The organism is Halomonas sp. Ps84H-12, assembly GCF_024124725.1.
GTDB classification, from domain to species: Bacteria; Pseudomonadota; Gammaproteobacteria; order Pseudomonadales; family Halomonadaceae; genus Vreelandella; species Vreelandella aquamarina.
In genome coordinates this window covers 1-57671 of record NZ_JAMXSJ010000017.1, presented here as the reverse complement: position 1 = coordinate 57671, position 57671 = coordinate 1, and the positions used below count along the sequence as shown (strand labels likewise).

The window sequence follows — 57671 nt, the reverse complement described above, 5'->3', positions numbered from 1 at the left end:
ACGACACTGGCGTGGATTGGATCATCATACCCACGACCACCGCCGCCAGAGCCGGGAAGCCCAGCGCTACCATTAGTGGCGCTGCCACGGCAGCGGGCGTACCGAAACCGGACGCGCCTTCGATGAAGCAGCCAAACAGCCAAGCAACAATCAGCGCCTGTACGCGACGGTCTGGGCTAATGCCCGAAAAGCCGTTACGAATGGCAGTAATACCGCCCGAGTGCTTTAGCGTGTTGAGCAGCAAGATAGCGCCGAAGATAATCCACAGCAGGCCAGCAGTTTGGATGAGGCCCTGTACAGTGGATGCCGCTACGCGGCTAAACGACATATCCCATGCGGTTAGACCAATAATGGCTGCCGTAAGGAAGACAATCGGCATCGCTATTTTGGCAGGAAGTTTAAAGCCTATGAGCAAAATCCCAGCCAGCAATAGCGGCAGAAATGCCAGTAGAGCGAGTATAGTTTCATTCATGGGAGGAACGGCCCCTTGTTATTGATTTGGTATGCTCCGCGAAAGCCAACGTGTCATTTCAATGATAGTTGGGTCAGCGTGAAAGATACGGTTAGGCGGGCAGAATGACTACATTGGAAAATTGGTCTTACCAGTTGACGTGGGCCGTTTTGAGCATAATTTAAGCGGTCGTTTTAATTTAACGTGTTGTTTTTAAGATGTTTTAAACATTGTATCAGAGTGTTAATACAGCAACAGTCATTAGACTAATAGACAGTGCAGCAGGCCTTCGCGCGGTGGGTTACTAACGTCGCTTGTGTCGCTAACCACTTAGACTCACTGTAGGTGGCGGATTGACCCCTGTAAAAAGGAGAACTAACAATATGGCAATAACACTTTATGACCTGTGCGGCCGTGATGAGCGCCTACGCTTTTCGCCTTATTGCTGGCGGGTACGTATGGCGCTTGCCCATAAAGGGTTGGACTACACAACAGTAGCCTGGCGTTTCCAAGAAAAAGAGGCGCTGGCGTTTGCCAACTACGACAAAGTACCCGTGTTGACCGATGGCGACACGGTAGTGACCGATAGCTTCGAGATCATGCGCTATCTGGACCGCGCCTACCCCGAAGCCCCGGTGCTGGGCGAGGGTGTAAGCCTTCAGCGCGTGATGTTTTTTAAACAGCTGGTAGAGCGAAGCATTACGCCTGCGCTGTTCAAGATTGTGGTGTTGGATCTCCTAGAGGCGATTCACCCTGATGACCGCGCTTACTTCCGTAAAACCCGGGAGGCGCGTTTTGGCGCTACCTTAGAAGCCGTCAGCAATCCGGAGCAGGGGCGTCAGCAGCTTAAACAGGCACTGGTACCGGTAAGCGCTCAACTGAAAGAGAGCCTATTTTTGGATGGTGAAACGCCCAGTGGTGCGGATTACTTGCTGTTTGGCAGCATGATGTGGGCCTATACCGTTTCTACCGAGCCGCTCGTGGAAGAAAGTGACCCTGTAGCAGCGTGGTTTGCGCGTATGCTAGAGGTGCATGATGCAGCTGCTGGCCAAGCCATGACGATTCGTGATCTATAACAGGTAAGGCGGCCATGGCCGCCTTACACCCACAGGCAACACTAACGGCGTAGTCCGTTAGTGTGAAAGGAGATGGCAATGATTGACCTGTATTACTGGACAACCCCGAATGGCCATAAAATCTCCATCATGCTTGAAGAGGCAAAGCTGGCTTACCGTGTTAAGCCCGTTAACATTGGCCGCGGCGAGCAGTTTGACCCTGAGTTTCTAACCATTGCTCCTAATAACCGCATTCCCGCCATTGTTGACCACTCCCCCCAAGACGGCGGCCAGCCGATGGCGCTGTTTGAATCAGGTGCGATTCTTGAATATCTCGCCGATAAGACAGGGCAATTTCTGCCAGCAGAAGGGCGAGAACGCTATGTAGTACTGCAGTGGCTGCACTGGCAGGTGGGTGGGCTTGGCCCTATGGCGGGCCAGAACCATCACTTTTGCCACTACGCACCGCAAAAAATTGAGTACGCCATCGAGCGCTACGTGCGCGAGACCAACCGACTGTACAGCGTGCTGGATCAGCGGCTCTCTCAGCAGCATTATGTTGGCGGCGACCGCTACTCCATTGCGGATATGGCGATCTACCCCTGGATTGTGCCCTGGGAGAAGCAGCGTCAAACCTTGGAAGAGTTCCCCGATCTTGAACGCTGGTTCGAAGAGGTATCGCAACGCCCGGCGGTGCGTAAAGCCTACGCGCTAGTGGAAGATATCAATCCCCAAGCGGGCATCACGATGGATGATGAAGCTCGTAAACATCTGTTTGGCAACCGTTAATCCAACGGCTTTTTCTGGTCTTTGAGTGGGCGAAAGTGTGGCAAGCGCAGCATGTTGAAAATCATGTTGCGCTGCACAAAAATCGCTGCTAGCTTTGTGGGTAGCAACGGCAAACGCCCACTACCGGCCTGCCTCGGCGCGGGTCGAATCGCTAGCTCACTCAAGGAGATTGCGTGATGAACAAGGCCGCAGAGAAAACCAGTCAGCAGTTCGAGTCGGTATTCGTGTCCCCCATGCGTTCCTACACGTTGGCGGCACTGAACTACTACGAGCAGCTGGTCGGCGCGCAGATGGATGCAGCCCGTGCCTACTCCGACATGACCATTGCCCAAGCGCGCACGTGGTTAGACGTAGACGTAAAAGACGCGGACAGCTTCAAAAAAGCGATGGAGAGCCAGCAAAAAACTGCTGCCGATCTGATGGAGCGCATGAAAGGCGACTCTGAAAAAGTCACTTCTATCAGCCAGAGCTTCATGCAAGACAGCCAGAAAATGGCCGAAGAAACGACCAAGAAAGCGGTAGAGACTGCCAAGCAGTAATTATCCCGCTTGAGTGAAAAGATGCCGCGCCTGGAATTATTCCAGGACGCGGCATTTTTTTGCGTACTTGTTACTTAGCATGTTTTTTTGGTTAGTAGGAGGCGTGGCGATTATAGCGAGGCCTCGTTAGCGCGTGCTCGGAGCCGGAAGCGTGCAATACGAATAATTTGTTGAATCGCGGTTTCACGCTCTTGGGCCAAGCCGTTCTCCAAACGCTCTTCGAATGCCGCGAGGATGTCGTAGCGGTTCAGTCCTTTCACCGCAATGACGAACGGAAAGCCAAATTTCTCTTTATAGGCCGCGTTGAGCTGCTCAAAGCGGGAAAATTCCTCGGGCGAGCACTGGTCGAGCCCTGCGCCTGCCTGCTCGCTGGTGGAGTCGTGCGTCAATTCTCCCGCCAGTGCGGCCTTACCCGCTAGATCGGGGTGGGCCCGAATAACGGCAATCTGCTGCTCGGGCGTTGCCTGACGCAGCATTAAACCCATCAGTTCGGCTAGCGCGTCAGGGTTGTCATGTTTAGGACGCAGGCCCTGGTGCCAAGCGGCTTCTGCCACCCAGGGCGAGTGCTCATACACATCGCCATAGTGGGCGACGAAGTCTTCCAGGCTGCATTGGCTGGGGGCAGGGGATAATGTGAGTGGGGTAGCGGTCGGCACAAAAACTCTCCAGGCGTGCGAAAAGGGAAATGCTGTATACAATAAATAGCATCAACGGTACTCTTTGACCAATAGGTCAAGCCCTACACATACCCTCCATCCATAACACCAACAACCCCGCCAATGTAAGGAGTGACGATGGGACGCTTAACTACCCACGTGCTGGATACCGCCAAAGGACAGCCCGGCCAAGGCATTACCATTGAGGTTTTTCGGCTAGCGGACGGCAGCCGCGAGCATTTAGGCACCACCGTCACTAATAGCGATGGCCGCTGCGATGCCCCCATTTTAAAAGGCGATGCGCTAACGCCAGGCGAGTATGAGCTTGTGTTCCACGCTGGAGACTATCTGCGCGCTCAAGGGGTAGAAGCCGCTGAACCGCGCTTTTTAGACGTTATTCCGCTGCGCTTCGGCGTGGCCGATGCAAGCCAGCACTATCATGTACCGTTGCTGCTCTCGCCGTATGGCTACTCGACCTATCGCGGTAGTTAAGAGGGCTGATCATGCAAGCGTACATCATTGAATTCGTAAACCTGCTGCTGCGCTGGCTGCACGTGATTGCGGCCATTGCCTGGATCGGCGAGTCGATCTACTTCGTGATGCTGGATAACGGCCTGCGCACTCCCAAAGCCGCTGAAGATCGTGAAAAGGGTGTTTTTGGCGAGATGTGGGCTGTACATGGTGGCGGTTTCTATCATAACCAGAAATATGCCACGGCCCCGGCCAAGCTGCCCAACGACCTGCACTGGTCGTTCTGGAAAGCCTATACGACGTGGCTATCGGGTTTTGCGCTGTTCGTCATTCTCTACATGGTGAACCCCGGTTTCTACTTAGTGAACCCGGACAGCAACTGGGCCTGGGCGGCTAACCTTACCGGTTGGCAGGCCAATCTGCTGGCGCTTGGGTTCCTGCTAGGCGGCTGGGTGGTTTATAACGAGCTATGTAAGCGCATCAGCCCCAACATGGAGCGCGATGGACTGCTGAGTATTGCCGTAGCGGTGATGATGGTGGTGGTGGCCTACTTAAGCACCCAGATGTTTACCGGGCGGGCGGCATTTCTGCTCACCGGCGCGGTAATGGCCACGGCTATGTCGGCCAACGTCTTTTTCTGGATCATTCCCGGCCAGCGCCGCATGGTGAAAGCCATGAAGGCGGGCGAGGCTCCCAACCCACTAGACGGCAAGCGCGGCAAGCAGCGTTCGGTGCACAACACCTACTTCACGCTCCCCGTGGTGCTGCTGATGGTGAGTAATCACTACTCATTTATCTACGCCCACGAGCTCTCTTGGGTGGTAATGGTGCTGTTTATCTTTGCCGGAGCGCTGATTCGTCAGTTCTTTGTACTGATGCATGCCGGTAACATTCAGCCTGCCTACCCTGCGGTAGGCGTTGGGCTGATTTTGCTCGCGTTCTGGGTGGCCGCGCCCAGTCCACGTGCCGCCGTAGAAGGCGCTGGCGGAGCGCCCACGCAAGCGCAGATATCAGGGCTCATTGAACAGCACTGCACCCAGTGCCATGCCCGCAACCCTGAACATGCCGGTTTCTCCGCGCCGCCTGCAGGCTATGCCTTTGATACCTGGGAAGATATTCTCGGCCACAAAGCGCAAATCCAGCAGGTCGTTGGCAGCCGCTATATGCCGCTTGGTAATATCACCAACATGAGTGATGAAGAGCGCGATATCATTGCGGCTTGGGAGGAGTGATCAAAGTCGCAGACAGGAGAATCTATGAGTGATGCGCAGGCGGCGTTAAAACGGCGGCCTTCTGACAAAGAGGGCGACGAGCGTCATGAGGCGATTTATCGTGCGGTGAGTGACGCCATTGTCGAGCAGCGGCTCAAGCCTGGTGCTCGGCTGCGTGAAGACGCGCTGGCTGAGGTATTCGGCATTAGCCGCACGGGGATTCGTAAAATCCTCCAGCGGCTGGCGCTGGAACAGCTGGTTACGCTCACCCCGCGTCGTGGGGCTAGCGTGACGCGCCCCACCGCCGATGAAGCGAAAGACGTGTTCGATGCCCGCCAGCTGATCGAGTGTGGCCTCATGCCCGATGTGGCCAGGCGAATGAACGCCGCGGCGGCAGCGGAGCTTCGCGAGATGGCCCGCCAAGAACGTCAAGCCCTACGCAGCGGTCAGCAGAGCGTGGCGATTCGTCTTTCGGCGGATTTTCACGTGCGTCTCGCGCAGCTTTCCGGCAACGCCACCCTGGCGGAATTCGTTGAACGCCTCTGCTCGCGCTCATCGCTGATCCTCGCCGTTTACGGCCAGCGCGGCCATCTAGGCTGTGAATCCCACGACCACGACGACCTGATTGGCTACCTGGAAACCGGCAACGGCGAACGCGCCAAAGCCTTTATGAGCCGCCACCTCAAAGCCATCGAAGCCTCGCTCTCCATGGTTGAAGAGGAAGAGAATGTACCGGATCTGCAGCAGATTTTTGGTGTTTAGCGACGACGCATCTGCTCAACTGTAATATTTTCTGTATTGTATACAAAATAGAGCGCTTTTCTGCGATGCGCAAGCCCTTTCATGCGATGGGTTGGCGTTCGTGGAGTTGACCAAGTGTTCAGGTTTCAATGGGTTAGCGCGCTATTACGCCTAAAATCGTCGTCATCTCAATTAATTAGCCCTGAGTTGAATTGCGATGGCCGTTCAAAATGGCTATTTTGTATACAAACTAAAACGCTCTGCCTCTGTTAAGGAGCCTGTTCATGACCTCTCATTACCCCCGCGATTTAATCGGCTATGGCCGCACGCCGCCCCACGCTAACTGGCCGGGCAAGGCCAAGATTGCCGTTCAATTTGTACTGAACTATGAAGAGGGCGGTGAGAACTGCGTGCTGCATGGGGATTCAGGTTCAGAGCAGTTTTTGTCCGAGATTATTGGTGCGGCCAGCTACCCAGACCGCCACCTGAGCATGGAATCCATCTACGAGTACGGCTCCCGCGCTGGCGTGTGGCGTATTCTGCGCGAGTTCGAGCGTCGTGGGTTGCCGCTCACCGTATTTGGGGTAGCGATGGCGCTAGAGCGCCACCCGGACGTGGCCCAGGCGTTTAAAGAGCTTGGCCATGAAGTGGCGTGCCACGGCTACCGTTGGATTCACTACCAAGAAACTCCTGAGCATGTCGAGCGCGAACATCTGCAAAAAGCCATGGAGATCTTCCAGCGTTTGTATGGTGAAAAGCCTGAAGGCTGGTACACCGGGCGCGATAGCCCCAATACGCGCCGTTTAATTTTGGACGAAGGTGGTTTTCTTTACGACAGCGATTACTACGGCGACGACCTACCGTTCTGGACCAAGGTGAGCGATAGCCAGGGGGCTGAGCATAACCACCTGATCGTGCCTTACACCTTAGATACCAACGACATGCGCTTTGCTGCTCCGCAAGGTTTCAATACGGCGGACCACTTCTTTACCTACCTGCGCGACGCCTTTGATGTACTGTACGCCGAAGGGGAAGAAGCGCCGAAGATGCTCTCAATTGGTATGCACTGCCGTTTGTTGGGCCGCCCGGGGCGCTTCCGCGCACTGCAGCGCTTCTTAGACCATATTGAAGCCCACGACCGAGTGTGGGTAGCACGCCGGGTGGATATCGCCCGCCACTGGGCGGAGCATCATCCGGCACCGACTCGTTAAAAGGCAGCATCATAATGAATAAAACGACTTACTACGCCCCCTCCGGTGGTCACCCGCCGCAAACCCAACTCACCGCTGACCGTGCGGTCTTTACCGAAGCCTATGCACTGATTCCCAAAGGCGTGATGCGCGACATCGTGACCAGCAACCTGCCGTTTTGGGAGGGCACTCGGTTGTGGGTGCTGGCGCGGCCGCTGTCGGGATTTGCGGAAACCTTCTCCCAGTACATCGTGGAAGTGCAGCCCGAGGGCGGTAGCGATAAGCCTGAGCTAGACCCCCAGGCGGAAGGCGTGTTGTTTATTGTGGAGGGTGAGTTAACGCTCACTTTAGCGGGTGAGCGCCATACGATGGGGCCGGGTGGCTACGCGTTTATTCCACCTGGCAGCCACTGGCAGGTGCGCAATGAAACCCGCGAGCCGGTGCGTTTCCACTGGGTGCGCAAAGCCTACGAGTATGTAGAAGGTCTGGAAGTGCCCAAAGCCTTCGTGACCAATGAGCAGGAGATTGCACCGATCGAAATGCCGGGCACCGAAGGCCGCTGGGCCACGACGCGTTTTGTCGACCCTAACGACGTGCGCCACGATATGCACGTCAATATCGTTACCTTTCAGCCGGGCGGCGTGATTCCGTTTGATGAAACCCACGTGATGGAGCATGGCCTCTACGTACTTGAAGGCAAAGCGGTGTATCACTTGAACCAGCAATGGGTCGAAGTGGAAGCGGGCGACTTTATGTGGCTACGCGCCTTCTGCCCTCAGGCGTGCTACGCCGGTGGCCCTGGCCCGTTCCGCTACCTGTTGTACAAAGACGTTAACCGCCATGCGGCGCTCAAAATCTGAGTTGGGAAGCCCACCATAACTAATACTCGTTAGGATGATGCTATGTTAAATCTGACGGCAAAACCGCTGACGGCGGAGGCGTTTGCGCCCTTTGGAGACGTCATCGATGCCCGCACCTCCGCATCGTTCCCGATTAACGCCGGGCGCACCCAGCGCCATCACGACCTCGCCAGGGTAGAAACCCTCGGCGACAACGCTCGAACGCTGATCAATATTTTTGTCAGCCAGCCAGTGACGCTGCCGCTCAATCTCACGTTTTTAGAGCGCCACCCCCAGGGCAGTCAGGCGTTTATGCCGCTGCATCAGGAGCGCTTTATCGTGGTGGTGGCACCGCCTGGCGACACCATTGCGCCAAACGAGGTGCAGGCGTTTGTCACCGACGGCCGCCAAGGGGTGAACTACCGCGCCGGTACTTGGCACGCGATTCAGTCGGTGTTGGAGCGCGAAGGGGAGTTTCTAGTGGTGGATCGCGGTGGGGATGGCAATAACTGTGAAGAATATCCCCTGGATGTTACCGTCACTTTAGCGGAATAGCCCACCGCAAGTGCATGCGAGTGTCATCTTGGTTGGGTTATGCTGATAAGCTGACACTCTACTCTATGAACGGTTAGGACATTTATGAGCGCAAACACCCATATCCCCCTTCGTCGTACCAAAATTGTCGCGACCCTCGGCCCCGCCAGTGACCGTGAAGGCGTACTGGAAGCCATGTTGAAGGCGGGGGTGGATGTGGTCCGCTTGAACTTTTCCCACGGCACGGCGGACGACCATCGCCGCCGCCTTGCCCGTGTGCGTGAAATCGCCGCTCAGCTAGGCCGCAGTGTGGCCGCGCTGGGCGATTTGCAAGGCCCCAAAATTCGCGTTGCTCGCTTTAAAGAGGGGGCGGTTTATTTAGAAGAGGGCCAGCCGTTTGTACTGGATATGGCCATGGATAGCGACGCTGGTGATATCCACGGCGTCGGCTGCGATTACAAAACCCTGGCGGATGATGTAACCGCGGGCGACCGCCTGCTGCTGGATGATGGTCGCGTGGTGCTGGATGTTACCCGCGTAGAGGGCAAGCAGGTTCACACCGAGGTGGTGGTGGGTGGCAAGCTCTCTAATCATAAAGGCATTAACAAGCAGGGCGGCGGGCTATCGGCTCCCGCGCTAACGGAAAAAGATAAAACCGACCTGAAAACCGCCGTTGAGATTGGTGTCGATTACTTGGCGATCTCCTTCCCTCGTACTGCGGAAGATATGCTGGAAGCCCGCCGCCTGTTGGGCGAAGAGGGCAAGGAAATTGGCCTCGTTGCCAAAGTGGAGCGTGCCGAGGCCGTGGCCGATGACGCCACGCTGGATGGCATTATCGAAGCCTCCGAAGCGGTGATGGTGGCCCGTGGCGACCTCGGCGTGGAAATTGGCGATGCCAAGCTGGTCGGCGTACAAAAGCGGATGATCAAGCGCGCCCGTTCGCTTAACCGCGCGGTGATTACCGCCACCCAAATGATGGAGAGCATGATCTCCGCGCCGCTACCCACCCGCGCTGAAGTTTTCGACGTGGCGAACGCGGTGCTGGATGGCAGCGATGCGGTCATGCTCTCTGCGGAAACCGCTGCGGGCGACTACCCGCTGGAAACCGTAGAAGCGATGGCGCGTGTGTGCCTGGGTGCCGAGCGTGAGCGGGTCGCCCAAGAGTCGGGCCATCGTATCCACGAAGGCTTTACCCGCCCAGACGAAACCATTGCGCTATCGGCGATGTACGCTGCTAATCACATGAACGGCGTGGTGGCGATTGCTTGCATGACCGCCTCGGGCTACACGCCGTTGATCGCCTCGCGAATCCGCTCGGGCTTGCCTATCGTGGGGTTGGCTCACAACCCGATTGCCCAGCGTCGCATGGCCCTGTACCGGGGCGTGGTATCGCTTCCATTCGACACGTCGCAAATGACCGCCACCGAGCTGAATGATCAAGCGCTCACGCTGCTGGTGAAGCAGGGCGTCGCCAAGCCGGGAGACCACGTCATCTTGACCCGTGGCGATCACATGAACGCCCATGGTGGTACCAATACCATGAAAGTGATGGCTATTACCGAGCAACACGCCGACAGCGCAAAGGCCTAGCATATGCGCTTACTGCTGTTGCTATGCGGTTGGCTGTTAAGCGCGCCTGTGATGGCGGGCGCGCCCATTGTGGCGGCGGCATCTAGCCTGCAGTTCGCCTTGGAAGAGGCTGCCCAGCAGTTCACTCAGCAAACCGGCCAGGCGCTGCGTCTCAATTTTGGCTCTTCTGGCAACTTTCGCCGTCAAATCGCCCAAGGCGCGCCCTTCGAGCTGTTTTTGTCAGCAGATGAAGGGTTCGTTCAGGCGCTTTACGACGAGGGGTACGTGGATAACGCGGGCGTGATTTACGCCCGAGGACGGCTAGCCTGGGTACAGCCGGCTGGCCGTTACTCCGTACCCAGTGAGCAAGCGCCGCTTGCCGGCGTGCAGGAGGCCATTACCGCCTGGGAAGAGGGGCAGCGGCTGCGTATCGCCATTGCCAGCCCAGAACACGCCCCTTACGGCATGGCCGCCCGAGACGTGTTGCAAAAGGCGGGCCTGTGGGAAGCCAGCGAACCGCTGCGGGTTCAAGGGGAGAATGTCTCCCAGGCGATGCAGTTTGCCCTTTCCGACGAGGCGCGAGGTGGCTTAGTGGCTTACTCGCTAGCAGTCGCGCCCGCGCTGGCGGAGCGCAGCGAGGCGGTGTTGATGCCTGAAACGTGGTATACGCCGCTGCGCCAGCGCATGGTGTTAACGCCGCAGGCTGGAGAAGTGGCTCACGCGTTTTACGAGTGGCTGCAACAGGAGGACGCGAAAGCGATTTTTGAAACCCACGGATTTAGTACCGATTAATGGACTGGTCGGCGTTCTCTGTTTCGCTGCGGCTCGCGGCGTTTACCTGTCTCTTCTTACTACCCCTAGGCATTTGGTGGGGACGCGTGCTGGCGACCGCACAGTTCCGTGGCAAGGGGCTGTGTGAGGCGCTGATTGCGCTGCCACTGGTGCTGCCGCCCACGGTGCTAGGGTTTTATCTGCTCCAGCAGTTTGGCCGCGATGCACCGTTAGGCGGTGCCTGGGCCGCGCTGACTGGGGGCGGGCTCAACTTTACCTTTAGCGGTATTTTGTTGGCTTCTCTGATTGCCAATCTCCCCTTTGCTATTCAGCCGATTCAGCGTGCCTTTGAGCATGTGCCTGCGAACCTGCGTGAGGCGGCATGGTGCAGTGGGCTAAGCCCATGGCAAACCCTGTGGCGTATTGAGTTGCCGCTGGTGTGGCCGGGTATTTTGTCGGCGGCAGCGCTAACCTTTGCGCACACACTGGGCGAGTTTGGCGTGATTTTGCTGGTCGGCGGTGCGATTGATGGCGAGACCCGCACGCTCTCTATTGCCATTTATGACCGCGTACAGGCCTTTGACGAGCAGGGCGCGGCGAGCATGTCCGCCCTCTTGCTGGCCATTTCTCTGGCAACCTTAGGCCTTGTCTATGGGCTCGCTGGCAAGCGCAGGTGGTCACGTGGATGATCTGATAGTGACGGCCCAACAGGCTGGCCCGATTCCACTCAATGCCTCGTTTCGCTGCGCCCCTGGCGAGTTGTTGGCGCTGGTCGGGCCATCGGGAAGTGGTAAAACTACCTTGCTGCGCACCATTGCCGGGCTTTACCAGCCTCAGCAGGGCAGAGTGAGCTGCGCGGGCAGAGAGTGGTTTCTGGCCCAAAGCGGCCAGCGCCACTCACTGCCGCCGCAAGCGCGCCAGATTGGTATGGTGTTTCAGGATTATGCGCTGTTCCCTCATCTAACGGCGCTGCAGAATGTTCAGCTTGCCATGGGGCATCTACCCCGCGCCAAGCGGCTTGAACAGGCTGTTCAGTGGCTCACTAAAGTGCGCTTGGAAGGCTTAGAGGCGCGCTACCCTAGCGAGCTTTCCGGCGGCCAGCGCCAGCGAGTGGCCTTGGCTCGCGCCTTGGCCAGAGAGCCCCAAGCGCTGCTGCTGGATGAGCCGTTCTCTGCGGTGGATCAAGTGACTCGACGCCGCTTACAGCGTGAGCTGGCGATGCTGCGCCAACAGATCTCCATTCCCATTATTCTCGTCACCCACGACTTGGAAGAAGCCACCGCGCTCGCCGATCAAATCTGCGTGTTGCATAACGGCGTCAGCCTGCAGCAGGGCACGCCTGAAGCGCTGTTTCGACAGCCCGCTTCGCCGCTTGTCGCTAGGTTGCTGGATCGCCACAACGTCTTTAGCGGGGAAGTGGTCGAGACGGACGCTGGGCGACGCTTGCAGTGGGGGGAATGGCTGCTAGAAGTCAGCGAAGGTATCGCCCAGTGTGAAGTAGGAGAGTCATTGGCCTGGTACCTGCCGCCGTCGGATATTGTACTGCATCGTCGGGGACGGCCTTCCCAAGGCGAACGCGAAAACCCGGTGGCGGCGACGGTCAGCGAAATGGTGGTGTTGGGCGGCATGACATCAATCTCGCTGCGTGTTTCCCACGGAGATATGCTACGTTTCGACATCGCCACCCACGCGGCTAAACGTAATCAGCTTAGCTTGGGAGAAAGGGTACACGTCTCGCTGCTGGCTGAGGGGATTCATCTTATGCCCGCGCAGCGTACCCAAACGGCATCACACAACAAAAGGAACCTGTTATGACCCTGACACGCCGCCAACTGCTGAAAACCGCTGCCGGTGTTTCGCTTGCCGCCTGTTTACCCCTGCCGCTGTTAGCGGCTTGGGCGGCTGAACCCGCGCCAGCCAACACGCTGCCGCTGGCGATCCATAGCGAAGGTGGCCCGCATCGCCTGGATGTCGAAGTCGCCGAAACCGCTTCCCAGCGTCAGCGGGGCCTGATGGGCCGCAAAAATCTGCCAGAAGCGCGCGGTATGCTGTTTCGGTTTGAGAGCGAGCAGCCTGCCGGTAACGCTTTTTGGATGTACCGTACGCTAATTCCGCTGGATATCGCGTATATCGACGGCGAAGGGCGCATCGTTGCTATTAACACGATGCCGCCCTGCGAATCTGATGCCCCCCAGGAGTGCCCCTCTTATCCTGCCGGGGCTGCCTACCATGCGGCGCTGGAAGTTAACGCGGGTTACTTTGCGGAACGTGGCATACAGGTAGGTGACTGTGTCTCGGTGCCTGCGCTGGCCGGATTTTGCCGCCCTGAGTAATGCGCTATTTCATGCTCTGGCGAGTAGCCTTTTAGCGCAAGCCTATGAAACGCCCTGACGCTGATGCGCGGGGCGTTTTGCGAAGTAGACACCTGAGGATAACTCACTGAGTTGCCAAGACCGACCTTAGATGGCTTCCTTTCGCTTGCTAACTGCCTACAATGGGCGTGTGCCTGTTGCCTTTCACTGGGCCGGGCATCTCATAAGAACCGAAAAAAGTATTGATAAAAAAAGAACGGATAAAAAGGATCGACAATAATGATGCTGACACGCTCTATGGCTCGTTTTACCGCTGGCTTGGCTGGCGCTGCACTGCTCTCGGCTGCTTTTTCCGCGCAAGCGCGCGAACTCTCGGTCTCTACCGTGCTTTCAGAAGCCTTTCCTTGGGGGCAGGCTGCTGAAAAGTGGGCGGAGCTGGTAGAAGAGCGCAGCGGTGGTGAACTCACTCTGCGGGTCTACCCCAACTCTCAGCTGGTGTCGGGTGACCAAACCCGCGAGTTTTCCGCCATGCGCTCTGGGCTGATTGATGCCGCCGTGGGTTCAACCATCAACTGGTCGCCCCAAGTGCCGGAATTGAACCTGTTCTCTTTACCGTTCTTTATTCCTGATGAAACCGCTGTCGATGCCGTGACCGGCGGGGATGCGGGCACTATGGTGTTCGAGGCGATTGAGTCCCGTGGCGTTATTCCGCTGGCCTGGGGGGAAAATGGCTTCCGTCAGGTATCCAACTCCCGTGCCCCTATCAGCCAGCCGGAGGATCTGGATGGCCTGAAAATCCGCGTAGTGGGCTCGCCGCTGTTCCAGGATACGTTCTCCGCTTTAGGCGCTGACCCTACGCAGATGAGCTGGACCGACGCCCAACCGGCCCTCACCACGGGTGCGGTCGATGGCCAGGAGAACCCGCTTTCCGTATTTGATGTGGCGCGTATTGACCAGGTGGGCCAAGAGCATCTAACGCTCTGGAACTACATGAACGACCCACTTATTTTTGCCGTTAATCAGCAGGTATGGCAGTCGCTGAGTGAAGAGCAGCAGGCCATGCTGCGTGAAACAGCCGAAGAAGCGGGCGCGTGGGAAATTGCCATGACCCGTGAGCAGGAGAGCGAGCGTTTAGCCGCGATTCAAGAGCGTGGTGTCACGGTAACCGAGCTGACCGATGAGCAGTACCAGGCGTTTGTGGATGCCACTCAGTCGGTGCACGAAAAATGGACTCCGCGCATTGGTGAAGAGGTGGTAAATGCCGCCCAAGCCGCTATCGACGCACGTTAATTCTTCGAGGGTTTTGACTGCCGCCTAACCAGGGCGGCGGTTCTTTGCTGTGAGGCTGCCATGAAAGGCTTTCCTGATGCACGCCCAGAGCGCTGGCTAGGTGCGCTGGCGCTGATTGTGATTTCATTGATTAGCCTGGGTAATGTGATCACTCGTTACCTTACAGGTGGCTCATTTTCGTTCACGGAAGAGTTTTCCGTCTTTCTATTGGTCGTGCTGACCTTTGCCGGTGCGTCGGTAGCATTACGCCGCGACCGGCATATCCGCATTGGCTTTTTAGAGCGTGCCCTGCCTGAGCGGTGGCGGGGTGCGCTGATTCTTTTTCAAGCCCTGTGTGGCCTGATCGTATTGGGTTTAATTACCTGGTATGGCGGTAAGTTGGCGTGGCAGGAGTATCAGTGGGAGTCGCTGTCGCCCGGGTTAGGCCTGCCCCAGTGGTGGTACTTGGTGTGGCTGCCTATTTTGTCTGCTGCCATGCTATGGCGCTTGGTGCAGCAAACCCGTGACCGTTTGAAAGGGAAGCTAACCAGTGACGCCTGATATTTGGATGATTTTGGCATTTGCCGGGCTGTTAATTGCTGGCGTGCCGGTAGCGTTTTCCTTGGCGCTTTCTGGGGCGGTGGGCATCGTGCTTGGGCTCTCGCCGGATATGCTGGCTACCCTGGGCACCAATACCTACAACAGCATCGCTAAATACCCTCTCATTGCGATTCCACTGTTTATTCTCACTGGGCTGATTTTTGAGCGAGCAGGCGTGGCGCTGCGTTTGGTGCGTTTTGCCCAGGCGCTCATTGGGCCCCGTCACGGTGGGCTGGCGCTGGTTGCGGTATTGGTGTGCATGATTATGGGGGGCATGAGCGGCTCTGGCCCCGCTGACGCCGCTGCCGTGGCCATGGTGATGCTGCCTAGCATGACGAAGGCAGGCTACCCCAAGCCGTTTTCGGCCACGCTCATTGCGGCTTCGGCATCCACGGCTATCTTAATTCCGCCTTCAGTGGCGCTGATTCTCTACTCGATTGTGGTACCGGGCGTTGATCTGCGTGCGCTGTTCGCCGCGGGGCTTTTCCCTGGTGTGCTAGCGGGTTTGGCGCTACTGGTACCGGCGATGCTGGTCGCCAAGCGTTACGGTTGGGAAGGCACGCCGGTAGAGGGAGCCGAAAAACTGACGGTACGCGGAACCTTCCGCGAGGCGCTGCCTGCTTTGTTTGCGCCAGTGCTGATTTTAGGTGGGCTGCGCTCAGGACTGTTTACGCCCACAGAGGCCGCCGTGGTGGCCGTTGCCTATGGGGCGGTGGTAGGCCTGTTTCTTACCCGAGAGCTGACACTTCGGGATGTATGGGAGCTACTGGGGGAGGCGGCGATTATCTCTGGCGTAGTGATGCTGATTATCGCACTGGCGGGCATTTTTGCCTGGTCAGGCACGATGCTCGGCACCTTCCGCCATTTAGCGGAATGGATCATCAGCCTGACCGATAACGGCGTCTTGCTGTTGATACTGGTGATGTTGGCGGTACTGGTGGCGGGCATGCTGCTGGATGCGATTTCGATTTATCTGATCATGATGCCAATTCTGATTCCGGTGATGCAGCATTTTGAGTGGAATCCGGTATGGTTTGGCATTTTGCTGGCGATGAATATTGCCATTGGTCAGTTTACGCCTCCGGTGGCGGTGAACCTGATGGTGACCACGGAAGTTGCCAAGATACGCCTAGAGCATACGATCGGCTGGGCGCTGCTGTTTGTGGTTGCCATGGGGTGCGCCTTGGCACTGGTGGCGATATTTCCCAGCATTGCTCTGTGGCTGCCCACGGTGTTGGGCTATAACGTCTAATGATCAACCGAGATAACCAATAGGCGATGGTCTATGCCAATATGGCATGATGTTTAACGTTTACTAAACGTTACCGGCTATTAGACTGGGCGTCAGACGCACAGACAAGCGAAAAAGTGTGCCAATATCTAAGCTAAGTGAAAGCATTTAGGAAAAGCGCTTAGGACAAACTCCTGAGAGAGTAGCTAGCGTCATCATGCTGGCTAGGCAATGCGCTGCGGTGCAGGCATAAAATTGTCTCGTACTTCGCCAATTAGCATTTTTTTCGCTAAAGTAGGAACAGTCGGCACTAAATGCCGAGGTCGATAACAGACTGTCTTGACAACGTTTTGGAACCGAAACACCTGAAGGGAACCGTTCTGCAGGTGGCTTCAAAGCGCATAACGCTCACAACATCAAGATAAAGAGGTGTGTTCATGAAACGCCATGTATTTTCTACCGCGGCCTTCTCAGGCGCGTTAATTGCAGCGGCAACCTTTGCCTCTCCGGCCGTTGCTCAGGAGCGCTACATCACCATCGGTACCGGCGGCCAAACCGGTGTTTACTATGTGGTTGGCCAGTCGGTATGCCGCATGGTTAACCGTGGCAGCGATGAGCACAACATCCGTTGTAACGCTCCGTCTACCGGTGGTTCCGTTGCTAACGTCAACGGCATGAAGAGCGGTGAGCTGGATATGGGCGTTGTGCAGTCTGACGTTCAGTACCGCGCTTACCACGGTGAGTCCAACTTTGAAGAAGAAGGCGCTTGGGAAGATATGCGTGCCGTCTTCACCATGCACGGTGAGCCGCTGACCGTGGTGGCCCGCGCGGATTCCGGTATCGAGGACATCAGCGATTTCCCAGGCAAGCGCGTCAACATCGGTAACCCTGGTTCTGGCCAGCGCAATACCATGGACGTGGTCATGGATGCGTTCGGTTGGGATGAAGACACCTTCGCACTGGCGTCTCAGCTCGACGCGGCTGAGCAGGCAGCTGCCCTGTCTGACAACAACATCGATGCGATGGTTTACGTGGTAGGCCACCCGAACGGCTCTATCCAAGAAGCGACCACCACCATCGATGCGCGTCTGGTCTCTGTGACTGGCGAAGAGATCGACGGTTTGATCGAAGAGTACCCCTACTACACGCGTTCTGTGATTCCGGGAGGCCTTTACCGTGGTAACGACGAAGATGTCGAAACTTTCGGTGTGGCGGCAACCTTCGTTTCTTCCACCGCTGTTGATGAAGACATTGTTTACGAAACGGTGAAAGCAGTATTCGAAAACTTCGATCGCTTCAAGCGTCTGCACCCGGCGTTCGAGAACCTCAACGAAGAAGACATGATCTCTGACGGCTTGACCGCGCCGCTGCACGATGGTGCGGCACGTTACTACCGTGAGCGTGGCTGGATCGAATAAGTCGTAAAAAGAGTGATGCTACTGACGGAAGGTGAGTAGCGTCGCTTTGAGTTGCAAAGCGCGGGCACCTTGGGTGTCCGCGCTTCTTGTTGAGAGCGCTGATTGTCAGCGCTGACCATTAGGCAGGGCAAGCGTATGCGTGATGACAAACAACCTTCGGCAGCCGCTGAGAACGACCTGGAGGATATGGTCGCTTCCAGCGATACAGGGGCACGGAAACCCTTAGGCGTACCCGGTAAGCTGCTGGTGAGTATTGCAGCAGTGTGGTCGCTGTTTCAGCTATGGATTGCATCGCCACTTCCCTATATTGTTGGCTTCGGCGTATTTAGCGCCACGGAAGCGCGCTCGATTCATTTAGCGTTTGCGCTCTTTTTAGCCTTTATGGCGTACCCCGCCTTTAAGCGCTCTCCTCGTGATCGTGTGCCCTTAGCTGATTGGGCATTGGCAGCGGTAGCGGCGTTTTGCGGCGCCTATCTGTTTATTTTCTATGCTGATTTGGCCCAGCGGCCTGGGTTGCCGATTACCCAGGATATTATCGTGGGCGTTGTTGGCATTCTGATGCTGTTAGAGGCGACTCGTCGCGCATTAGGGCCGCCCCTGATGATCGTGGCGGCGGTGTTTATTGCTTACTCGTTGTTTGGCCCTTACATGCCGGGCATTTTGGCCCACCGCGGCGTTAGTCTGGGTGGTTTGATTAACCACCAGTGGCTAGGTACCCAAGGGGTGTTTGGTATTGCGCTGGGGGTCTCGACCAGCTTTGTTTTCCTGTTTGTACTGTTTGGTGCGTTGCTGGATAAAGCGGGCGCCGGTAACTACTTCATCAAAGTGGCGTTCTCGCTGCTTGGCCACTTCAAAGGCGGCCCAGCCAAAGCGGCAGTGGTAGCCTCTGGTATGACTGGTTTGATCTCGGGGTCGTCGATTGCCAATACCGTTACCACTGGCACCTTTACGATTCCGATGATGAAGCGAGTCGGCTTTAGCGCGGAAAAAGCGGGGGCGGTGGAAGTATCGTCTTCGGTGAATGGCCAGATCATGCCGCCCGTCATGGGGGCTGCTGCTTTCTTGATGGTGGAATACGTGGGTATTCCTTATGTCGACGTCATCAAGCACGCTTTCTTACCGGCGCTGATCTCCTATATCGCGCTGATCTACATTGTTCACTTGGAAGCGCTCAAGGCCAATATGAAAGGCCTGCCGTCCAGCAATCCGGCACGCCCGTTGCTGAACAAAGTGATCGGCTTTATGACCGGTTTGCTGCTGCTGATGGGCCTCTCCATCGCCGTCTACTACGGCTTGGGCTGGTTAAAGCCGGTACTGGGTGAAGCGACCCCCTGGGTGGTCTCTGTAGGGCTGGCGATTGTATATGTCGGCTTGTTGAAAGTAGGCGCTAACTACCCTGAGCTGGAGATGGACGACCCCAACTCAGAGGTCGTGAAGCTGCCGCAAACTCGCCCGACGGTCATGGTCGGCCTACACTATATTCTGCCGGTTGTCGTGTTGGTGTGGTGCTTGATGGTAGAGCGCCTTTCGCCTGGGTTGTCAGCGTTCTGGGCCACCATGTTTATGATTTTCATCATGGTTACCCAGCGCCCGATCATCGCGATTTTCCGTGGCCGCAGCCAAATGGCGGCCGATATCAAAGAAGGCTTTAAGGATCTGTGGGATGGCCTGGTGACCGGTGCCCGCAACATGATTGGTATCGGTATTGCAACTGCCACGGCGGGTATCGTCGTGGGTGCGGTCTCCCAAACGGGGGTAGGTCTAGTACTCGCGGACGTAGTGGAAATTCTCTCAGGCGGTAACCTGATGATGATTCTACTGCTGACGGCTCTGCTGAGTTTGATTCTGGGTATGGGCTTGCCAACAACGGCGAACTACATCGTGGTATCGGCGTTGATGGCTCCGGTGATTGTGCTGCTGGGCCAGCAAAATGGCCTGATCGTACCGCTGATTGCTGTGCACCTGTTCGTGTTCTACTTCGGCATCATGGCGGATGTCACGCCACCAGTAGGTTTGGCCTCCTTTGCGGCGGCGGCCGTGTCGGGTGGGGATCCGCTGCGCACTGGCTTCCAGGCGTTTTATTACAGCCTGCGTACCGCTGCGCTGCCGTTCCTGTTCATCTTCAATACAGACTTGTTGTTGATTGATGTCACGGTGATGCAGGGTATTTTGGTGTTTATTGTGGCTACCATCGCCATGCTGATCTTTGCAGCAGGTACGCAAGGCTACATGCTGACCCGCAACCGCTGGTACGAATCGCTGCTGCTGCTGCTGGTAGCCTTTACGCTATTCCGCCCCGGCTTCTGGATGGACAAAATCCACGACCCCTATGAATCGGTGCCACCTGCGCAATTTGCCGAGGCACTGGGCCGGGTCGATGACGGTAGCAACCTGCGCGTGCAAATTGCCGGTGAAGACGATTTCGGGGCGCCGATGACCACCTATATGCTCGTCCCCGTGCCGCGCGGTGAAACAGGTGAAGAGCGCATGGCCAACCTGGGCATAGAGCTTTACGAAGATGGCGACCAAACCCTGGTCGATTTCGTCGAGTTCGGCAGCCAGGCGGCTGAGCTAGGCTTCGATTTCGATCAAGAGATCCTCGAAGTGCTGGCCCCGGTAGATCGTTGGACAAAAGAGTGGATGTGGCTCCCAGCACTGGGCATCTTTGGCTTGGTCGTCGTGATGCAGCGTCGCCGTCGGCGTCGTGAAGAAGCCAACGAAGTGGCTGCTGCCTAAGGAGGTTGCTATGTACCATAAAGTGCTACTCCCCGTGGATTTGAACGAAGAGGCCTCATGGAAGAAGGCGCTACCCACAGCGGTAACGTTGTGCCAAACCTTTGGTGCAACATTACATGTGGTCACGGTACTACCAGAATTTAAAATGCCCATGGTTGGCGCTTACTTTCCGAAAAACTTCTCTGAAAAAGCGCGTGCGGCGATGAAAGAAGCGCAGCATAAATTCATTCAGGAACATGTGCCTGAAGGGATCAAAACCCAAAGTGTGATTGTCGATGGCTCACCATGGGAGGCCATCATCAAGGTCGGCAAGAAGATTGATGCCGATTTAATTGTGATGGCATCCCATACTAAGCGTAAATTCGTCGATTACGTACTGGGCCCCAACGCCGAGCATGTCGTTCACCACGCTAAAGTGTCGGTGATGATCGTGCGGTAAGCGCAACGTGCGTCATAAAGCTCCAAGCCCCGGCTTGGAGCTTTTTTTTGGCTCGAATATAACGAAACGCTAACGCATCGAATTAATTGTCGTTAAAAGCGCCGATGAAGGATTTTTTGTACTGAGTGCCTTCAAAAGCATTCGCGAAGCAGCGGCTCAGCTACATTAATAGAACATTAAGCCATTAACGTTGGATTAATGGTCATCAATACACATGGTAGCTATTTCCCTTGGTGCTTGGGTCAGTGACAGCCATCTGGGGTAAATCACAGGAGTTACGCCATGAATGCAGTAACAACAAAAACACACGACCACTCATCCGGTGCGCCGAACGTTAAAATTATCATCAACAAAGTCGGGATGGACAGACCAAAGGCTTGGCTTGCCGCCGGTATGGAAGACTTCCGCCGTGCGACTGCCGTCAGTCTTTCGTATGGCATGTTTTGGGTTGGTTTGAGTATTGCCATCACGTTAGGGGCCTACACATTGGGTTATTGGCACTGGCTGCTGCCCATGATTGCGGGGTTCATGTTCATTGGGCCGCTCGTGGCGGTGGGTTCTTACGGCATCAGCTTGGCCCTCGAGCGTGGGCGGGTGCCTAACTTGGGCGATGCCTTCGGCAGTTGGCGACCGCATGCTGGGCAGTTGGCCATGATGGGCGTGATGATGATGATTTTCTTTCTAGCCTGGATACGCCTGGCTACGCTGCTGTTTGCGCTTTTCTTCGGTTTTGAAGTACCCAGTCCGGCAACGCTTTATACGGCCTTGGTCACCACACCGGAAGGGCTCAGCATGCTGGCGGTCGGCACAGTGGCAGGTGGCATTCTTGCCTTTGGCGCTTTCGCCATTAGCGTGGTCGCTATTCCAACTCTGATGGATCAAGATCTGACGTTCATGGAAGGCATCGAGGCTAGCGTGCGCTGCGTGGCGCGTAACTTCCGGACCATGCTGTTATGGGCTGCTATTTTAACCGGCTGCGTCGTCGTTGGGGTGATGACCTTCTACATCGGTCTGGCCCTCATACTGCCCGTGCTTGGTCACGCTAGCTGGCATGCCTACGAAGAACTTGTTCGGTTCGAGCCGGTCGAGAAGCTGAGTACTTAACGACATCTTCGCTACATTTCTCATCGCTAAGTAAAAAAGTCGACATTCGACTGACCAATGAAAAGAGATGGCGTACCCTAACGCCATCTCTTTTTTTATTGCCTGGAGTGGCCGCTGCTGCGTCGTTTAGGCACTGCGATACGAGGAGTCGATGGTGAAAGCGTTGTTATTGGGGTGGACTATGCTGGCGTTCAGCATTCCCCATACGGGGCTAGCGGGCGCGGCTGAGGCAGGCGTGGATAAATTGGCCGCTCCTGATGGGCCCGTCATCCTCAAAATAGATGGTGAAGTAACGGCAGCCAACGTCGAGGAAGAGGCCCATTTTGACCGTGAGATGTTGGGCGCGCTGCCGCAGCACGCTTTTACGACCGGTACACCGTGGACCGAGGGAGCGAGCCACTACCGCGGCCCGCTGATGCGCACACTGCTCGAGCATGCAGGGGCCGAAGGCAACACCATTAACGTAGCGGCCTTGAACGGTTATGAGGCCGAAATTCCTATTGAGGATTTTTACGACTACGACGTTATTTTGGCACTAGAGCGGGACGGGCAGGCCATTCCTATCCGCGAATATGGCCCACTATGGGTGCTATATCCATTCGACCATGATGAGGCGCTGTTGAGCGAGCGTATGCGTTTCAGGGCCGTATGGCAGGTCATGCACATCAATGTCCGTTAGTGAGTCCGCTCGGGCACCCCGCCTGCTACGCTACCCGCGCCGCCTCAAGCTGGTAGCGATTATCACCGTACTGCTGTTTGCGGCTGCGTTGGTGGTGGCTGGCCTTTCGGCATGGCGGCAGGATAATTTGACGCAGAGTTTGCGAGAGGACACCGCCTGGGTGGTCTATAAACTCGACCGCGATGCCGTGCAATTGCTCAATCATTTGTTGGCCGACACGCGGGGCCGACTATCGCCTGCCGCCCAGGATGCCCTCAATCTTCGCTTCGAATTGCTCTATAGCCGGATCACCCTGCTGCGAGAGGGAGAGATTAGTTCGCTATTGCAAAGTATCAGTGCAGCGAGCGAGCTATTGGATCAGATTCAGCAGCAGCTCGACACCCTCGATCCCATGTTCGAACCCCACGAGGACATGGATCGGCTGCCCGTCACGGCCTTGGAGAGCGAGCTTCAATCGCTTACCCGTTTGACCGAGCGCTTGGTGATTGCGATCAACGGTTATCTAGCGGAATCCGCCACCGAAGAGAGGGCGCTGCTAAGTACGCTCTATAAGCTGCTCATTTCGCTGCTGATTGGAATCAGCTTTGCCGTGTTGACGGTCATCGTCTTTTTGGTGCGTGAAATGCGCGAAAGCGCAGCGGCGCGTCGAGAACAAGAGCAGCTCAGTAAACAGCTCCAGGTCACAGCGAAGCAGGCCCAAGCGGCCAATCATGCAAAGTCAGACTTTCTCGCCATGGTCAGTCACGAAATTCGTACGCCGCTCAATGGTGTGATTGGCATGAGCGAGCTGCTGCGCGAGCCCGCCAGCCCCGCCCAGGTCGAAGACTATGCTCGCACTATTCACGATAGTGCCAATCAGTTACTGGCGATGATCAATGAGATTCTCGATTTTTCTAAAATCGAGGCCGGCCATTTGACCCTGGAGACGTCGCCTACGGCGCTGACGCCGCTAGTCGAAGGTGTCATGGCGCTATTCGAGCCAAGAGCGCAAGCAAAAGGGCTGCAACTATCGCTTCATGTGGACCCACTCGTGCCAGCATGGGTCATGATCGATGCGGGGCGTCTGCGACAGATACTGCTCAATCTCATTGCTAATGCGATCAAATTCACTGACTACGGCAGCGTCTCGGTACGTGTCTCCTCGACCGTCGGGCATTTGCTTTTTGATATCAGCGATACCGGTTGTGGTTTGAACAGTGAACAGCAAGAGACGCTCTTCGAACCCTTTCAGCAGGCGGATGAGAGCGTCGCGCGCCGCTACGGCGGCACCGGTTTGGGATTGGCAATCTGTAAACGGCTGAGCGAAGCCATGCAGGGACGTCTGGGTGTCGACAGCACGCCGGGTCTAGGCAGTACGTTTTGGTGCGAACTGCCGTTAGTCGAGGCTTCTCCTGTCAGCTCCCCACTGCCCGTTGAGCCAGCGCGAGATTTTGACGGTATCTCGTTGCTGCTGGTCGAGGACAATGCGGTCAATCGCAAAGTCGCGGTGGGACTTTTGTCGCGACTTGGTTGCGAGGTGGTGTGCGCAGAAAACGGCCGCGAAGCCCTTGCCATGGTACGGCGCCAGCAGGTACATCTTATTTTTATGGACATACAGCTTCCTGATATCGACGGCGTGACGGTGACCCAGCGATTGCGTGAAATGGGCGGCTGGTGCAGCGAGGTGCCCATCGTGGCCATGACCGCAGGGGGGGCAGAGGATGATCGTCGCCGCTGTCTCGCTGCGGGTATGAATGACTACATCACCAAGCCGCTCTCGCTGTTGGCGCTGGGCAACGTGTTGGCGCTGCAGCTGTCAACGACACCAACACCGATGACTCCGATCCCTTCTGCGTTGCGTCAGGAAGAAGGTGACGCGGCCCTACTCAATGAAACGACGTTGGCCACTCTCGTCGGCTCGCTCGGGGCTGATAGTGTCGATCAACTGGCGGTGCTCTATCATCAGCAGGCGAGCGACTACATTGCCCAGCTTTCTGGCTACTTTGCTGCTGGGAGCACATCGAGTCGTGACCACTGGCGTCAGGTCGAGCGGCTAGCGCATCAACTGCGGGGCGAGTCAGTGAGCATGGGCGCAGAGCAGTTGGCTGCGCAAGCCAAGCGGTTGGAGAGCATGGCTGCGCTTGACGAGGCATCGCTCGAGGCGCTAACAGCGTGTTTTGACACGCTGCGTCACTGCGCTGCACGAACTTATGCCGCGCTGGAGAGATGGCGTCGTGACCACCCTCTTCACTAATCATGGTTTGAGTGCGGCCGCGAGCCGTGAGCCCAACCCTCAGGATGCTGCCCATGCGCTGGCTCTCGCGCTGTGTCACGAGCACGCCGGTTTCGTGCTGTTCTTTTGTAGCGCTGAGTATCCGTTGTCGCAGCTAGCGGACGCGCTTTGTCAGGCGTTTGGCGAGCTTCCAGTCAGTGGCTGTACGACGGCAGGTGAGCTGACGCCCGATGGCTACGATCGCGGCTCTATTGTCGCCATCTGTTTCGATAGACGCTTGTTTGCCGTCGAGACCGCGCTGATCGATGACCTCGAACACTTTGATTTGCCCACCGCTCAACCGCTGGTCGATGGGCTACTGGAGCGCTGTCGTCGGCAAGCCGTGGCGCCGGTCAACGAACACAGCTTTGCCCTGACGCTGCTGGATGGGCTATCCAGCCGTGAAGAGCAAGTGCTGGCAACGCTGGATGCGGCCTTGGGGCGCATCCCGAGCTTTGGTGGTTCCGCAGGGGACGATAACCACTTAACCCATACCCATGTATACGCCAACGGGCGCTTTCATACCCGTGCGGCGGTGGTGGTCATGATGAATACTCGGCTACCATTTGAAGTATTCTCCACCCACCACCTTGAGCCACTTGAGCACAAGCTAGTGGTCACCGCTGCGGATCGTGAGCGCCGCCGCGTGCTGGAGCTTAACGGTGTCCCCGCGGCCGAACTGTATGCCGCGCTGGTGGGCTGTTCGGTTGAGGCGCTTGCGCCTCCCATTTTTGCCCAGCACCCGCTGGCAGTACACCTGGGCGGCCAGCACTATATTCGCTCGATTCAACGGGTTAATGATGACGGCAGCCTGAGCTTCTACTGCGCGGTGGAAAACGGCATTGTGCTGACTGCCATGCAGCCCGCGCCGCTGCTCACCGATTTAGCCCACATGCTGCAGCGAGTGGAAGCCCGCTTAGGCGAGCCCGCTGCGATTATTGGCTGCGACTGCTTTTTGCGACGGATGGCGCTGGAGTCGTTGGGGCAACTTGACCAGGCATCGACGCTGCTGCGCCAAGCCCGTGTCGTGGGATTTAATACCTACGGCGAGCAGCACCACGGCATGCATGTTAACCAGACGTTTACGGGGGTGGCCTTTGGCGCTCTTCCAACTCCCTGATTCGCAACAAGACGATGATATTGCGGCCCTGCGTGAAGAGAACCACCGGCTACGCAAAGTGTGTACGGCGTTAATGGAGCGAGTGGAATCCGGCGGTAGCCCTAATGGCGCGCCCTATGCAGCCTTTGAGCGCTCGGTGCTGCTTGCCGAACAGGTGCGTGAGCGCACCGATGCGCTGCACCGCACGTTGGACGAGCTAAGCCAGGTCAACGCTCGTTTGCTGGCAGCCAACGCTGAAGCCCACGCGGCTAACGTCTCTAAAACCAAGTTTTTGGCCGCCGTTAGCCATGACCTTTTACAACCGCTCAATGCGGCACGGCTGTTTGCCAGCGCCCTGGAAACCCATGCACTACCTGAGTCCTCCCAGGCGCTTGTCGGCCATATCGGGCGCTCGCTGAAAGATGTCGAGGGCTTGCTTGGGACGCTGGTGGATATCTCCCGCTTAGATGCCGGAGTGCTTCATGCCGATAAAGCTCCCTTTGCCGTAAGTACGCTGCTGGATGCGCTGGCGGAGGAGTATCGCCAAGTGGCGGGGGTACGCGGGCTCACCCTTCACTATGTACCTTCGCGGGTGTGGGTGGAGTCCGATTTAGCGCTGCTGGCGCGGGTGGTGCGTAATTTCCTTAGCAATGCGGTGCGCTACACAGAGCACGGCCACCTGCTGTTAGGCTGCCGCCGCCGGGCCGATGGCCTGGAGATTATGGTGGGTGATACTGGCCCCGGTATTCCAGAGCCCCAGCGCAAAGCCATTTTTTTGGAGTTTCGTCGCGCCAGCCAGCCACAGGCCAACCACAGTCGCGGCCTGGGGCTAGGCCTAGCCATTGTCGATCGTATTAGTACCATGTTGGATCACCCCGTCACACTGGCATCACGGCTAGGTCATGGCTCGCTGTTCTCTATTTTGGTGCCCTACGCAGCCTCTTGCGGCGCGTTAGAAGGCGGATCCAGACCGGTGCCATCCGCGCAGTGGGGCGATGACCCGCTGCAGGGCTGCGTGGTGTGGGTAGTGGACGATGACCCCGCGATTATTGAAGGGATGCAGGCGCTGCTGGGCAGTTGGGGGTGCCGAGTATGGGCAGCGGCAACGGTAAGCGCACTGGAAGCCGCCAGCGACGGGGAACGCCCGGCCGTGCTGCTAGTGGATTACCATTTAGGGGAGCATCGAGAAAACGGTATTGATTTAGCCGCCCGCTTGCGTCGCCGCTACCCCGGTTTAGCCACAGTGGTGATTACCGCTAACCATGAAGCGGAGGTGAAACGTGCCACGCGGCAGGCGGGCATGCACTGCCTGTTAAAGCCACTCAAACCGCTGCGCTTAAAAATGTTGCTAGGCACGCTGCTAGATAGCCGCTAGCCCTACGCTATCTATCCCTTTGCCGGGGCCGTACGTTTGGCGAGAAAACCGCTTAAATCCTCTTCCCCTGCAATCACAATAGCGTGTACTCGGCTGCTAGCTCCTAGCTTGCGCAAAATGGCCGATACGTGTGTTTTTACCGTGGTTTCAGCAATCGCTAACTCGCGGGCTATCTGTTTGTTCGACATTCCCTGGCTCATACAGCTCAATACATCCAACTGCTTGTCGGTGAGCCGCGGCAGTCGGGTTGGTTTGCTGTCGGTGCTCTCTGCCGTGGTAGACGGCATGCCGCGAGGAGGCGGGCGGCGCATAATATCGGCGGGCAAGTAGAGCTGGCCCTGAAGAATTTGATGCAGCGCGCTAAGAAGCTGCTCCCTTGGCGTTGATTTTGGAATATAGCCCACGGCCCCCAGAGTAATCGCATCCAGCACCAGCTGGCGCTCTTGATGGGCTGACACGATGGCAACGGGCAGCCCGGGGAAGGTCTCCCGTAGGGTTTTCAGCCCCTCTAACCCATCGGCATCCGGCAGGCTTAAATCTAAGAGCAGCAGGTCTAACCCTTCCAAAGCTTCAATGTGTGCCATGGCCCCCGCTAGGCTGTCGGTTTCCAGCAGTTGGGCATCGGTGAATCCGCTGCTGATCACCGCGTGCAGCGCATCGCGGAACAGCGGATGATCATCTGCGACTAACAGCGAGTACATGGCGTCTCCTTCCAAGGGATGAGGGTGCGTCCTGCCATCGGGCTATATCGAGAATGGCGCGAATGACCAACACTGGGTAGGCACCTTTTAATAATCATAATACTCAGGAGCAGTACCATGATCTACGCCAACCCAGGTGAAGCGAGCTCTGTTGTTTCGTTTGAGAAACGCTATGGTAACTACATTGGCGGTGAGTTTGTTCCCCCAGTGAAGGGCCAATACTTCGACAACATTAGCCCAGTTAATGGCAAAGTGTTCTGTGAAATTCCCCGCTCTAGCGCTGAAGATATCGAAAAAGCGCTGGATGCCGCCCATAAAGCCGCTCCGGCGTGGGGCAAGACCTCGGTACAAGAGCGCAGTAACATCCTGCTCAAAATCGCCGACCGTCTCGAGCAAAACCTCGAAATGCTGGCCGTGGCCGAAACGTGGGATAACGGCAAAGCGGTGCGTGAAACCCTCAATGCGGACATTCCGCTGGCTGTTGACCACTTCCGCTACTTTGCAGGCTGCCTGCGCTCCCAAGAGGGCACCGCCGCTGATATTGATGCCAACACGGTGGCGTACCACTTCCACGAGCCGTTGGGCGTGGTAGGGCAAATTATTCCGTGGAACTTCCCGATTTTGATGGCGGCTTGGAAACTAGGCCCAGCACTAGCGGCGGGTAACTGCGTGGTGCTGAAGCCTGCCGAACAAACCCCAGCGTCAATTTTGAAAGTGGTAGAAGTGATCGGCGATCTGTTGCCTCCAGGCGTGCTGAACATCGTTAATGGCTTTGGCGCAGAGGCAGGCCAAGCGCTGGCTACCAGTAAACGCATCGCTAAGATCGCCTTTACCGGCTCGACGCCGGTGGGCTCACATATTTTGAAGTGCGCGGCAGAGAATATTATTCCTTCCACGGTGGAGCTAGGCGGCAAATCTCCGAATATCTACTTTGCCGATATTATGAACGCCGAGCCGACGTTCATCGACAAAGCGGTAGAGGGGCTGGTGCTGGCCTTCTTTAACCAGGGCGAAGTGTGCACCTGCCCGTCGCGGGCGCTGATTCAAGAGAGCATGTACGACGAGTTCATGGTGAAAGTCATTGAGCGCACCAAGACCATCAAACGGGGTAACCCGCTGGATACCGACGTCCAAGTGGGCGCTCAGGCATCCCAAGAGCAGTTCGATAAGATCATGTCGTACATGGATATTGCCCGGGATGAAGGCGCTGAATTCCTTACCGGTGGTGACAAAGAAACGCTGGATGACAGCATCAACAGCGGTTACTACATTCAGCCCACGCTGCTGAAAGGCAATAACCAGATGCGCGTTTTCCAAGAGGAGATCTTTGGGCCAGTGGTCGCGGTCACGACCTTCAAAGATGAAGAAGAAGCGCTGGCGATTGCCAACGACACCGAGTTTGGCCTGGGCGCAGGCGTATGGAGCCGCGATATTAACGTGGCCTTCCGCATGGGGCGTGGCATTCAAGCGGGTCGTGTCTGGACAAACTGCTATCACCAATACCCCGCCCACGTAGCCTTCGGCGGCTACAAGAAGTCAGGCGTTGGTCGTGAAACCCATAAAATGGCGCTTGGGCATTACCAGCAAACCAAAAGCCTGCTGGTCAGCTACGATATCAATCCGCTTGGGTTCTTCTAAACGTTTGTTATGTCGTCCCATCGCCCGGCCTAGGCCGGGCGATGCTGCACATCCTCTGGCGCTAACTCTACGGATAAGAGCAGCTTAGAACTGCCGTTAACCATTATTAGGAGTCGCATCATGGATAATACAATGCGGGCGGCCGTCGTGCGCGAGTTCGGACAGCCGTTAGTCATAGAAGAAGTCGATGTTCCACGCCCAAAGCAGGGGGAGGTATTGATGAAGGTGGCGGCCTCGGGGGTCTGCCATACGGATCTACACGCAGCGCACGGCGACTGGCCAGTCAAACCTTCACCTCCCTTTATTCCAGGGCATGAAGGCGTTGGGCATGTTGTGGCGGTCGGGGCCGGTGTCTCCCATGTCAAAGAGGGCGACCGTATTGGTGTTCCTTGGCTCTACTCGGCCTGCGGTTTTTGCGAACACTGCTTAGGCGGCTGGGAAACCTTATGTGAGTCCCAGCAAAATACCGGTTACAGCGTTAATGGTGGGTTTGCCGACTATACCTTGGCCGATGCGGGGTATGTGGGTCGGCTGCCGGATAACGTTGGCTTTGTCGAGCTGGCTCCGGTGCTGTGTGCCGGCGTAACGGTTTATAAAGGTTTAAAAATGACCGATACCCGCCCCGGCCAATGGGTGGTGATTTCGGGCATTGGTGGCCTTGGCCACATGGCAGTGCAGTATGCCAAAGCCATGGGGCTTAACGTGGCGGCTGTCGATATTGATGACGGCAAGCTGGCGCTGGCTGAGCGCTTGGGCGCGACGGTTACGGTAAACGCCATGAAAACCGACCCCGCGGCATACCTTAAAAAGACCATTGGCGGTGCCCATGGTGCGCTGGTCACCGCAGTGTCGCCGAAGGCCTTCGATCAGGCGCAAAATATGCTGCGCCGTGGCGGTACGCTGGTACTTAATGGCTTACCGCCAGGGGATTTTCCACTGCCCATCTTTAGCACCGTGCTCAATGGGATCACTATTCGTGGCTCGATTGTCGGTACGCGTAGCGACCTTCAGGAAGCGCTCGATTTTGCGGCGGAAGGTAAAGTGGAAGCCACCGTCGCAACGGATACACTGGACAATATCAACGATGTTTTTCAGCGCATGATAGACGGTAAAATCGAAGGGCGTATTGTGCTAGACATGGCGGGTTAAACGCCCAGAGCGCATAAAAAATCCCGGCCGCGTGGCCGGGATTCTTCGTTTTACGCGTTGTACGTAAAGCGCTACTTACATCTGCGCATCTTCAGGCGGTTCGCCGATGGTGCCAGGCATTGCCTGCGCATGGCCACCCGCCAGAGCAAGGAATTGTAGGTGGCGCTCGTACTCTGCCACGAGATCACCGATCACCTGACCACGGGTGTAGCCGTTGAGGTCTTTATCCTGGCCACCTTCGGCAAGGTACACATCTAAACGCACGTAGAAATCATCGTCCGCGGGAATGAAGTTCGGTGTACGCATACGATGCGGGCATACCTGATAGACAAAGCTGGTGGCGTCGCCAAAGTCGACCTGCAGCATTAGGTTGGGCAGGGATTCCCCCTCAACCTGCTCTTCGGTGACGTTAGCGGTTTGGCCACGGCTCTCAAGCTCTTGGGCAAACTGGGTCATCGCCGGGCGAATCGAGTGCTCAATGGTCGCGGCGGCACCTGCGCGGTTAGAGGTATCCAGCGCGCGGTCCAAACGCTCACGCCAGTCGCCGCCGGGCGCGCTGCCCGCAATCATGCGGCGGGCGTCGGCTTTGCTGCCTTCCAGCTTCAGCGCTTTGTAAGTCCCCACCATGATGGCGAAGATCACCACCGAGAAGGGCAGCGCCGTAATCACGACTGCGCTTTGTAGCGCGTTTAAGCCACCCGCCATCAGCAAGGCCACGGTAATCAGGCCGATCACTGCCGACCAGAAGATACGCAGCCTCACCGGCGCATCGTGGTTCACGTCGCTTAAAATCGAGGTGAAATTAGCCAGTACCAGCGCGCCAGAGTCCGCCGAGGTGATGAAGAACACGATACCCAGAACGGTCACGACGGCGGCGGTAATGCCCACATAGGGGTAGTACTCAAGCAGCGTATACAGCGTGGTTTGCGGCGAGTTCAGCGCCTGCTCACCCAGTTCGACAACGCCCTGATTGGCCACCAGCTCGATGCCGCTATTACCGAAAATCGACATCCATACCATCATGAACGAGAGCGGAATGAACAGAGCGCCAGCCACGAATTGGCGAATGGTACGGCCGCGCGAGATGCGCGCCAGAAACAGCCCGACGAAAGGCGTCCAGGCGATCCACCAGCCCCAGAAGAAGATGGTCCACCACATCTTCCACTCCTGGGCACCTTCATCGGCAAAGGCGTAAGTATCGAAGCTGGCAGCAACGAAGCCTGAGAGGTAGTCGCCTGCGTTGTTGACCACTTTATCCAGCAGTACAAGAGTATCGCCAGAGAACAGCACAAACAGCATCAGCGCCAGGGCCAGCAGCATGTTGAACTCGGAGAGGCGACGGATACCTTTCTCAACGCCAGTCACCACCGAAATGGTTGCTAGAACAACTACCAGCGCAATCAGAACTACCTGGACCGTCAGGGTTTCCGGCACGTCGAACATATAGTTCAAGCCGTAGTTAAGCTGAATCACCCCAATACCGAGACTGGTGGCGATACCGAACACGGTAGAAATCACCGCCGTAATATCGACCGCGTTACCAATCGGGCCGTGAATGCGCTTGCCCAGCAGTGGGTAAAGCGCGCTACGAATAGCCAGCGGCAAGCGATGGCGGTAGCTGAAATAAGCCAGCGCCATGCCCGTCAGCACGTACAGTCCCCAACCGGAAAGGCCCCAGTGCAGATAGGTTTGCACGACGGCGTTGCGCATGGCCTCTTGGCTTTCAGGAGTTAAGTCGGGCGGTGCCAAGTAGTGGGCAACCGGCTCGGCTACGCTGAAAAACAACAGGTCAATACCAATGCCAGCAGCAAACAGCATGGCTGACCACGACAGCAACGAAAACTCAGGGCGGGAGTGGTCGGGCCCAAGTCGAATACTGCCAAAGCGCGACATACCGATGAACACCACAAACACGAGGTAGGCCACGATCGCTAGCATGTAGTACCAGCCAAACGTTTTGCTTACCCAGGCAAGGCCCGCATCAAAAAAGGCACCTGCTTGTTCGGTGAACAGCATCGTCACGATAAGAAACACGAGAATCCCCGCCACGCTGCCGTGGAAAACCACGGGGTTTAGGCGGTCTCGTGAGGGGAGAACGGGGTTGTCTTTCGCCATGGAGGCGGACTCCTGTTGTTAAGACAAAGATGAGTGATACGTTATTTTTGAATGAACGTTCAAATAAAATACGCGGTTTAGGCATTCACTTCAAGCCAATGGCTAACGCATCAGGGCGGTAAAAAAGATGCTAACAGGCGTATAGAAACAAACACGCCCAGCTAGGCTGGGCGTGTAGGGTGGGTTTGACGCTAAATAAACGCTTACTCGGTAGCCGTTTCCTCGGCATCCATTTCCTGGGCCGAGTCACCGTGATGGTCGCGCTTACCGTGTCCACGTTCGTGGCGGTGCTCAGCATGCATCTCGTGCATAGCGTCACGCAGTGCCTGCTGCTCTTCTTCCGATAAAATCTCAGCGACACGGGCTTGATGCTCTTCACGCAGGGCAAGCACGGCTTCGCGGTGCTCAGCGTGTGCTTCATTAAGCGCCGTTTGCTGCTCTTCGCTCAGTTCTGCGCGTTGATAGACTTCTTGGCGACGCTCTTCCATGCGCTCCATCATCGCTTCCCGGTCCATGCCACGGCCTTCATGGTTGTCTGCCTGGGCGGTAAAGGCCAGCGGTGTAAGGGCAACGGCGAGCAGGGCAGGAGCAAATAGCTGACGTAGTGACATCTTCATGGCATACCTCGTTCTTAGTGAATACATGGTAATTTGACGATGTCAGTATTAACGGGCTTGGTGTAAATCGTTTGCACAAAGTGTGCAACAACCGTGACCTTCTCAATAGCAGTAGTGGTTCACCCTTCCGGCTGATACTTATAACCCACCCCGTAAACCGAGCGAATAATTTCCTGCTCGGGCAGAGCTTCAGTGATCTTTTTGCGCAGCTTTTTGATGTGGCTGTCGACCGTGCGTTCAGACACGATACGGTTATCGCGGTACATATGATCCATCAACTGCTCGCGGCTGAAGATGCGTCCTGGAGACTGCATCATCACGCGCAGCAGTTGAAACTCGACCGCTGTTAAGCCTAAATCTTGGCCGTCGGCCAGTGCCTGCCAGCCCTCTTCATCTAGCGTGATGGGCGCTTTGGGGGCGGTGGTGGTGGGTGCTGTCTGTGCAGCGGCATGACTGCGGCGTAGCACGGCTTTAACGCGGGCCACCACTTCACGGGGGCTGAAAGGTTTGCAGATGTAATCATCTGCGCCTAACTCTAGCCCCAGCAGCCGGTCTACCTCTTCTACCTTGGCGGTGACCATGATAATGGGGAGTTTGGGCCACTGTTGACGGATTTCCCGGCACAGCGTCAGGCCATCTTTGCCCGGTAGCATCACGTCCAGCAGTACCAAGGACGTAGCGTGTTGGGCAAGCCAGGGCATGACCTCGCTGCCGTGGCTGATAATGGTCGGGGCAAAGTTATTGCTTTGCAGGTAGTCGGCCATTAGCCGGGCGATTTTGGGCTCATCCTCAACGATCAGCAGGGAAGCGTCTTGGGGTAAACCATCTTGAGGTAATGCGTCGGGATGTGAATCACTCTGAGACATAGTCAGCTCGCTTATGGTCGTTTAAGAGGCGGTTAACAGTGGCAACCGTAGGGTCCAGGTTAAGCCACCCAGCGCCGAGGCGCTGGGTGTGAGCGTGCCGCCATGTGCCGTCACTAACGCGCTGGCAATAGAAAGCCCCAGGCCGCTGCCACCGCTGGCGCGGTTGCGCGAACCCTCCACCCGGTAGAGCCGCTCGGTTAAACGTGACAGCTCCTCTTCAGGAACGCCGGGGGCACTATCTTGCCAGGTAATCACCGCGTCGCCCCGTTCGCAGATAAGGGAAACACTTAGCTTTCCAGGCGGCTGGGTGTAGGCACAGCTATTATCCAGCAGGTTGCTCCACAGCTGGCGCAGCCGTTGGGCATCGCCACGAATCATCACATCATCGGCCAGGGCCGTGGTGAGGGTCAGGCCGCTCTCTTCCAGCCAGCGGTCGGCGTCGTTCAGGCGGCTTTCCAGGCTTTCGCTGAGATTCATGGGGGCAAGCTGGATATCCAGCGCGCCCGCATCGCTTTGGGAGAGCAGGCGTAAATCGGCTACTAAGCGCTCTAGCTGAGCCACTTCCTGAGCCAGCGAACTTAAGTTTTCCTGGTTCAGCGGGCGGATGCCGTCCTGCATGGCTTCAATTTCACCCCGCAACACAGCCAGCGGGGTGCGCAGCTCATGGGCGGTGTCCGAGACCCAGCGGGCGCGAGCTTCACGGCTGGCTTCAAGCGTGGCGGCCAGCACGTTGAAATCTCGGGCAAGGCGGGAAAGCTCGTCTTTACCACGCTCTGGCAGGCGGGTGTGGTAGTCGCCTTCGGTTAAGCGCAGCGTAGCCCCGGCCAGGGCGCGGGTGCGCCGACCCAGCCACCAGGAGAGCCCGCCTGCCAGCAGCAGCGAGGCAAGCCCCAGCGAGATCACGATTAGCACTAGGTTACGCTGCTGGCGCTCCAGAAAGCGGCTCTCCATGCGCTCCATCATCTCCTGCGGCGGGCGAAAACCCAGTGCGCCAATCACTTCTCGCTGGCCGCCTGGGGTCATATCGCTATACAGCGTCAGCCAGCGCCAGCCCATTGAGCCGCGCGGGGTATCCGTCGGCGGTATCACATACTCTCCGTCGCTATCGCGCAGTGCGAAGTCTTGTGCCTCGCCCAAGGGAGAGGGGCGATCACGATGCTCTTGGCCCAACTCGAACCGGACGATGTAGGGCCAGCGCTCTGGCGACGCTTCTAACCACGCCCAGTCGCCCTGGGTTTCCCAGCGGGTAATCAGCCCATCGGCAAGCAGCGTGGCCCGCCGCTCCTGGGCTTGATTGAGATACTCAAGAAAGCCGCGGTCGATGCTGTAAGAGACCGCCAGGAACACGCTCGCCGCGATGGCCACGTTAACGCTTAAAATTGCCACAAACAGCTTTAGCCCCAGCCGTGAGGGCCGCCACTGACGCAGTCGGGTCCATCTACCCATTAGTTTATGCCCTGCTGGCTAGGCTGGCGCGGGGCGCTTAACCGTTCACGTAGGTTTTCCAGCCCTAAATAGAGGCAGGGCACTACCAGCAGCAGAATCAGGGTGGCGAAGAGCATGCCAAAGCCTAGCGAAATCGCCATGGGGATCATAAAGCGTGCCTGGCGTGAGGTTTCCAGAATCATCGGCGCAAGCCCCAGGAATGTGGTCAGCGTGGTCATCATAATCGGCCGCAAGCGTCGGGTGGCGGCGGCCACAATCGCTTCGCGAGGCGCCATGCCTTCCCGTCGCTTACGGTTAGCGTAGTCGATCAACACCAACGCATCGTTAATCACCACGCCGGAGAGCGCTAGCATACCTAATAGGCTGATGATCGACAGCCCAAAGCCCATCAGCATATGCCCGCCCACGGCACCGACGATACCAAACGGAATTGCGGCCATCACCAACAGCGGCTGTAGGTAGCTTCTGAACGGAATAGCGAGCAGCGCATAGAGGGCGGCTAACATCAGCCACATGGCGTTACGCAGGGTGGCGAGGTTGTCGGCGGTATCCTGTTGGCGGCCGCCCATGCTAACTTCAAGCCCTGGCCAGGTGTTGCTGAGCGTGGGGAAGACCTCTTCTTGAAGGGTGGCGAGCACTTGGTTAATCGCTTGGTCGCCCTCTGAATCGGCAGTGACGGTGATAATCCGCCGCCCATCGATACGCTGCAGGCTGCTAGAGGCTTGGCTCAGAGTGATATCCGCGACTCTAGAGAGCGGCACGCTCATCCCGTCGGGGGTTCTGACCGGCAGGCGGTACAGCTCGCTAAGGCTGTTGCGCGACTGCTCTGGCAAGCGCACTTCCACGCTCACCTCCTGGCGGCCGATAAACTGCTCCACCGCCGTGGCTCCTTGCAGCGGGCCGCGCAGCGCCTGGGCGAGGTCGCTGCCGGTTAGCCCGAGTGAACGACCTTCGGCGGAGAGACGCATCTCTAGCTGTGGCTTGCCATCGCCCAGGCCGCTGTCGATATCGGTTAAGCCATACTCTGCCAACCGTTCTGCCAAACCTGCGGCGGCGTCTTCTAGTACTTGGGTATTGGGGTGGGAGAGTCGCAGGCTCAGCGCCGCCCCGCTACCGGGGCCGCCAAAGTCAGATTCAAAGCGCACTGACTGCGCGCCTAACAGATCCCCAGTGAGATCCCGCCACTCCTGGGCAATGCGAGAAGGAGGCCAGGCATCCAGGCTTTCCGGCGCGATATCCAAACGCACTTCCAGGCTTTCGCCATCTAGGCTACTGCGGGTGCTGTTGAAGGTGAGCGTCTCTTCCTGCTCGCTGAGCTGTGCGGCGGCATCGAGGAGCTGTTGGCTTAGCTCGCGACTTACACTGATATGGCTGCCAATCGGCAAGGTGACGGTGGCTTGCACCTGATCAGACTCGACCCGAGGCATCAGAGAAAAACCTAACCGCCCGCTCATCGCCCAGGCCATGGTCACGCAGAGAATGGCGACGCCAATAGAGACCGTGAGCAGGCGCTGATTGAGCGCGCGCTGTAACAGAGGCTCAAACTGTTGATAGGTGAAGTGATGCAAACCGCGCTGCATACTGAGTCGCACCGCTTCGATGGGCCGCTGCCACGCGGGCGTTTGGCGGGGCTTGCTGGCGTGGGCCAAGTGGGCGGGCAGAATAAACAGCGCTTCCACTAGCGAGATAATAAACACGGTAATCACCACCACCGGCACGGTGGCAAAAATCAGCCCCAGAAATCCCGGCAGGAACAAGAGCGGTAGAAACGCGACGATATTGGAGAGGATGGCAAAGGTCAGCGGAGTGGCAATTTCTTGAGCGCCTTTAACCGCCGCATCTCGCAGCGAGTAGCCCTGCTCTCGGTAACTGTAGATGTTTTCGCCCACCATGATGGCGTCATCCACCACGATGCCGAGGGCGATGATAAAGGCGAACATCGACATCATATTGAGCGACACGCCGACCCAGGGTAGAAACAGCATGGCCCCTAAAAACGCCGTGGGAATGCCTAGCGTGACCCAAAAGGCCAGCCGCGCCTCTAAAAACAGCGCCATCAAAATCAGTACCAGCGCTAGCCCCATCCAGGCGTTTTTCAGCAGCAGGCTGAGGCGGTCTTCGTAAACTTCCGAGCTATCCCGTGAAACGTCCAGGCTGACGCCATCGGGCAGGTTGGCTTGCAGCCGCTCTAACTCACCGTAAACCGCATTAGAAATACTCGTGGGCGTTTGGTCGCCGATTTGATACACATCTACCGATAGCCCTGGCTGACCGTTGTAAAACTCCTCCCGGTCGGTTTCGGCAAAGCCTTCGCTCACTCTGGCGATATCGCCGAGCATAACGGGCGCACCCTGGGCGGTGGTTAAGATGGGCAGTTCGGCAAACTCCTCGGCGCTGTTGCGCCGCCCCTGGTAGCGAATCAGCCACTCACCCGCGTCGGTTGTGAGCTGGCCGCTGGCAAGGTCCAGCGCTTCCTCGGCGATGCGGCTCGCCAACTGCTGATGATCCAACCCGTAGCGCTCGATGGCCTCGTCATCCAAATGAACCTGGATTTCCCGTTCGCGGTTGCCGGAAAGCTCGGCGCGGGAAATACCGCTGGTGGCCTGCAGCTCGGCGCGTACGTTCTCGGCCGCATCGTGGAGCGCGGCCAAGCCCACGTTGCCATACACCTGAAGGCTGACCACGCTGCGCGAGCGGCCTGCCAGGGTGAAGCGGGGCGGGTCGGCGGCGGCGGGCAGGGTGGTGATGGCGTTCACGGATTGCTGAATATCCTGATACGCCCGCATCACGTCCACGCCATCAATCAGCGTGGCGCTGACCACCCCGCTGCCTTCGCTGGCGCTGGCGGTCAGTTCATCGATGCCTTCCACATCGGCAATCGCGGCCTCGACCGGCAGCAGCAAACTCTGCTCGACGTCCTCTGGCGTAGCGCCCGGATAGCTGATGGTGACCTGGACGATTTCCGTCTCGAATTCGGGAAACACCTCTTTTTTGATCGCCAGTGAGGCCATTAACCCGCCGACGATAAACAGTACCATCATCAGGTTGGGGGCGACGCCGTGATCGACCATCCACGCCAGCGGGCCTTTACGCATCATTGAGCCGCTCCCTCATCCTGAGCGGGGGTATCGCCACGCTGGCGAATCCGCACTTCCTGGCCCTCTCGGGGTTGGGCCAGCCCGGCTGTCACTACCCGCTGACCGGGCTCCAGGCCGCTGCGTATCAGCACTTCTTCCTGGCCGCGATAGGCGAGTGTGACCTGGGTACTCTGCAGGCGATTCTCGTCATCCACCCACCACACCTGCTCGCCGGGGCGTAGTGCGGCTGAGGGCAGCGCAATCAAGGGCTCTTCGGCGGTGGTATGAAACGCCACGCGCAGCACATCTCCCAAGCGCAGGGCGGGGCCGTCCTGGTTGAGCGCCAGCGGATCATCCACGGCAATCAACAGCTGGGCCTGCAGGCCGTTCTCTTCGAGGTTGGGCAGAATAGAGAGCAAGGTGCCTTCCCGAGAGGCACCTTCTGGCCAGCCTTGGCTGGTCAGCGTGACGCTCCCCCCCGGCGAGAGCCAATCCAGCGTTTCGCCCGGCAGCGAGGCGCGCACCCAGAACTGCTCGACGCCGACCAAACTCACCACGGCGGTGCCTTGGCTCAGCAGGCTGCCAGCGCCCACCAAACGCTCTTGCACCATGGCGCGCCACGGGGCGGTTAAGGTCGCACGCTCTAGGTTGAGCGCCGCTTGGTCACGCACCACGCGGGCTTGGGTCAGTTGAGCCTGGGCCTGACGGAGCTGTGGTTCACGCAGCACCAGCGCGCGGCGTTCGGCGCTGAGCTGGCGGCCAAAGGATTCGTACTCGCTGCGCGCGCGCTGCTGCTCGGCCTGCTCTAAGGCGAGCTGCGCCTGGGCATTCGCCAACTGGGCGTCGGCGTCTTCTAGCGTTAAGCGCAGGTCGGCTTGGTCGATGTGGGCCACAGGCTCCCCTTGCTCCACGACTCGCCCAGGCAGCACGCCATCGCCAAAGCGCTCTAGCTGGCCCGCTACGCGGCTGGCAAGCTCGGTGGATTTTTCTGCCTCAACGCGGCCAAAGCCGTTCAGCGTGGGTGACTGCACCTGCTGTTCCGTGGTGATGACATCGACCACGGGCGGCGTTGGCGGAGGCGGCGGGCGGCGCTCGACCCGTGGCGGCTGGCTAACGATCCACCAAGCGAGAGCTAAACCACCGGCAAACACCAATAGCGCTGCCAGTGCACCGAAGCCGATGCGACCTTGCTGAGAAAAAGCGTAAGAGCGAGAGGGGGGCATGGACGGGTGTTATCCGTTGGCTGAGAGCAAAAATTCCAGAAAAGAGTGCGTATCATGCTAGCATCACCGATTGCCACGCAGCGATTAGGTAAGCTTTGTGCAAAAAGTGTGCAACCCGACGTGACGGGGCTTTTTTGCACCAAACGCTGACGCAGCAAGTAATAGCTGCCATCATTCATGTGAAAAGCCATAGACTCCCTGATCTGTATGACGTTATGAAAAACACCGCCACCCGCGACAAACTCATTGATTCTGGTGCCGAGCTGATTGCCCAGCAGGGCTATAATGCGACGGGTATCAATGCTGTATTAAAAACCTGCGGTGTCCCCAAAGGCTCGTTCTACCACTACTTTTCCAGCAAAGAAGACTTCGGCTTGGCGGTCATCGAGCGCTTCGCCGACGATTACGATGCGTCGTTAGCGGCGCTGCTGGAAGACCCCGCCCTGCCGCCCCTGGAGCGTTTGCGCCGCTACTTTGCCACCGGGCGCGCCCATATGCTCGACTGCGATCACACCACCGGCTGCTTGATCGGTAATCTCGGTCAGGAGCTTTCCGGCCAGAGTGATACCTTCCGTGACGCCCTGAATTTGGTATTTCAGCGTTGGGAAAAACGCTTTGTGGCCTGCTTGAGCCAAGCCCAAGCCGACGGCACGATCAATGCCGCCATCCCGCCTGAGGCGCTGGCCAGCTTTATTCTCTCCGGATGGGAAGGGGCGATTCTGCGGGCCAAAACACTCAAATCTCTGGCCCCTATGGAACACTTCGAAGCCATTTTGTTCGATCAAGTGCTGGTGCCACGCTAGCAGGCGATACATCAATGGCGAGCGCGGAAGTGGTAATCACCGCTAGACACGTCGTTGTTCACGGCGGCGAGCAGAGAGGTGCTCGCGGTGTCGGCATTGAGCTGGCCGGTTTGTACCAGCGCCCGAAAATCGTGGTGGGGCAGGGCAATGTCGTCCGGCGTGACGCCAAAAAAGTGGCAAATACGCTGGAGCGCGGCATGGCTGGGGTAGTAGCGTCCGCTGAGGTGGCGGTTGAACTGCGCCCGGTTGATGGGCAGGCGAAGGCACACGTCGGCAATAGAGGGGTAGTAGCTGCACAGCAGGCGCAAATTGGCCACAAATTCATCGTGCATAGGCGTGACTCTTGGGCGGTGGCGGCTAATGTGCCGCCTTGCGCCCAAGAGTGCAACGGCTCGCCCCTCACACCTGCTTAAAATAAGCGGTGCACGTGGTTAGAAGCCCTCTAACACCAGCTTACCCACAGTACGATTGCTCTCGATCAGCGCGTGAGCGCGCGTTAGGTTATCGGCATTGATAGGGCCAAGCACTTCGCCCAGCGTCGTGGTTAAACGGCCGCTATCCACCATGGCGGCGACTTCGCTCAATAGGTCGTGCTGCTTGGCAATGTCCTCGGTGGTAAACAGCGGCCGCGTGAACATCAGCTCCCAGTGCAGTGACAGGCTCTTGAGCTTGAGTTTGCGCACGTCGATCAGCTCCGGGTCATCGATCAGCGCCAGTTTACCCTGGGGCTTCAAGGCATTGATGATCGCCTCGAAGTGGTGATCGGTTTGGTTCAGGCTGATGACCATATCCACCTGCTCGTAGCCTGCGGCTTTGAGCGCTTCATCCAGCGGTTGGCGGTGGTCGATCACCGCATCGGCGCCGAGCGACGTGACCCAGGCTTGGCTTTCCGGGCGTGAGGCCGTCCCAATCACGGTGATATCGGTGAGCTGCTTGGCCAGCTGAATCAGAATCGAGCCAACGCCACCGGCAGCACCTACCACTAATAATGTTTTGCCTTTGGTGTCGCGCAGGCCCAGTTCCAGGCGGTCAAACAGTAGCTCCCAGGCGGTAATGGCGGTGAGAGGGAGAGCCGCTGCCTGGACGTCAGACAGACTTTTCGGCGCCAGGCTGACGATACGCTCATCGACCAACTGGTACTCAGCGTTGGAGCCTTGGCGTGCGATGCTGCCTGCGTACCACACCCGGTCACCCGGCTGAAAGCGAGTGACCGCACTGCCCACGGCATCGACCACGCCCACCGCGTCGTAACCCAGCACGCGAGGCTCGCCGCCTTCGGGCAGCGCGCTCTTGCGCACCTTGGCATCCACCGGGTTAACGGAAACCGCGCTCACCGCGACGCGAATATCGTGGGGCTCGGGTGTGGGCAGCGGTAGCTCGACGGCGTGCAGGGCGTCTGGGTGGTCGATCGGCAGGCTTTTGGTAAACGCAAATGCTTTCATAGTGGCTCTCTAAAGGATGATGAATGGCGTCATCATGCCTGGGTGTCGTTTTATGAAAAAGAGGGCTAATGTAGCTAACAGTTTCTCATTTTCTTTGAAAATAAGGGCGCCATCGACCCATGCGTACCGATGACCTAAACGTGCTTGTCTACGCCGCCGAGCACGGCAGCCTTTCCGCTGCCGCGCGGGAGCTGGCGATTACCCCAGCGGTGGCTAGCGTTGCGATCAAACGGCTTGAAGACGCGCTAGGCACGCGGCTGCTGGTGCGCTCTACCCGCAGCTTGCGGCTAACGCCCGCCGGGGCGCACTATTTGGTGCATGCGAAAACGGCGCTGAGTGCCCTTGCCGAAGGGGAAAAAGAACTGCACCGCGAGCGCCAGGAGATAGCGGGAGAGCTCAGCCTCTCCATGCCGTCTGATCTGGGCCGCAACGTGCTGCTGGGCTGGCTGGATCGCTTTATGGCGCGGCATCCGCAGCTGCGCCTGCGGCTTCGGGTGAGTGACCGGGTGAGCGACCTGTTTCGCCAGCCGGTGGAGATTGCCCTGCGCTACGGCGTGCCGGAGGATTCCAGCCTGATAGCCCTGCCGCTAAAAAGCGATAACCACCGGGCGGTGTGCGCAGCACCAAGCTATATCGCGCGCCACGGCGAGCCTGCCACTCCAGATGAATTACGCCAGCACAACTGCCTCTGCTTCAACCTGGGCGAGCGGGTGCACAACCAGTGGCAGTTCGGCAGTGAGCGTATCAGCGTGCAGGGCAATCGAGTGAGCGACGATGCCGAGTGCGTGCGCCGCTGGGCGCTGGCGGGAGAGGGCATTGCCTATAAATCTCGCCTCGATGTTCAGACAGACCTCGAGGCAGGCCGCTTGGTGGCGCTGTTGGCTGCGTTTCCTACCGAGCCCGCGCCGCTGTATCTCGTCTGCCCGCATCGGCTGTCGCTCACGCCCGCAGTGGTCGCGCTGAAAGACTTTCTGATCGAACGGTTACAAGAAGTCGTCGAATGAAGAGCATCATCTATCCGCGAGGAGCTCGTTATGTTTGAAGGGTTTGAAAAACAGACACGCCGCGTTAACGGCGTCGATATTGCCTATCGGATGGGTGCCCGCAGCGCGGGCATGGCACCGTTCGCCCCAGAAGCGCTGGCGGAGTACGAGCGCTGCCTTGCGGGCGCTATATCGCCGAAGAGATTCCTGACCTGCTGCTAGAGGAGTCGCTGCCGTTCTTGCTGGAGCCGCAATAAGCGATTCACGCGACTGCCCAAGACGAAGCGGGCAAAAAACTGGATAATGGCCGCCATTCGCCTGATGCGTTGGCGCTCAGGCACACTCATTACTCTGGACGCCCGCTTATGGAAATCAAAGTTAACTATCTCGACAACCTCCGCCTGGAGTCCAAGTTCGACGATTTTACGGTCATCTCCGACCAGCCGATTCGCTACAAGGGCGACGGCTCGGCCCCTGGCCCGTTTGACTACTTCCTGGCGTCGTCGGCCATGTGTGCCGCCTACTTCGTCAAGGTGTACTGCAACGCGCGCAATATTCCCACCGAGAACATTCGCCTGTCGCAAAACAACATCGTTGACCCGGAAAACCGCTACAAGCAGATCTTCAAAATCCAGGTCGAGCTGCCGGAAGATATCTCGGAAAAGGATCGCGAAGGCATCCTGCGCTCCATCGACCGCTGTACAGTGAAGAAGGTCGTTCAGACCGGCCCCGAGTTCCAGATCGAAGTGGTCGAGAACATCGATGAGGACGCCCAGGCGCTGCTGATGGGCGCGCCGGAAGGGGGCAGCACCTTTATCCCCGGTAAAGACCTGCCGCTGGAGCAGACCATTGCCAACATGAGCGGTATTTTGGCCGACCTCGGCATGAAGATTGAGATTGCCTCCTGGCGCAATATCGTGCCCCACGTGTGGTCGCTGCATATCCGCGATGCGGCTTCGCCCATGTGCTTTACCAACGGCAAAGGCGCGACCAAAGAGAGCGCGCTCTGTTCGGCGCTGGGCGAGTTCATCGAGCGTTTGAGCTGCAACTTCTTCTACAACGATCAGTTCTTGGGTGAAGAGATCGCGAACAGCGAATTCGTGCACTACCCTAACGAGAAGTGGTTTAAACCAGGGCCGAATGACGAGCTGCCGGAAGGCATTCTCGACGAGCACTGCCTGGCGATTTACAACCCGGAAGGCGAGCTGGGTGGATCGAACCTGATCGATACCAACTCGGGCCGCGAAGATCGCGGCATCGTTTCGCTGCCCTTTGTGCGCCAAAGCGATGGCGAAACGGTCTACTTCCCCTCCAATCTGATTGAAAACCTGTTCCTCAGCAACGGCATGAGCGCGGGCAACACCCTGGTGGAAGCCCAGGTGCAGTGCCTTTCAGAAATTTTCGAGCGGGCGGTGAAGCGGGAGATCCTCGAACAGGAATTGACGCTGCCCGACGTGCCGCAAGAAGTACTGGCCAAGTACCCGAGCATTGTCGAGGGCATTAACGCCCTGGAAGCTCAGGGCTTCCCGGTGCTGGTGAAGGATGCCTCCATGGGTGGGCAATTCCCGGTCATGTGCGTGACGCTAATGAACCCGCGCACCGGCGGTGTGTTTGCCTCCTTTGGTGCCCACCCAAGCTTTGAAGTGGCGCTGGAGCGCAGCCTGACCGAGCTGCTTCAAGGGCGCAGCTTTGAAGGCTTTAACGACCTGCCGCTGCCGACATTTAACTCGCAAACCGTCTCCGAGCCGAACAACTTCGTAGAACACTTTATCGACTCTTTCGGCGTGGTGTCGTGGCGTTTCTTTAGTGCCAAGCCTGATTTTGAATTCAGTGAATGGGACTTCTCCGGCAGCAACGAAGAAGAGGCCAATACGCTGTTTGGCATTTTTGAACAGCTGGGCGCGGAAGTGTACATGGCGGTCCACGAAGACCTGGGCGCGCCGGTGTGCCGGATTCTGGTGCCAGGCTACTCCGAGGTGTACCCCATTGAAGATCTGATTTGGGATAACACCAACAAGGCGCTGGATTACCGCGAGGACATTCTCAATCTGCACCGCCTGGATAACGACCAGCTCACTGATCTGGTCGAGCGGCTGGAAGAGAGCCAGATGGACGACCACACCGATATCATCACGCTGATTGGTATCGAGTTCGACGAGAACACCGTGTGGGGCCAGCTGACCATTCTGGAGCTGAAACTGCTGGTTTACCTGGCACTTGGCCGCCATGAAGAGGCGCTTGACTGCGTGCAGATGTTCCTCCAGTACAATGACAACACCGTTGAGCGCGGCCTGTTCTACCAGGCGGTGAACGCGGTACTGGAGATTGAGCTGGACGACGAATTGGCGCTGGACGACTACCTGCCCAACTTCAAGCGCATGTTCGGTGAAGCGACTATGGAGGCGGTCGTGGGTTCAGTAGACGGCAGCGTGCGCTTCCACGGCCTCACGCCCACCAATATGCAGTTAGAGGGCTTGGATCGCCACCAGCGCCTGATCGAAAGCTACAAGAAGCTTCACGCAGCGCGAGCGGCAAAAGCGGGTATTGCGCGCATGTAACCTGTAGAGGCGATTGGGGTTGACGAGGCATTAAGTACTCCGTAAGCTAGAAATTATCCACGCCTTAGGCAGTAAGCTTTCCCACATATCTCGGGATAAGCCGACCCCTAGGGCGTTTTTTGTTTGAAGAAGGAAAAAAGCCATGCCTACAGCAATATTGATTGATGGTGGCTATTTTATTAAGCGTTTCAGGCGCATAGAGCCCTCCAATGCGTATGATGGAAAAAGAGCAGCTGATTGTTTGTTTCGGTGGGCGGTAAGTCACTTGCATGAGAAGAGCCGCCATGGAAACAGTCAAACGAATCAACGGCGTGATTTGTACAGAATTTTTTTCTACGACTGCCCGCCCCTATCGAAAAAGATGCATAACCCTATTTCAGGGAAAGCCATCGACTTTTCCAAAACGCCAGAGGCGCTTTTTCGTAAAGAGCTGCACCAAGCCTTGTTGGGGAAACGCAAATTAGCAGTCCGTCTGGGCCATCTTTCGGATGATGCTCAGTGGACACTTAAACCTGAAAAAATCAAAGCATTGCTAAAGCATAAAATATCGCTTGATGATTTGACTGAGAATGATGTGCGCGTTGATGTTCGGCAAAAGGGGGTCGATATGCGTATAGGAGTTGATGTCACTTCTTTGACGTTAAAAGGGCAAGTTGATCAAATTGTGCTTATGGCTGGTGACGCTGATTTTGTACCTGCTGCAAAAATTGCGAGACGCGAAGGTATCGATTTCATCCTCGATCCAATGTGGCAGACGATTCCCGCAGGATTGCACGAGCATATTGATGGGCTAAGAACGACTTGCCCGAAGCCAGAACTTCCTCTTAGGCGCCAATACTGATGAGGAGTTTTGTTTAGTCTTAAAAGAACAGTTAGTGAATTTTGTAAGTCCCCTAACGGTGCGTTGCCTTAAAAGGCCCGCACCGTTTTTATGTGATGCACTTTGGTGCAGCAATTGGCGCAGTGAGTGCAACCAACTGCACCGCTGCGCCAAATTTCATGGCAGGCCTGGCTTGGTACAACACTCTTCGCGCAATTCAGCCAAAGAACCAGTAGCACACCAGAATGGCGGTGGTGATGCCTGCTATATCGGCGACCAGGGCGCATCCCAACCCATGGCGAATGCGGGTGATGCCTACGGCACCGAAGTAAACCGCCAGCACGTAAAACGTGGTTTCGGTGCTGCCTTGGAAGGTGGCTGCCAGTAGCCCAGGGAAGCTATCGACACCAAAGGTGTTCATGGTTTCGATCATCATGGCACGGGAGCCGCTACCGGAGAGCGGTTTCACAAAGGCGGTGGGTAGCGCATCCACAAAGCGGGTGTCCCAGCCGATGCCCTCAACCAGCCAGCGGATCCCGCCAAGCCCGGCATCCAGCACGCCGCTGGCGCGCAGCACACCCACCGCGACCAGCATGGCAATTAGGTAGGGCAGCAGGGTGATGGTAAAGCTCAGGCCCTCTTTAGCCCCTTCGATAAAGGCGTCGTACACCTTCACTCCGCGAAGCGCGCCAACCACCAGAAACATCATCACAATGCTAAACAGGGTCAGATTGCCCACCAGCGTTGAGGCCGCCGCCAGCGCCTGAGCGGACATCCCCGCTAAAGTAGTGATCAATAGCCCTAACGCTAACGCAGCTGCCACTAAATAGGCCAACACGACCGGGTGCCAGAGCTTTAAACGCTGCATCACCGCTACTGCCAAAAGCCCAGCCAGGCTAGAAGCGCTAGTCGCGAGCAAGATAGGTAAAAATACCAGCGTGGGGTCGGTGGCTCCCTGCTGGGCGCGGTACATAAAAATAGTGACGGGCAGCAGGGTGAGCGACGAGGTATTAAGCACTAAAAACAGGATTTGAGCGTTGCTGGCAGTCTCACTGCTGGGATTAAGGCTTTGCAGCGAATGCATCGCTTTGATACCGATCGGCGTGGCGGCGTTATCCAGGCCGAGAATGTTCGCCGCGAAGTTCATGCTAATCAGCCCCATGGCCGGGTGGCCACGGGGCACTTCGGGCATCAGGCGGCTAAAAAGCGGGTCGAGTACCCGCCCCAGTAGTCGTATCAACCCTGCCTTTTCGGCAATGGAAAGAAACCCCAGCCACAGCGTCATGGTGCCCAGCAGCACCAAGATAATATCGACGCTCACCTTCGCCATATCGAACAGCGACTGCACCAAGCGGGCAAACACTTCGCTATCGCCACCCACCAGCCACTGCCAGAGCGATGCCGCAAAGGCGGCAATAAAGAAGCTTAACCAGATTCCGTTGAGCATGGCGGGTGGGCGTCCTTGGTCATAAAAGAGGGTATGCGTTTGCTGCGTATCCTAACCAAGGAGCGCCCGTGCGTGCTAACCCGAAAGCGAAAGAAAGAACAGAATCAGCGGAGGCGACAGCAGCGAGAGGATAAAGCCGCTAACCACGGCAATGGGCACACAGGCCACGCCGCCGTGCTGCTGGATAACAGGAAGAGTGAAATCCATGGAGGTCGCCCCGCCGTAGCCAATCGCCAGCGCGGTGTGGCGGTGAATGACCAGCGGGATCAGGATGAACGCCAGCAGCTCGCGGGTGAGGTCGTTGAAGAACGCCACACCACCCATCAGCGGGCCGAGCTGGTCGCCAATCAGGATGGCGGACAGCGAGTACCAGCCGAAGCCCGAGGCCATGGCGAGGCCCTCGTTCCAGCTCAGTGAGAGCAGCGGGGCGGCGGCCAGCCCCGCCAGTAGCGAACTCAACGCCAGCGTGACGGCAATGGCAAGCCCCAAGCGGTTGAGCAAAATTTGCTTCAGCGGCATACCGGAGTTGCGTAACTGGCAGCCAATCAACACCAGCAGCAGGTACAGCACCCACTCGGCTAGCCAGTCGGCGGTGGTGAACAGCGTCTCGCCAACCATTGGCCCAAGCAGCAGCCCCGCAGTGACACCCGCTGCGACCACGCCCACCAGCATTAACGAGCCCTGCATGGCGGCGAGTTTGCTGGTGGGGGCATCTTTCACTACCGGAGAGCCGCTCGCGCTGAGCCGCACTCGCCGAGAAAGCCACCACAGTGCGGCTAAGTTAAACAGCGTGGTGATGGTAAACAGCAGTAGGGCATTGCCACCCAGACGAGAGAGCTGGCTGCCTAAATTCTCAAGCCCGGCGAGGCTCACACCCATAAACAGCAGAATCAGGTACACCGAGCCGCTGACGGCTCGGTTAATCAGATTCAGCAAGCGGGTCGAACGGACACGTACCAAGTAGCCCAAAAACAGCGGCAGTAAAACGATCAATAGGCCAGAGAGCATTTAGGGCGCGTTACCCCCGGCGGGGTTGAAGTGGGTCATGGTGAGTGTCGTTTGTCGGCGCCCCTCTTTTTCATAGGTGGCTGAGAGGATGAGCCCCGGCCAGTCAGGATGGAAGTTGATCAGCAAATGCCGGTCAGGCTTTTCGGCATCAATCAGCGTGACCTGCTTAGCGTCGAACTCACCGGCAGGCACACGGGCTGTAGTGGGCTCGTTCACGAAGTACTGGAAGTGTTCGTCGCGCCCACGGTGATCCACGAAGTCGATATCGCAGGGGTTGCTCTCGGTGCAGCCTTCGGTGCCAGCCCGGCGGGAGAGGTCGAACAGGGCGGCTTGACGATCGATGGAGGGAATGTCGTCTTGGTTGAGCTGATAGCTGTCGCCGACGCCGAAGAGAGAGTAGCTGCTGTTATAAAGCAAAGAGTGTGTGTCGCCATCATCGATGTAGAAACGACTGCGCTCGTTACCTCGGGCGACGGCAATGGAGAAACTCATGTCGCTCAGCCAATGCGAGCCTTCATGCGTGAGCGTATGGGTAATGTTGGCGCTCGGCCAGCCGCGAATTTCAAGCCGGTACTGCGCCTCGAATGGCTGAGGAGAGGCCAAGGAAGCGCTGTCATCGGCAAGCGCGACGGCGCTGTTCGTCATCAGCGCGGCAGTCAATGTAGCGCCCAATAGGCCGTGCCGTGTGTTACGAGCGAATGTGTGTTGCAAAGGCTCCTCCTCCCTACAGTGTGTCTTCCTAAGAGCCTTTAGCGAGCGCTTGGTTCCGTGGGCGAGTATAACGAGCGTGGCGTTAAACGTCAGTAGCCCATGTCGGGGTTAACGGTAGCCAGGGTTTCACCCGCCTCAAAGGCGTGCAGGTACGAAATCACTTGATCAATGGCATCGTTAAGCGGTGTGGGGGCCGCCATATGCGGAGTGACGATGACCTTAGGGTGCTGCCAGAGCGGGTTGTTTGCCGGTAGCGGCTCTTCATGGAAAACATCCAGCAGTGCTCCGCGCAGGTGCCCTGGCTGGCCGTCATGGCCAAGTGCGTCCAGCAGTGCTTGCTCATCAATCAAGCTACCACGGCCTGGGTTAATGATGCTGGCACCTTTCGGCAGTTGTGCCAGCCGCTCGGCGTTAAGAATGTGCTGGGTAGCCGCTGTATCGGGGAGAATGGTCACTACGCTTTGCGCTTGGTTCAGTAGCTCGTTTAAACCGTCCTCGCCATGCAGGCAGCGCACGCCGCTGATCTGTTTGGGGGTACGGCTCCAGCCAAGCACCGGGAACCCAGCCTGTTGAAGCGCGCTAGCCACATAGCTGCCGATAGCGCCTAGCCCTAATACACCCACCGGCCAGTTCGCTTTATCCGGCACCGCATGGGGCTGCCACTGGGCATTTGGCTGCTGAGCGGCGTAGCGGTCCATGCTGCGGTAGAAGTTCAGCACGCCGTAAAGCACATAGTCGGCCATCAATTCGCTCATGCCTGCATCGCGTAGTTTCACAATAGGGACATCCTTGGGGAGCCCAGGCGTCTTCAGCAAATAATCGACCCCAGCCCCTAGGTTAATAATGCCTTTTAGCTGCGTTTGTTCTTGCAGGAGGTGAGCGGGCGCTTTCCACACGGCTAGGTAGTCGGCGTTGGCTCGTTCGCTGGCGGGGGCATCACTGGTAAGCACGGTGGCCTCTGGAAGCGCCTCTGCAATAGCGGCCTGCCACTGGGCCGCGTCGTCAATATGCACTACGACTTTCATGTTATCTCCTTGTACTCAGTTAATAATGCATGCTGACTATCATGGGCGAGAGGAGCTTAATACCGCAACCTGAGGGCATTATGGAGAACGCTGTCAACGTGTAGATAAAGCTAACGTTAACAGCATATGAAATTTTTGTAATAAAGGCTTTGACCGGCAGCCAAGGGGGGGTGCTAGTATCGCCTTAAGACGACATTGGCGGGCCAGCAGCGGCGGTGGCCAGGTCGATCCTGTGGCCCAGCGCAGTGAGCCTTAGGGCATGCGCTGGTTCTTAGTGATCTTTGATGGCGAGTTGCCCGATGACTGAGGTTTCCCTGCCTTTCACTCGTGAAGAGTATGCAAACCGCCTGTGGAAGGTGCGTGCTGAAATGGCCGGTCGTGGTATTGACGTATTGATCGTCAGCGACCCCTCCAACATGGCGTGGCTAACCGGCTACGATGGTTGGTCATTTTATGTCCACCAGTGCGTGCTGGTGGGGCTGGAAGGCGAACCCGTATGGTTCGGCCGCCGGATGGATGCCAATGGTGCACTGCGCACCTGCTGGATTCATCCCGATAATATTACCTACTACCCGGATTACTACGTCCAGAACCCTGATATGCACCCGATGGAGTATCTGGCGCAGTCGATTATGCCGGACCGTGGCTGGCATATCGGTGTGGTGGGCATGGAGATGGATAACTACTACTTCTCCGCTAAAGCGTATCAAAGCCTGCTGAAAGAGTTGCCCCATGCGCGCTTTATGGATGCCAACTCGCTGGTGAACTGGTGCCGGGCGATCAAGTCGCCTCAAGAAATTGCTTATATGCGGGTAGCGGCCAGAATCGTCGAGGGGATGCACTCGCGCATTCTTGAGGTGATTGAGCCCGGTCTGCCCAAGAGCAAGCTGGTATCGGAGATTTATCGCGTGGGCATTGAGGGCTTTGTCGATGAAAACGGCAAAGTATTTGGCGGTGATTACCCCGCCATCGTGCCCATGTTGCCCACCGGTAAAGATGCAGCCGCACCCCACTTAACCTGGGACGATACGCCATTTCGCACCGGCGAAGGCACCTTCTTCGAGATTGCGGGCGTGTTTAAGCGTTACCATGCGCCTATGTCGCGCACGGTGTTTCTCGGCACGCCACCGGTTGATTTTATCCGTGCGGAGTCGGCGCTGCTGGAAGGTATCGAGAATGGCCTAGCGGTTGCCAAGCCCGGCAATCGCACGGCCGATATCGCCATGGCGCTGGGTGCGGCGATGGATAAATATGGCTTTGACCGCGGTGGTGCCCGCTGTGGTTACCCCATCGGTATCTCTTACCCACCCGACTGGGGCGAGCGCACCATGAGTTTGCGCCCCTCGGATGAAACCATCCTGCAGCCCGGCATGACCTTCCACTTCATGCCCGGCCTATGGGTTGATGACTGGGGCCTGGAGATTACCGAAAGTATCCTAATAACCGAAGATGGCTGTGAAACCCTGGCGAATTTCCCCCGCCAGCTGTTCGTCAAATAGCCGCGTGATAACACAAGGGAAACACAATGACGCTTCAACCGAACCAACTGCGGCCAAGCCCCATTTCCGCCACCGTTGATTTCGACGCCGATGGCGTGCAGCACGGCTTTTTAAAACTGCCGATTTCCACCGATGAGTCGGCTTGGGGCGCGGTGATGATCCCCGTCACGGTAGTAAAAAATGGCGAAGGCCCCACGGCACTGCTCACCGGCGGCAACCATGGCGATGAGTACGAGGGCATCACTTCGCTGTTGAAGCTCTCCTCGACGCTGAAAGCGGAAGACGTGACCGGACGCGTGATCATCGTGCCCTGCATGAATACCCCAGCGGTGATGGCGGGCAAACGCACCTCACCCATGGATAAAGGCAACCTGAACCGCAGCTTTCCTGGCGACCCTAACGGCACGGTGACCTCGCAAATTGCCGACTACTTCACCCGCGTGCTGGTGCCCATGAGCGATGTGGTACTCGACCTGCACTCTGGCGGCCGCACGCTGGATATTCTGCCGTTTGGCGCTTCCCACGTGCTGGATGACAAAGCGCAACAGCAGGCCGCCCTGGAAGGGGCTAAAGCGTTTGGCGCGCCTTACGCCATGGTGATGTTTGAGTTGGATGCCGAAAAACTCTTCGACACCGCCTGCGAGCGCCAAGGCAAGGTGTTTGTGGCGACCGAACTGGGCGGCGGCGGCACCTCTACGCCGCAAAGCATTGCCATTGCCGAACGTGGCGTGCGCAACTTCTTGATTCATTATGGTTTAGTAGAGGGCAGTCTAGAAATGCCCGAAGGCGGGCAAATGTACCTCGATATGCCAGATGCTAGCTGCTACGTGCAGAGCCAGCATTCGGGCGTATTAGAGCTGCTGGTGGCACTGGGCGACGAAGTGAAGAAGGGCCAAACCATCGCTTATGTCTACGATATGACCCGCAGCGGCACCGCACCAGTGGCGTACAAGGCCGAGCGCGATGGCATTCTCATGGCCCGCCGTGCGCCCTCGCTGATCAATATGGGGGACACCCTGGCGGTGATCGCCGATGTTGTCGAACGCCTGGAGGCGTAGCCCCCGGCATGATGAAACTGGACCGTTTTGATCTCAAAATCCTCGATATCCTCTCCCGGGACGGGCGAATCACCAAATCGAAGCTGGCCGAGGCGATCAACCTCTCGGTCAGCCCCTGCTGGGAACGGGTGAAGCGCCTGGAAAAGGCCGGAGTGATCGAGGGCTACACCGCGCGCATCAATGCTGACGTGCTGGTGCCGCGCAACCCAGTGTGGGTGCAGATCGAGCTCAAACAGCACAATGCCGAAAGCTTTGCCCGTTTTGAAGCCTTGGTGATGCAAACTCCCGAAGTGACCGAGTGCGTGGCCGTCGGCGGTGGCGTCGATTATCTGGTGAAGTTCGAAGCCCGCACCATCGATAGCTACCAGCGCTTGATGGATAAATGGCTGGTATCGGAGGCGGGCATTGAGCGCTACTTTACGTATATCGTGACGAAGACCGTCAAGCATCAGCCGATTGGCATCGACCCCAGCGCTGCGCTTTAGCCGCTTTGCCTTGCGGCCAAAAAAAACCATCATAAAACGTCTTGCCACAAAAAAAGTGCCGGAAAACACCGGCGCTTTCAAAAACACTTCGTGGCGATTCTCCCTTACGCTAGGCACATCGATTCAGCGCGTCCCTTGGGCCGCGATGGATAACCCCTTTGATGTGCACGATGTGTCGCCTTTAGCTGGCCTCATCGTACTGGCTGCAACCTGGGGAGGTGCCCATGACCACACTATCGACCACGCTTGCTAAACGCCTGGAAGATCCGCGCCTGTTCCGGCAGTACGCCTACGTGAACGGCAAGTGGACCCATGGCGAAGGTGGCCGTGAAGAGGCCGTGTACGACCCGGCAACCAACGAAGCCATTGGCCATATTCCGCTGCTGGAAGCAGAGCAAATTACCGCTGCTGTGGATGCCGCCGAAGCGGCGTTTGTCCACTGGCGGGCACTGCGCGCCGACGAGCGCTGCGAACGCCTGCTGGCCTGGTACGACCTCATTCAAGCCAACCGCGAAGACCTAGCGACCATCATGACCCTGGAGCAGGGCAAACCGCTGCCCGATGCCCGTGGTGAAGTAGAGTATGGCGCAAGCTTCGTGCGTTGGTTCGCGGAAGAGGGCAAGCGCACCTACGGCGAGACCATCCCGAGCCACATTCCCAATGCATCGCTCGGCACCATTAAAGAGCCGGTGGGCATTGCCGCGATGATCACACCTTGGAACTTCCCGCTGGCGATGATCACCCGTAAAGCCGCTGCCGCGCTGGCCGCAGGCTGCCCGGTGATTGTGAAGCCTGCCAACGAAACGCCGTTCTCGGCGCTGGCGCTGGCAGAACTTGCCGAGCGAGCGGGCATCCCAGAAGGCATCTTCAACGTGGTATTGGGCGAGCCTGCGGAAGTCTCCAAGATTTTGTGCAGCGAACCGCGTATTCGTGCGCTCTCGTTCACCGGCTCCACCCGCGTTGGCCGCCTGCTCATTGAGCAAAGCGCTAACACCGTGAAGCGTCTTTCACTGGAGCTGGGTGGCAACGCGCCGTTTATCGTCGGGCCAGATATGGACCCGAAAGAGGCCGCCTATGCGGCGGTAGCGGCCAAGTTCCAAACCGCTGGGCAAGACTGCCTAGCTGCTAACCGGATTTTAGTACACGAATCGATTCACGATGAGTTCGTGGCCCAGTTCACCGAGCGTATGGCGGCCCTCACCGTGGGCAATGGCCTGCACGGCGAAGTTGATCTTGGCCCGCTCATTCATCGCCAGGCGGTCGAAAAAGCAGCCGCGATTGTGGACGACGCGATCTCCCAAGGCGCTACGATGGTGGCGGGCGACCAAAGCCAAGCGCCGGGCGACAACTTCTTTATGCCAGTGCTGCTGACCGGTGTGACACCGCAAATGAAAGTATGGCGGGAAGAGAACTTTGCCCCCGTGGCTGGCATTACCGCTTATAGTAGCGACGACGAAGTGATCGAGATGGCCAACGACACCGAATACGGCCTGGCCGCGTACATCTACACCCACGATATTCGTCGTATTTGGAAGCTGATGCGCGCACTGGAGTACGGCATGGTGAGCGTCAACTCCGTGAAGATGACCGGCCCGCCCGTGCCCTTCGGCGGCGTCAAACAGTCCGGCCTTGGCCGTGAAGGTGGCGCTACAGGTATCGATGAGTATCTGGAAACGAAGTACTACTGCCTGGGCGCGCTGGGTTCGGTATCGGGCAGCTAGGTTTAAGAACCACAGCATCGCGCGCTGAAGCGCCCTCCCACAACACCCGCTGAGGTGCTTGAATAGGCCCTGTGGGAGGCCGGCTCCGCCGGGCGAAGGCACCGCTAGGTGCCCAACATTACGTCAGTCACCAAAGATAAAACACCCTCCCCAACAGTGGGGAGGTTTATTGTAAAGAGAGAATGTTATGAGCTTGCATCAGGATCTGATCGAACGCGACCGTAAAGTCACCTTCCACGCCTCCACCCACCTGCGTGATTTCGCCCACGGCGACGCACCGGGCCGTGTTATTACCGGTGGTAAAGGTATTCATATTGTTGATAAAGATGGCCGCGAGTTCATCGACGGTTTTGCGGGACTTTACTGTGTGAACATCGGCTATGGCCGCACCGAAGTAGCAGAAGCGATTTATAAGCAGGCGCTGGAACTCTCCTACTACCACACCTACGTAGGCCATTCCAACGAGCCGCAAATCGAGCTTTCCGAGCGCGTGCTGAAAATCGCAGGCCTCAACATGTCCAAGGTCTACTACGGCATGTCGGGTTCTGATGCCAACGAAACCCAGCTCAAGATCGTGCGTTACTACAACAACGTACTGGGCCGCCCGCAGAAGAAAAAGGTCATCTCGCGCATGCGCGGCTACCACGGCTCCGGCATCGCGTCTGGCTCGCTGACCGGCCTGAAGGCGTTCCACGACCACTTCGACCTGCCCATCGATACCATCCGCCATACCGAAGCGCCGCACTACTACCTGCGTGCCGCCGAGCAGCATGGCATGACCGAGCTCGAATTTTCTGCCTACTGCGCGGACAAGTTGGAAGCCATGATTCTGGAGGAAGGGCCGGACACCGTGGCTGCCTTTATCGGCGAGCCAGTACTTGGCACTGGCGGTATTGTGCCGCCGCCGGAAGGCTACTGGGAAGCGATTCAGCCGGTACTGGATAAGTACGACGTGCTGCTAATTGCCGACGAAGTGGTATGTGGCTTCGGCCGTACCGGCTCCGACTTCGGTAGCCACCACTACAATATGAAGCCTGACCTGATCACTATCGCCAAAGGCCTGACCAGCGCCTACCAGCCGCTATCTGGCGTAATTGTTGGTGACAAAGTATGGAAAGTGCTTGAGCAGGGTACCGGCGAGTTCGGTCCTATCGGCCACGGCTGGACCTACTCAGGCCACGCCCTGGGTTGTGCCGCAGGCCTTGCCAACCTGGATATCATCGAGCGCGAAAACCTAGTGGGCAACGCGGCTGAAACCGGCGACTACTTCCAGCAGCAGCTGAAAGCGACGTTTGAAGGCCACCCGCTGTTGGGTGATGTGCGCGGTGTTGGCCTGATGGCTGCGCTGGAATTCTCTCCGGATGCCAAACAGCGCCTGCACTTCGACCCCGCGCTGAAAGTGGGCCCGCGTGTCGCCGCTGCCGCGCTGGAAGAGAACCTGATTGCCCGCGCCATGCCCCAAGGTGACATTCTAGGTTTTGCGCCGCCGCTGACCATCAATCGTGGTGAAGTGGACGAGATGATTGGCCGTGCCAAACGTGCCATCGACCGCGTGACCGATGAGTTAGTGCGCTCCGGCGACCTGAAAACGGGCCAGCAAGAAGCCGCTTTTACCGTTTAATCGCCTGCGTTAGCCGTTTAAGCGCCGCTGCTGATGCAGCGGCGTTTTTGTTGTGCGCCAGGCATGGCGCGCAGCGCCTTGACTGGCGCTATTCCTGAGGGTGGTGCCTCACAGGATGACTTGGGGGTGAAAGTCCCCTACGGACCCTGATAGCGGGAACCGTTAGCTGAACAGCAAGGGTGTCTGCCGCAAGGCAGAATCTGAAGGAAGCTGAAGGCAAACTCCCGGCCCGACGAACAGAAATCGCATACGAGGCTATCGCACCCGGGCGAGAGTGCAATGATCCTCAAAGCCCCATAGCTATCCGGAAGGGGCGATAGTAAATGCGG

The 57671-nt window shown here is 57.6% G+C and carries 52 protein-coding genes (1 of these 52 running past the window's edge); 37 read left to right on the top strand and 15 right to left on the bottom strand.

Annotation, left to right across the window (positions count from 1 at the left end; translation table 11 throughout):
- Positions 1-472 carry the beginning of an L-lactate permease gene (locus tag NH344_RS10000; RefSeq protein ID WP_137093300.1) on the bottom strand. The gene continues 1220 nt to the left of window position 1, outside the view, so only the first 472 of its 1692 coding nucleotides appear in the window; it begins with the start codon at positions 470-472; its stop codon lies beyond the left edge, outside the window.
- Positions 473-834: 362 nt separating this feature from the next.
- Here NH344_RS10000 and NH344_RS09995 point away from each other — a divergent pair, with 362 nt between their 5' ends.
- The 3 genes from NH344_RS09995 to NH344_RS09985 all read left to right on the top strand — a co-directional run bounded on the left by NH344_RS09995 (position 835) and on the right by NH344_RS09985 (position 2834).
- Positions 835-1527, top strand: coding sequence for a glutathione S-transferase family protein (locus tag NH344_RS09995; protein ID WP_044628697.1), 693 nt, complete (start codon positions 835-837; stop codon positions 1525-1527).
- 78 nt (positions 1528-1605) lie between these two features.
- Entirely contained in the window at positions 1606-2295 is a 690-nt protein-coding gene (locus NH344_RS09990; protein ID WP_235253434.1) for a glutathione binding-like protein, read from the top strand.
- A gap of 176 nt (positions 2296-2471) precedes the next feature.
- Positions 2472-2834: a phasin family protein gene (locus tag NH344_RS09985; RefSeq protein WP_235253433.1), complete on the top strand. Its 363-nt coding sequence runs from the start codon at positions 2472-2474 to the stop codon at positions 2832-2834.
- Between the two features lie 110 nt (positions 2835-2944).
- Here the strand turns inward: NH344_RS09985 and uraD are convergent, their stop codons facing one another.
- Positions 2945-3490 carry a 2-oxo-4-hydroxy-4-carboxy-5-ureidoimidazoline decarboxylase gene (gene uraD, locus NH344_RS09980; protein WP_235253432.1) on the bottom strand — a complete coding sequence of 182 codons (546 nt, stop codon included), beginning with the start codon at positions 3488-3490 and terminating at the stop codon, positions 2945-2947.
- 138 nt (positions 3491-3628) lie between these two features.
- On the opposite strand from uraD, the gene uraH reads away from it, so the two are divergent.
- From uraH to NH344_RS09870, 22 genes are all read left to right on the top strand, one after another.
- Entirely contained in the window at positions 3629-3982 is a 354-nt protein-coding gene (gene uraH, locus NH344_RS09975) for a hydroxyisourate hydrolase (protein WP_044628693.1), read from the top strand.
- An 11-nt stretch (positions 3983-3993) separates the two neighbouring features.
- A complete protein-coding gene (locus tag NH344_RS09970) occupies positions 3994-5193 on the top strand; it encodes a urate hydroxylase PuuD (protein WP_253027864.1) in 1200 nt (399 codons plus the stop codon).
- 24 nt (positions 5194-5217) lie between these two features.
- On the top strand, positions 5218-5934 hold the full coding sequence (locus NH344_RS09965; protein WP_253027863.1) for a GntR family transcriptional regulator: 717 nt from the start codon (positions 5218-5220) through the stop codon (positions 5932-5934).
- A gap of 263 nt (positions 5935-6197) precedes the next feature.
- Positions 6198-7124, top strand: a complete 927-nt coding sequence (gene puuE, locus NH344_RS09960) for an allantoinase PuuE (RefSeq protein WP_044628690.1) — start codon at positions 6198-6200, stop codon at positions 7122-7124.
- A gap of 14 nt (positions 7125-7138) precedes the next feature.
- A complete protein-coding gene (locus tag NH344_RS09955) occupies positions 7139-7963 on the top strand; it encodes a bifunctional allantoicase/(S)-ureidoglycine aminohydrolase (RefSeq protein WP_253027862.1) in 825 nt (274 codons plus the stop codon).
- Between the two features lie 42 nt (positions 7964-8005).
- Positions 8006-8497: an ureidoglycolate lyase gene (locus NH344_RS09950; RefSeq protein ID WP_054640953.1), complete on the top strand. Its 492-nt coding sequence runs from the start codon at positions 8006-8008 to the stop codon at positions 8495-8497.
- A gap of 84 nt (positions 8498-8581) precedes the next feature.
- Positions 8582-10066: a pyruvate kinase gene (gene pyk / locus NH344_RS09945; RefSeq protein WP_253027861.1), complete on the top strand. Its 1485-nt coding sequence runs from the start codon at positions 8582-8584 to the stop codon at positions 10064-10066.
- Between the two features lie 3 nt (positions 10067-10069).
- On the top strand, positions 10070-10837 hold the full coding sequence (modA, locus tag NH344_RS09940; protein ID WP_058577181.1) for a molybdate ABC transporter substrate-binding protein: 768 nt from the start codon (positions 10070-10072) through the stop codon (positions 10835-10837).
- Complete coding sequence (modB, locus tag NH344_RS09935; RefSeq protein WP_054640951.1) at positions 10837-11505, top strand: molybdate ABC transporter permease subunit; 669 nt, start codon at positions 10837-10839, stop codon at positions 11503-11505. The genes modA and modB overlap by 1 nt, the downstream gene beginning before the upstream one ends.
- Entirely contained in the window at positions 11498-12631 is a 1134-nt protein-coding gene (locus NH344_RS09930) for an ABC transporter ATP-binding protein (protein WP_232068275.1), read from the top strand. Before modB ends, NH344_RS09930 begins: the two co-directional genes overlap by 8 nt.
- The gene (locus tag NH344_RS09925) at positions 12628-13149 is read left to right on the top strand and encodes a DUF192 domain-containing protein (protein WP_253027860.1); all 522 of its coding nucleotides are present in this window, start codon (positions 12628-12630) and stop codon (positions 13147-13149) included. The genes NH344_RS09930 and NH344_RS09925 overlap by 4 nt, the downstream gene beginning before the upstream one ends.
- A gap of 258 nt (positions 13150-13407) precedes the next feature.
- Positions 13408-14418, top strand: a complete 1011-nt coding sequence (locus tag NH344_RS09920; protein ID WP_253027859.1) for a DctP family TRAP transporter solute-binding subunit — start codon at positions 13408-13410, stop codon at positions 14416-14418.
- A gap of 60 nt (positions 14419-14478) precedes the next feature.
- A complete protein-coding gene (locus NH344_RS09915) occupies positions 14479-14958 on the top strand; it encodes a TRAP transporter small permease (protein WP_253027858.1) in 480 nt (159 codons plus the stop codon).
- On the top strand, positions 14948-16249 hold the full coding sequence (locus tag NH344_RS09910; protein WP_058577187.1) for a TRAP transporter large permease: 1302 nt from the start codon (positions 14948-14950) through the stop codon (positions 16247-16249). Before NH344_RS09915 ends, NH344_RS09910 begins: the two co-directional genes overlap by 11 nt.
- Before the next feature lie 416 nt (positions 16250-16665).
- Positions 16666-17646 (top strand): TAXI family TRAP transporter solute-binding subunit, encoded by a 981-nt coding sequence (locus tag NH344_RS09905; RefSeq protein WP_253027857.1) that lies wholly within the window; start codon positions 16666-16668, stop codon positions 17644-17646.
- 135 nt (positions 17647-17781) lie between these two features.
- Positions 17782-20382: a TRAP transporter permease gene (locus tag NH344_RS09900; RefSeq protein ID WP_235253426.1), complete on the top strand. Its 2601-nt coding sequence runs from the start codon at positions 17782-17784 to the stop codon at positions 20380-20382.
- A 10-nt stretch (positions 20383-20392) separates the two neighbouring features.
- Positions 20393-20821: a universal stress protein gene (locus tag NH344_RS09895; RefSeq protein ID WP_213262145.1), complete on the top strand. Its 429-nt coding sequence runs from the start codon at positions 20393-20395 to the stop codon at positions 20819-20821.
- Positions 20822-21103: 282 nt separating this feature from the next.
- Positions 21104-21925: a DUF2189 domain-containing protein gene (locus tag NH344_RS09890; protein WP_235253425.1), complete on the top strand. Its 822-nt coding sequence runs from the start codon at positions 21104-21106 to the stop codon at positions 21923-21925.
- A 151-nt stretch (positions 21926-22076) separates the two neighbouring features.
- Positions 22077-22604 (top strand): molybdopterin-dependent oxidoreductase, encoded by a 528-nt coding sequence (locus NH344_RS09885; RefSeq protein WP_253027856.1) that lies wholly within the window; start codon positions 22077-22079, stop codon positions 22602-22604.
- Entirely contained in the window at positions 22594-24837 is a 2244-nt protein-coding gene (locus NH344_RS09880; protein WP_172514822.1) for an ATP-binding protein, read from the top strand. Before NH344_RS09885 ends, NH344_RS09880 begins: the two co-directional genes overlap by 11 nt.
- Positions 24818-25975 carry a nitric oxide-sensing protein NosP gene (nosP, locus tag NH344_RS09875; protein ID WP_235253424.1) on the top strand — a complete coding sequence of 386 codons (1158 nt, stop codon included), beginning with the start codon at positions 24818-24820 and terminating at the stop codon, positions 25973-25975. The genes NH344_RS09880 and nosP overlap by 20 nt, the downstream gene beginning before the upstream one ends.
- Positions 25953-27329: a hybrid sensor histidine kinase/response regulator gene (locus NH344_RS09870; RefSeq protein WP_235253423.1), complete on the top strand. Its 1377-nt coding sequence runs from the start codon at positions 25953-25955 to the stop codon at positions 27327-27329. Before nosP ends, NH344_RS09870 begins: the two co-directional genes overlap by 23 nt.
- Before the next feature lie 11 nt (positions 27330-27340).
- Here the strand turns inward: NH344_RS09870 and NH344_RS09865 are convergent, their stop codons facing one another.
- A complete protein-coding gene (locus NH344_RS09865) occupies positions 27341-28030 on the bottom strand; it encodes a response regulator transcription factor (protein ID WP_062360646.1) in 690 nt (229 codons plus the stop codon).
- Between the two features lie 117 nt (positions 28031-28147).
- On the opposite strand from NH344_RS09865, the gene NH344_RS09860 reads away from it, so the two are divergent.
- Both NH344_RS09860 and adhP read left to right on the top strand, forming a co-directional pair.
- The gene (locus tag NH344_RS09860) at positions 28148-29668 is read left to right on the top strand and encodes an aldehyde dehydrogenase family protein (RefSeq protein ID WP_235253422.1); all 1521 of its coding nucleotides are present in this window, start codon (positions 28148-28150) and stop codon (positions 29666-29668) included.
- 120 nt (positions 29669-29788) lie between these two features.
- Positions 29789-30817, top strand: a complete 1029-nt coding sequence (adhP, locus tag NH344_RS09855) for an alcohol dehydrogenase AdhP (RefSeq protein ID WP_170968122.1) — start codon at positions 29789-29791, stop codon at positions 30815-30817.
- Positions 30818-30892: 75 nt separating this feature from the next.
- Here the strand turns inward: adhP and betT are convergent, their stop codons facing one another.
- The 6 genes from betT to NH344_RS09825 all read right to left on the bottom strand — a co-directional run bounded on the left by betT (position 30893) and on the right by NH344_RS09825 (position 40161).
- The gene (gene betT / locus NH344_RS09850) at positions 30893-32932 is read right to left on the bottom strand and encodes a choline BCCT transporter BetT (RefSeq protein ID WP_044628669.1); all 2040 of its coding nucleotides are present in this window, start codon (positions 32930-32932) and stop codon (positions 30893-30895) included.
- A 203-nt stretch (positions 32933-33135) separates the two neighbouring features.
- Positions 33136-33549 (bottom strand): hypothetical protein, encoded by a 414-nt coding sequence (locus NH344_RS09845; protein ID WP_044628668.1) that lies wholly within the window; start codon positions 33547-33549, stop codon positions 33136-33138.
- 119 nt (positions 33550-33668) lie between these two features.
- On the bottom strand, positions 33669-34415 hold the full coding sequence (locus tag NH344_RS09840; protein WP_044628667.1) for a response regulator: 747 nt from the start codon (positions 34413-34415) through the stop codon (positions 33669-33671).
- 21 nt (positions 34416-34436) lie between these two features.
- Positions 34437-35861, bottom strand: a complete 1425-nt coding sequence (locus NH344_RS09835; protein WP_044628666.1) for an ATP-binding protein — start codon at positions 35859-35861, stop codon at positions 34437-34439.
- Entirely contained in the window at positions 35861-38959 is a 3099-nt protein-coding gene (locus NH344_RS09830; RefSeq protein ID WP_062374068.1) for an efflux RND transporter permease subunit, read from the bottom strand. The genes NH344_RS09835 and NH344_RS09830 overlap by 1 nt, the downstream gene beginning before the upstream one ends.
- Complete coding sequence (locus NH344_RS09825; RefSeq protein ID WP_253027855.1) at positions 38956-40161, bottom strand: efflux RND transporter periplasmic adaptor subunit; 1206 nt, start codon at positions 40159-40161, stop codon at positions 38956-38958. The genes NH344_RS09830 and NH344_RS09825 overlap by 4 nt, the downstream gene beginning before the upstream one ends.
- 215 nt (positions 40162-40376) lie before the next feature.
- On the opposite strand from NH344_RS09825, the gene NH344_RS09820 reads away from it, so the two are divergent.
- Positions 40377-40964, top strand: coding sequence for a TetR/AcrR family transcriptional regulator (locus NH344_RS09820; RefSeq protein ID WP_044628662.1), 588 nt, complete (start codon positions 40377-40379; stop codon positions 40962-40964).
- 11 nt (positions 40965-40975) lie between these two features.
- Here NH344_RS09820 and NH344_RS09815 read toward each other — a convergent pair whose 3' ends face one another.
- Positions 40976-41296 carry a helix-turn-helix transcriptional regulator gene (locus NH344_RS09815; RefSeq protein WP_044628661.1) on the bottom strand — a complete coding sequence of 107 codons (321 nt, stop codon included), beginning with the start codon at positions 41294-41296 and terminating at the stop codon, positions 40976-40978.
- A gap of 99 nt (positions 41297-41395) precedes the next feature.
- Positions 41396-42406 carry a zinc-binding alcohol dehydrogenase family protein gene (locus tag NH344_RS09810; RefSeq protein ID WP_253027854.1) on the bottom strand — a complete coding sequence of 337 codons (1011 nt, stop codon included), beginning with the start codon at positions 42404-42406 and terminating at the stop codon, positions 41396-41398.
- 119 nt (positions 42407-42525) lie between these two features.
- On the opposite strand from NH344_RS09810, the gene NH344_RS09805 reads away from it, so the two are divergent.
- The 4 genes from NH344_RS09805 to NH344_RS09790 all read left to right on the top strand — a co-directional run bounded on the left by NH344_RS09805 (position 42526) and on the right by NH344_RS09790 (position 46788).
- Positions 42526-43410: a LysR family transcriptional regulator gene (locus NH344_RS09805; protein ID WP_230834265.1), complete on the top strand. Its 885-nt coding sequence runs from the start codon at positions 42526-42528 to the stop codon at positions 43408-43410.
- 30 nt (positions 43411-43440) lie between these two features.
- Positions 43441-43611, top strand: a complete 171-nt coding sequence (locus tag NH344_RS09800) for a hypothetical protein (RefSeq protein WP_230834264.1) — start codon at positions 43441-43443, stop codon at positions 43609-43611.
- A 143-nt stretch (positions 43612-43754) separates the two neighbouring features.
- Positions 43755-45947, top strand: coding sequence for an OsmC domain/YcaO domain-containing protein (locus NH344_RS09795; RefSeq protein WP_253027853.1), 2193 nt, complete (start codon positions 43755-43757; stop codon positions 45945-45947).
- Positions 45948-46089: 142 nt separating this feature from the next.
- The gene (locus NH344_RS09790; protein ID WP_044628656.1) at positions 46090-46788 is read left to right on the top strand and encodes an NYN domain-containing protein; all 699 of its coding nucleotides are present in this window, start codon (positions 46090-46092) and stop codon (positions 46786-46788) included.
- A gap of 196 nt (positions 46789-46984) precedes the next feature.
- Here NH344_RS09790 and NH344_RS09785 read toward each other — a convergent pair whose 3' ends face one another.
- From NH344_RS09785 to NH344_RS09770, 4 genes are all read right to left on the bottom strand, one after another.
- Positions 46985-48214 (bottom strand): spore maturation protein, encoded by a 1230-nt coding sequence (locus NH344_RS09785; RefSeq protein WP_044628655.1) that lies wholly within the window; start codon positions 48212-48214, stop codon positions 46985-46987.
- 75 nt (positions 48215-48289) lie between these two features.
- Entirely contained in the window at positions 48290-49222 is a 933-nt protein-coding gene (locus NH344_RS09780; protein WP_253027852.1) for a lysine exporter LysO family protein, read from the bottom strand.
- Positions 49223-49867, bottom strand: a complete 645-nt coding sequence (locus NH344_RS09775; protein ID WP_089675805.1) for a hypothetical protein — start codon at positions 49865-49867, stop codon at positions 49223-49225.
- Between the two features lie 155 nt (positions 49868-50022).
- Positions 50023-50958, bottom strand: a complete 936-nt coding sequence (locus tag NH344_RS09770) for a glyoxylate/hydroxypyruvate reductase A (RefSeq protein ID WP_062374044.1) — start codon at positions 50956-50958, stop codon at positions 50023-50025.
- Between the two features lie 299 nt (positions 50959-51257).
- Here NH344_RS09770 and doeA point away from each other — a divergent pair, with 299 nt between their 5' ends.
- The 5 genes from doeA to NH344_RS09745 all read left to right on the top strand — a co-directional run bounded on the left by doeA (position 51258) and on the right by NH344_RS09745 (position 57342).
- The gene (doeA, locus tag NH344_RS09765; RefSeq protein WP_044628651.1) at positions 51258-52457 is read left to right on the top strand and encodes an ectoine hydrolase DoeA; all 1200 of its coding nucleotides are present in this window, start codon (positions 51258-51260) and stop codon (positions 52455-52457) included.
- A 26-nt stretch (positions 52458-52483) separates the two neighbouring features.
- The gene (gene doeB / locus NH344_RS09760; protein ID WP_253027851.1) at positions 52484-53515 is read left to right on the top strand and encodes a N(2)-acetyl-L-2,4-diaminobutanoate deacetylase DoeB; all 1032 of its coding nucleotides are present in this window, start codon (positions 52484-52486) and stop codon (positions 53513-53515) included.
- Between the two features lie 8 nt (positions 53516-53523).
- On the top strand, positions 53524-54000 hold the full coding sequence (locus NH344_RS09755) for an Lrp/AsnC family transcriptional regulator (protein ID WP_253027850.1): 477 nt from the start codon (positions 53524-53526) through the stop codon (positions 53998-54000).
- A 224-nt stretch (positions 54001-54224) separates the two neighbouring features.
- Entirely contained in the window at positions 54225-55721 is a 1497-nt protein-coding gene (locus tag NH344_RS09750; RefSeq protein WP_054645001.1) for an NAD-dependent succinate-semialdehyde dehydrogenase, read from the top strand.
- Between the two features lie 187 nt (positions 55722-55908).
- Positions 55909-57342 carry an aspartate aminotransferase family protein gene (locus NH344_RS09745; RefSeq protein ID WP_253027849.1) on the top strand — a complete coding sequence of 478 codons (1434 nt, stop codon included), beginning with the start codon at positions 55909-55911 and terminating at the stop codon, positions 57340-57342.
- Positions 57343-57671: the final 329 nt, after the last annotated feature.

What these genes read in the sequence shown, in the direction of transcription:
- NH344_RS09995 (WP_044628697.1), top strand. Translation starts at nt 835, where the DNA reads ATGGCAATAACACTTTATGACCTGTGCGGCCGTGATGAGCGCCTACGC.
- NH344_RS09990 (WP_235253434.1), top strand. Translation starts at nt 1,606, where the DNA reads ATGATTGACCTGTATTACTGGACAACCCCGAATGGCCATAAAATCTCC.
- NH344_RS09985 (WP_235253433.1), top strand. Translation starts at nt 2,472, where the DNA reads ATGAACAAGGCCGCAGAGAAAACCAGTCAGCAGTTCGAGTCGGTATTC.
- uraH (WP_044628693.1), top strand. Translation starts at nt 3,629, where the DNA reads ATGGGACGCTTAACTACCCACGTGCTGGATACCGCCAAAGGACAGCCC.
- NH344_RS09970 (WP_253027864.1), top strand. Translation starts at nt 3,994, where the DNA reads ATGCAAGCGTACATCATTGAATTCGTAAACCTGCTGCTGCGCTGGCTG.
- NH344_RS09965 (WP_253027863.1), top strand. Translation starts at nt 5,218, where the DNA reads ATGAGTGATGCGCAGGCGGCGTTAAAACGGCGGCCTTCTGACAAAGAG.
- puuE (WP_044628690.1), top strand. Translation starts at nt 6,198, where the DNA reads ATGACCTCTCATTACCCCCGCGATTTAATCGGCTATGGCCGCACGCCG.
- NH344_RS09955 (WP_253027862.1), top strand. Translation starts at nt 7,139, where the DNA reads ATGAATAAAACGACTTACTACGCCCCCTCCGGTGGTCACCCGCCGCAA.
- NH344_RS09950 (WP_054640953.1), top strand. Translation starts at nt 8,006, where the DNA reads ATGTTAAATCTGACGGCAAAACCGCTGACGGCGGAGGCGTTTGCGCCC.
- pyk (WP_253027861.1), top strand. Translation starts at nt 8,582, where the DNA reads ATGAGCGCAAACACCCATATCCCCCTTCGTCGTACCAAAATTGTCGCG.
- modA (WP_058577181.1), top strand. Translation starts at nt 10,070, where the DNA reads ATGCGCTTACTGCTGTTGCTATGCGGTTGGCTGTTAAGCGCGCCTGTG.
- modB (WP_054640951.1), top strand. Translation starts at nt 10,837, where the DNA reads ATGGACTGGTCGGCGTTCTCTGTTTCGCTGCGGCTCGCGGCGTTTACC.
- NH344_RS09925 (WP_253027860.1), top strand. Translation starts at nt 12,628, where the DNA reads ATGACCCTGACACGCCGCCAACTGCTGAAAACCGCTGCCGGTGTTTCG.
- NH344_RS09920 (WP_253027859.1), top strand. Translation starts at nt 13,408, where the DNA reads ATGATGCTGACACGCTCTATGGCTCGTTTTACCGCTGGCTTGGCTGGC.
- NH344_RS09915 (WP_253027858.1), top strand. Translation starts at nt 14,479, where the DNA reads ATGAAAGGCTTTCCTGATGCACGCCCAGAGCGCTGGCTAGGTGCGCTG.
- NH344_RS09905 (WP_253027857.1), top strand. Translation starts at nt 16,666, where the DNA reads ATGAAACGCCATGTATTTTCTACCGCGGCCTTCTCAGGCGCGTTAATT.
- NH344_RS09900 (WP_235253426.1), top strand. Translation starts at nt 17,782, where the DNA reads ATGCGTGATGACAAACAACCTTCGGCAGCCGCTGAGAACGACCTGGAG.
- NH344_RS09895 (WP_213262145.1), top strand. Translation starts at nt 20,393, where the DNA reads ATGTACCATAAAGTGCTACTCCCCGTGGATTTGAACGAAGAGGCCTCA.
- NH344_RS09890 (WP_235253425.1), top strand. Translation starts at nt 21,104, where the DNA reads ATGAATGCAGTAACAACAAAAACACACGACCACTCATCCGGTGCGCCG.
- NH344_RS09885 (WP_253027856.1), top strand. Translation starts at nt 22,077, where the DNA reads ATGGTGAAAGCGTTGTTATTGGGGTGGACTATGCTGGCGTTCAGCATT.
- NH344_RS09880 (WP_172514822.1), top strand. Translation starts at nt 22,594, where the DNA reads ATGTCCGTTAGTGAGTCCGCTCGGGCACCCCGCCTGCTACGCTACCCG.
- NH344_RS09865 (WP_062360646.1), bottom strand. Translation starts at nt 28,030, where the DNA reads ATGTACTCGCTGTTAGTCGCAGATGATCATCCGCTGTTCCGCGATGCG.
- NH344_RS09860 (WP_235253422.1), top strand. Translation starts at nt 28,148, where the DNA reads ATGATCTACGCCAACCCAGGTGAAGCGAGCTCTGTTGTTTCGTTTGAG.
- adhP (WP_170968122.1), top strand. Translation starts at nt 29,789, where the DNA reads ATGGATAATACAATGCGGGCGGCCGTCGTGCGCGAGTTCGGACAGCCG.
- betT (WP_044628669.1), bottom strand. Translation starts at nt 32,932, where the DNA reads ATGGCGAAAGACAACCCCGTTCTCCCCTCACGAGACCGCCTAAACCCC.
- NH344_RS09845 (WP_044628668.1), bottom strand. Translation starts at nt 33,549, where the DNA reads ATGAAGATGTCACTACGTCAGCTATTTGCTCCTGCCCTGCTCGCCGTT.
- NH344_RS09840 (WP_044628667.1), bottom strand. Translation starts at nt 34,415, where the DNA reads ATGTCTCAGAGTGATTCACATCCCGACGCATTACCTCAAGATGGTTTA.
- NH344_RS09835 (WP_044628666.1), bottom strand. Translation starts at nt 35,861, where the DNA reads ATGGGTAGATGGACCCGACTGCGTCAGTGGCGGCCCTCACGGCTGGGG.
- NH344_RS09830 (WP_062374068.1), bottom strand. Translation starts at nt 38,959, where the DNA reads ATGATGCGTAAAGGCCCGCTGGCGTGGATGGTCGATCACGGCGTCGCC.
- NH344_RS09825 (WP_253027855.1), bottom strand. Translation starts at nt 40,161, where the DNA reads ATGCCCCCCTCTCGCTCTTACGCTTTTTCTCAGCAAGGTCGCATCGGC.
- NH344_RS09820 (WP_044628662.1), top strand. Translation starts at nt 40,377, where the DNA reads ATGAAAAACACCGCCACCCGCGACAAACTCATTGATTCTGGTGCCGAG.
- NH344_RS09815 (WP_044628661.1), bottom strand. Translation starts at nt 41,296, where the DNA reads ATGCACGATGAATTTGTGGCCAATTTGCGCCTGCTGTGCAGCTACTAC.
- NH344_RS09810 (WP_253027854.1), bottom strand. Translation starts at nt 42,406, where the DNA reads ATGAAAGCATTTGCGTTTACCAAAAGCCTGCCGATCGACCACCCAGAC.
- NH344_RS09805 (WP_230834265.1), top strand. Translation starts at nt 42,526, where the DNA reads ATGCGTACCGATGACCTAAACGTGCTTGTCTACGCCGCCGAGCACGGC.
- NH344_RS09800 (WP_230834264.1), top strand. Translation starts at nt 43,441, where the DNA reads ATGTTTGAAGGGTTTGAAAAACAGACACGCCGCGTTAACGGCGTCGAT.
- NH344_RS09795 (WP_253027853.1), top strand. Translation starts at nt 43,755, where the DNA reads ATGGAAATCAAAGTTAACTATCTCGACAACCTCCGCCTGGAGTCCAAG.
- NH344_RS09790 (WP_044628656.1), top strand. Translation starts at nt 46,090, where the DNA reads ATGCCTACAGCAATATTGATTGATGGTGGCTATTTTATTAAGCGTTTC.
- NH344_RS09785 (WP_044628655.1), bottom strand. Translation starts at nt 48,214, where the DNA reads ATGCTCAACGGAATCTGGTTAAGCTTCTTTATTGCCGCCTTTGCGGCA.
- NH344_RS09780 (WP_253027852.1), bottom strand. Translation starts at nt 49,222, where the DNA reads ATGCTCTCTGGCCTATTGATCGTTTTACTGCCGCTGTTTTTGGGCTAC.
- NH344_RS09775 (WP_089675805.1), bottom strand. Translation starts at nt 49,867, where the DNA reads ATGACGAACAGCGCCGTCGCGCTTGCCGATGACAGCGCTTCCTTGGCC.
- NH344_RS09770 (WP_062374044.1), bottom strand. Translation starts at nt 50,958, where the DNA reads ATGAAAGTCGTAGTGCATATTGACGACGCGGCCCAGTGGCAGGCCGCT.
- doeA (WP_044628651.1), top strand. Translation starts at nt 51,258, where the DNA reads ATGACTGAGGTTTCCCTGCCTTTCACTCGTGAAGAGTATGCAAACCGC.
- doeB (WP_253027851.1), top strand. Translation starts at nt 52,484, where the DNA reads ATGACGCTTCAACCGAACCAACTGCGGCCAAGCCCCATTTCCGCCACC.
- NH344_RS09755 (WP_253027850.1), top strand. Translation starts at nt 53,524, where the DNA reads ATGATGAAACTGGACCGTTTTGATCTCAAAATCCTCGATATCCTCTCC.
- NH344_RS09750 (WP_054645001.1), top strand. Translation starts at nt 54,225, where the DNA reads ATGACCACACTATCGACCACGCTTGCTAAACGCCTGGAAGATCCGCGC.
- NH344_RS09745 (WP_253027849.1), top strand. Translation starts at nt 55,909, where the DNA reads ATGAGCTTGCATCAGGATCTGATCGAACGCGACCGTAAAGTCACCTTC.